This window comes from Rhodoferax ferrireducens, from assembly GCF_003347515.1.
Lineage (GTDB): Bacteria > Pseudomonadota > Gammaproteobacteria > Burkholderiales > Burkholderiaceae_C > Rhodoferax.
The window spans coordinates 1-44624 of the sequence record NZ_QEII01000241.1 but is presented as its reverse complement, the minus strand read 5'-3'; the positions used below and the strand labels follow the sequence as shown (position 1 = coordinate 44624).

Sequence of the window (44624 nt, the reverse complement as noted above, 5' to 3'; positions counted from 1 at the left end):
GCCGGTGCGGGTGCAGGCCCCGTTCGAGGTGGCGCCACCGGGCTCGCACCCGATGCAGTTCGAGATTGAGGCGCTGGATTCGTCGGGTCGGCTGGTTGAAAAGTCGGTTTTTTTAGTTCCACGATAAATATGGGAATAACAACATGACACATACCGTTACTGAAGTTTGCATTAAATGCAAATACACCGATTGCGCCGACGTTTGCCCCGTGGACGGCTTCCGCGAAGGCCCGAACTTCCTGACCATCGACCCCGACGAGTGCATTGACTGCGGCGTGTGTATTCCCGAATGCCCGGTCAACGCCATCTACGCCGAAGAAGATGTGCCCAAGGACCAGCAGCACATGACTGCACTCAACGCCGAACTGGCCAAGCTGCCCAGCTTCACCAGCATCACCAAACGCAAAGCCCCGCTGCCAGACGCGGAGGAATGGAAGGACAAGACCGGCAAGCTCCCTTATCTGATCAAATGATTGGTAACCTTTTTTTAACTTTAATAAACCGACATGAGTACTTTTGACCATATCAGCCTGATTCAGGACATCAATGAAAATCTGGCGCCACTGCGCAAATCACAAGCCGAGGCCATGCAGGGCTTTGGCCAGCTGGCGCGGGCCGCCATGGCGGAAGGCGCCATCAGTGCGAAAAACAAGGAACTGATTGCACTGGCGATTGGCGTCACGCAAGGATGCTCTGGCTGCATTGGCTTTCACGTCAAGGCCTTGCACAAGCTGGCCTGCACCAAGGCTGAGCTGGAAGAGATGCTCAGCGTCGCCGTATACATGGGCGGTGGCCCGGCGTTGATGTACGCGGCTGAGGTGCTCCAAGCTTGGGAAAGCATGGCGCCGCAATAACGATGAAAGATAGAAAAGGAACACTTATGAAAACCGCACACGATCTCGTTGCCGCCGCCAAGGCCCGCATTCAGGAAGTCACTGTGGCGGATGCCGAGCAAGCCATCCGCGAGGCCGATGTTTTGCTCGATGTCCGCGAGGCGGATGAATACGCGGCGGGCCACCTGCCCGGTGCCATTCATGCCTCACGCGGCATGCTGGAGTTCAAGCTCAGCAACAGCCCGGAACTCAGTTCGCGCGACCTCAAAATCGTGCTGTACTGCAAGACCAGCGGACGCGCTGCACTGGCGGCCTGTGCGCTGCGTGACATGGGTTATCTGCAAGTCCAATCGATTAGCGGCGGGTTCGATGCCTGGGCCAACGCTGGCAAACCGGTGGTGAAGCCAACGTTGCCAACCTTCGAATAAATGACCTGGGCTGATGATCTTCTGAAATCCCAAGCGGCCAAATGCCAGACTGTGTTTTCAAACCCGAAAGAAACCATGAAAGCTTTTCAAGACCATTACCCGGAAAACCTGGCGCATTGTTACGGCTGCGGCCGGCTGAACACACACGGCCACCAGATCAAGACGCATTGGGATGGCGAGGAGACCGTCACGCATTTCACGCCGGAGTCCTATCACACGGCAGTGCCCGGTTTTACCTACGGCGGTTTGATCGCCTCGCTGATCGATTGCCACAGCACGGGCACGGCCGCAGCGGCGATGTACCGCGCGCAAGGGCGGGAGATGGACACGCTGCCGCCATTTCGCTTCGTCACCGGCTCGCTGAAAGTGGACTTCCTCAAGCCCACGCCCCTGGCAGCCACGCTTGAAATTCGCGGCCGAGTGAAAGAGATCAAGGGCCGCAAGGTGATTGTTGAAACCACGGTGCTGGCTGGCGGTGTCGCCACCGTGCGCGGCGAGGTGGTGGCGGTGCAGATGCCGGAGAACTTCGGCGCGTAAGACGCTTAAGGCGCGTCTTTCCCAACCTGCACCAGACAGTCGTAAAACGTGGGACCGTGGCCCAGGTCGGTCAGGTTTTGACTGGTGACCTGGTTCACATTGGTGCCATCCAGACCGAGCTTGCGCCACCACACGCCCAGCCCATTGACCACGCCGGGGCGGGCGCGTTGGGAGATGGCGACCTTGCAGCGGTAGACGCCGCGCTGGTTGAAGACGCGCACCACTTCGCCGCTGTGCAGGCCGCGCGCGGCGGCGTCCGTCGCGTGCATTTCCAGCAGCGGCTCGCCTTCGATGTCGCGCAGGCTCTTCACGTTGACGAAGCTCGAATTCAGGAAATTGCGCGCCGGCGGCGAGATCATGGCCAGCGGGTAGGTGGCAGATGAGTTGAACGCCTCATGATTGGCCACATGGTCGGGCAGACCATCCAGCCCCTGCGCCGCCAGCCGGTCGCTGAAGAACTCGCATTGGCCGGAGGGCGTGGGGAAGTTGCCTTGGGCAAACGGCGCCTGCGCCAGCTTCAGCGTGGCAAAGCCTTTGTCCAGCAGTTCGTCAAAATCCACCGCGTCGCCATAAGCCATGCGGCACAGCGCCGGGTCGTCGTCGGCAAAGCAGGGCTCGGTGTAGCCCATGTGCTGGGCCAGTTCGCGAAAAATCTGTGTGTTGGGTTTGGCCTCACCCAGCGGCGTTATCGCCGGGCGGTTCAGCAACGCGTCAGTGTGGCCATAGCTGGAATGCACATCCCAGTGCTCCAACTGCGTGGTGGCCGGCAGCAGGTAGTCGGCGTAATCGGCGGTGTCGGTCTGGAAATGCTCCAGCACCACGGTGAACAGATCGTCCCGCGCGAAGCCTTGCACCACCTTGGCCGACTCGGGCGCCACCGCCACCGGGTTGCTGTTGTAGACGATCAGCGCCTCAATCGCCGGCCCGAATTCAGCGCTGGCCGGACGCAAGAGGTCGTCACCAATGGTGCTCATGTTGATGGTGCGCGGCGTTTTGCCGGCCAACAGGTCGGGCCGTTGCAGCGCCGCCTTGTTCACCGGAAACATGCCGGAACTGGACAGCAGCACACCGCCGGCGCGATGGCGCCAGGCGCCGATCAGCGCCGGCAGGCTGGCAATCAGGCGCACGGCATTGCCGCCGCCATGCACGCGTTGCAAACCGTAGTTCATGCGGATGGCGGCCGGCTCACGGCTGGCGACACAGGCGCCGTAGTCGCGGGCCAGGCTGCGGATCTGTTCGACTGAGATGCCGCACACCAAGGCGGCGCGCTCCGGCGACCATTGCAGCGCCCTGCTGCGCAGCAAGTCCCAGCCCAGCGTGTGCTGCGCCAGGTAGTCGTGGTCCAGCCAGTCGTTTGTGATGAGCTCGTGCATCAGCGCCAGCGCCAGTGCGCCGTCGGTTCCGGGCAGCAGCGCGATGTGTTCGTGGCATTTGTCCGCCGTTTCACTGCGTCGCGGGTCAATGCAGACCAGTTTGGCGCCGTTGCGCTTGGCCACCTGGGCGTAGCGCCAGAAATGCAGGTTGCTGGCGATGGAGTTGCTGCCCCAGATCAGGATCAGTTTGGCTTCGGCAAAAAATTCGACTCGCATGCCGACCTTGCCGCCCAGCGTCTGGGTCAGCCCCTCGCCACCGGCGGCGGCGCAGATGGTGCGCTCCAGCAGGGAGGCGCCCAACTTGTGGAAGAAACGGGCCGACATGCCGTCGCCCTGGATCAGCCCCATGGTGCCGGCGTAGCTGTAGGGCAGGATGGCTTGCGCCGCGTCCGGCCCGCGGCTGGCGATGGCGCCCAATTTCGCGGCAATGTCCTGCAGCGCATCGTCCCAGCTCACACGTTCGAACTGGCCGGCGCCCTTGGGGCCGACGCGTTTGAGGGGGTGCAGCAGGCGCTCCGGGTGGTAAGTGCGCTCGGTGTAGCGCGAGACCTTGGTGCACAGGGCGCCGTCGGTGTGCGGATGGGCCGGGTTGCCCTGCACCTTGATGGCGATGCCGCCGGCGACCGTGGTCAGCATGGAGCAGGTATCGGGGCAATCGTGCGGGCAGGCGCCCAGCACTTGGGAAGGAGTAGCGTCGGAGAGGGGTGAAGAGGTTGGATTCATGGGCGTGGGGTAGCTGCGTGCCCATATGCTACGTCGCCTTGCGACGGTGTGCCGGCGCCGCTTTTTTGACCCTGGTTTCCGCCACCAGGTAGAGCGCGACGGCCAGTGCCAGCGGGGCCAGGTAATAAATGCCGCGGTAAGCCAGCAAGGCCGCGAGCAATTCGTGTTTGGGCAACTGGTGCGACAGCAGCACGACAAAAACCGCCTCCAGCACACCGAGTCCGGCCGGCACATGGGTGATGACGCCAGCCACGGCGGCCACCAGCAGCACGCCGGTCACGGTCGGAAAAGCAATTTTTTGCTGCAGCAGCATAAAGACGACGCCGCCCATGAGCAGCCAGTTGCTCGCCCCCATGGCCAGTTGCAGCAGCGCCAGCCGCAGCGAAGGCAGGCTCAGTTCGTGGCCCCTGATCGTGAAGCTGCGCTGGCGCGACACGGCGCACAACAGCAGGTAAAGCAGTGAGCTCGCCAGCAGCACAAAACCCAAAATCTGCAGGCCGGCGCTGCCGATTTTCCATCCGGGCGGCAAGGCCGGGGTGTAAAAGCCAAAAACGACACCGGCCAGCAGCAGGTAGCCCGCCCAGTTGGTCAGCATGCTCAAGGACATGACCCGGGTGATCGTGCCGTTGTCGAGCCCCAGTCGTGAGTACAGCCGAAAGCGCAGCGCGACACCGCCCACCAGCGCGCCCATGTTGAGGCTGAACAGGTAGCTGATGAAGGTGATCCGCATCACGGCCGGCGCACGCAGCGTGTGGCCGGTGTAGTGGCGCCCGAGCAGGTCGAAGGTGCTGTACAGCGTGAGGCTGGCCCAGGCCAGCGCCACGGCGCCCAGCAGCGCGGGCAGCGGGTAGCCGACGAGGGTGGCCAACACCGCGCCCCACTCGACCGCGCGCGCCTCGGTGACCAGCAGCCAGGCCAGCAGCATGAAAAAAACCGCCGTGGCCGCGCGCTTGAACCAGGGCCACCAGACCCGGGCGGTGATGCCGGGCTTGCGCCGCTTCGGCCCCTGCGTCATGACACCTGGCCTTCGTTGACGCGGTCGCTGCCCGGCAGGTTCAGCAGTTTTTCGGCCGGCGTCAGCTGCGGCGTATGGGCCGGCAGCCAGCCAAACCAGGCCGGGTAGCGCCGCAGCAAATGGAACACGAAGAAGCTGCGCAAACTCACCCACAGGCCGGCCTCAGCCACGTCGCTGATCAGAATCTGCTTGCAGCTGGTTTGCATCAGCTGCGCCAGGTGCTCGCCCAGGTGCTGGTTAAAGGCACGGTCCTTGATGATGACGTTGGCTTCCAAGTTGAGCGACAGGCTCAGCGGGTCCAGGTTGCTGGAGCCGACGGTCGACCATTCGTCGTCGGTCAGCGCGACCTTGCCGTGCAGCGGGCGCTCGTGATATTCATAAATTTTCACGCCAGCGACCAGCAGGTGGTGGTACAGCAGGCGGGCCGCGATTTTGACAATCGGCATGTCGGGCTCGCCCTGCAGGATCAGGCGCACATCGACGCCACGCCGCGCCGCCCGGCGCAACTGCCGGAGCAGGCGGTAGCCGGGAAAAAAGTAGGCATTGGCAATGATGATGCGCTGTCGCGCGCCGCGGATGGCGATGCGGTAATGGCGCTCGATATCGCTGGTGTGCTCGCGGTTGTCGCGCGTCACAAAGAGCGTCTCGACCTGACCCGCCGCTGGCAATGTGGTGTTCACCGGCGCTTGCGGCTCGCGCCGAAACAGGCGATCACGCAGGCGGGGCGGCGCTTGCCGGCCGACCAGCAGCTGGCTGCGGGCGTAGTGCTGGATCTGGGGCACCAGCAGGCCCTCAATTTCCACCGCGTAGTCCTGCTTGGCGGTCGGACCGAAGTCCGCCAGGTGATCGGCCGCGAAGTTGATGCCGCCCACAAACGCGCGGGTACCGTCGATCACGACGATCTTGCGGTGCATGCGCCGGAACACATTGGTGCGGTAGCCCCACAGCCGGGGGCTGGGGTCAAAGACATGAACCCGCACACCGGCCTGGGTCAGCGCCGAGATGAAGGCCGGCGACAGGTCGGGTGAGCCGTAGCCGTCCACCGTAACGTCGATCTGCACGCCGCGCCGCGCCGCCGTCAGCAGCGCCGCCTGCAAGGCCAGGCCGACCTTGTCTTCAAACAGGATGAAGGTTTCCAGCAGGATCTCGCGCTCCGCCGCGGCAATACATTCAAACACCCGCGGGAAGAAGCTCTCGCCGTTGATCAGCAGCGTGACGCGGTTGCCGCCAACCCAGCGTGTCTTCACAATTCGATCTCCGCCGCCAGCGGTGCGTGGTCCGACAGGTGCGACCAGGGTTTGGCCGGCAGCACCACCGGTGCGTGGATGATGGCGTTGCGCACATAAATGCGGTCCAGCGCCAGCAGCGGGAAACGCGCCGGGAAGGTGCGGGCGGCCTGGCCATGAGCCTGCACAAACACCTCGTGCAGGCCGGCGCCCTGCGCCAGCACGGCGTGCGCGCGGCCGCGCCAGTCATTGAAGTCGCCGGCCACGATCACCGGGGCGCCGGCCGCGATGTCTTGGTTCACCAACTCGCACAACATGTGCAACTGCTTGACACGGTGCGACTCGGTCAGGCCGAGATGCACGCAGATGGCGTGAACAGGCGTGTCGCGGCCGGGCACCTGCAGCACACAGTGCAGCAGGCCGCGCCGCTCGGTGCCGCTGATGGACACGTCGCGGTTGTCGAAACTGGTGATGGGAAACTTCGACAGCACGGCGTTGCCATGGTGGCCGTTGGGGTAGACGGCGTTGCGGCCGTAGGCAAACTGCGGCCAGATGCTGTCGGCCAGGAACTCATAGTGAGGGGTGGCCGGGTAGTCGTCCACCCGGCTTTCGTGCCAGGCGTGGGTCCCGGTGACCTCCTGCAGGAACACGAGATCGGCACCCACAAAACGGACCGCTTCGCGCAGCTCGTGCAGCATGAATTTGCGGTTGAAAAAGGTGAAGCCCTTGTGGATGTTGACCGTGAGTACCTTGACCGACAGGCCCAGCGAGGCCGTTGCCATGGCCTCCTGCGTGGCGGCGACACTGACTTGGGCAAGGGATTCGGGTGAAAGCATGGGCGGCAGAAAAGGGAAACACACATTGTTGCGCCGCCGGGCACAAACTGCCTGTAGGACAGCAGGCTGATTCTGCTATTTCTCAACAAGTTGAGAAACCAGGGCCATGGGCAAGGCCTTCCAACGCCATGAACGGCTTGGCTTTAGCGCTTGGTTATAGACTCTGGCGACAGGAGATGCCATGAAACTGATTGATTCCATCGTGAGCCAGGCGGCGGCGATAACCACCCTTCGCCGCGACATCCACGCCCACCCCGAGTTGTGTTTTGCGGAGGTCCGCACCGCCGAGGTGGTGGCGCAGAAGCTGACCGAGTGGTGCATCCCGATTCACCGCGGCCTGGGCACCACCGGCGTGGTCGGGATTGTCAAAAGCGGCACATCGGGTCGGGCTATCGGCCTGCGCGCCGACATGGACGCGCTGCCGATGCAGGAGTCCAACAGCTTCAGCCACGCCAGCCAGCACCCCGGCAAGATGCACGCCTGCGGCCACGACGGCCACACCGCCATGCTGCTGGGGGCGGCCCAGCATCTGGCGAAGAATCGGGATTTTGACGGCACGGTGTACCTGATTTTTCAGCCGGCCGAGGAGGGCGGCGGCGGCGCCCGCGAGATGATCCGGGACGGCCTGTTTGAGAAATTCCCGATGGAGGCGGTGTTTGGCATGCACAACTGGCCGGGTTCGGCCGTAGGCAAATTTGCCGCCAGTGGGGGGCCGGTGATGGCGTCGAGCAACGAATTCAAGATCACTATCCACGGCAAGGGCGGCCATGCCGCCCTGCCGCACAACGGGCTGGACCCGGTGCCGGTGGCCTGCCAGCTGGTGCAGGCCTTCCAGACCATCATCAGCCGCAACAAAAAGCCGATTGACGCCGGTGTCATCTCCGTCACCATGATCCACGCCGGCGAGGCCACCAACGTCATTCCCGACCGCTGCGAGCTGCAGGGCACGGTGCGCACCTTCAGCCTCGAGGTGCTGGACCTGATCGAGCAGCGCATGCGCCAGATCGCCGAGCACACCTGCGCCGCGTTCGAGATGCGCTGCGAGTTTGAGTTTGTGCGCAACTACCCGCCCACCATCAACAGCGCGCGGGAGGCCGAATTTGCACGCCAGGTCATGGCCAGCATCGTCGGCGAAGCCAATGTGCTGGTGCAGGAACCGACCATGGGGGCGGAGGATTTCTCCTACATGTTGCAGGCCAAACCCGGTTGTTACAGTTTCATCATGAATGGCGACGGCGCCCATCGCGCCATCGGCCACGGCGGCGGTCCCTGTACGCTGCACAACGCGAGTTATGACTTCAACGATGACTTGATTCCGCTGGGAGCCACTTATTGGGTGCGGCTGGCTGAAACATGGCTGGCTGCCAAATAAGTCGCGGTCTGCCCGTGGGTCAATGCATGCCGGATATCTTCCTGTTCAATCGTCTTGCCAGGCTTGCACTGGTCTGGGCCGTCGGCGCCTGCGCTGCCGGCTTCACACCCGATACGCGCGCCGCGGGGAATGCCGCGCCGTCCGCGTCGGCACGGCAGCGTAGTTCACCCGCCAAAGTGCAGCCTGACCTGTCGGGCGACACACGCGTCGGCAAGGCATCGATTTTTGCCAGAAGGTTCGCCGGCAGAAAGATGGCGGACGGCAGCAAAATGGACCCGCACGGCGACAACGCTGCGAGCAAGACGCTTCCGCTGGGCACCACGGCGAAGGTGACCCACCTGGAGACCGGCCAGAGCGCAATCGTCACCATCCAAGACCGCGGGCCGTATGTGAAGGGCCGGATCGTGGATCTCTCGCCTTCCACGGCGCACAAAATCGGGATAACGCAGGCCAATGGTGTGGCCAGGGTCCAGGTTGATCCCATCACGGTCCCGCTGCCTGACGGCAGCGTGAAAGCCGGCGTCGCGGCGGAGGAGGCCAGAGCGGAGGTGCCCACGTCTGGCGATCACGGTGGCTAACACGCCTTGTTCGGGCCGTATGATTTGCTATTAAATAAGTAGCTTATTGCGCTTATTACACGAGGGCTACAGCGTGTTTAGTCATCAAAACGCCGGGCTTCCATCTCCAGCAGGCCGTCGAAGATCAGGTTGTCCACCAGTTCGAACTGCACGGACATATTGGGCGCCATCTTCCAGCCGGCGCCGCCGGTCATGATGCATTTGGGCTCGGCGCCGCAGTGGTTGCGCACGTGCTGCACCATGCGTTCCACCGCGCCGGCAATGGCGTAGGTGCCACCGCTGGTGAGGGCGTCGCTGGTGTTGGTGGGGAATTCGCGCACGTCGCCGGTCGGCACATGCAGGCCGGCGGTGCCGGACTCCAGCGCGCGCAGCATGATGCCGTGGCCGGGCAGGATCAGGCCGCCGAGGAATTTGCCGCTGGCATCAATCGCCTCCACGGTGACGGCCGTACCGACCATGACGACGACCATGGGCCGCGCCGGGCCTTGCGCCAGCGAGCGGTGCCAGGCGCCGATCATCGCCACCCAGCGGTCAGCGCCCAGGCGCGTGGGGTGGTCGTAGCCATTGGTCAGGCCGGCTTCGGCCGCCCGGGCCACGACCCAGCGCGGTTCCACGTCCCAGATTTCCATTTGTTCCTGGACCCGGCGTTTGAGCGCGTCGCCCGCCACGTTGCAGCCCAGCATGCGTTCGGGCGGGGCCAGCGTGGCCCAGGCGCCATCGGCCAGCTTGTCGATGTTTTCAAGAAACTCGGCGCCCTGCGCCAGCAAGGGCGCATGGGGATGGGGGGCCTGGTAAAGCGCCCATTTCAGGCGGGTGTTGCCAACGTCGATTGCCAGAAATGTCATGGCGTCATTATCATCAAACCGGCTGAGACGCTTCAGCCCTGGCGCCAGGGCAGGCCGTGAAAGCGCCAACCGCCCTTGCGTCCGCGTTGCGCGTGTTGGTCCGGGTCGCCCTCAAAACCTTCCAGGATGTTGTAGGCCTCCAGCCCCAGTTCGGTGGCACGCTTGGCGGCGGCGATGGAGCGCACGCCGCTGCGACACATGAAAACCACCTTTTTGTCCGCCGGCACCGCCGCCTGCAGCCCCACATCGAACGAGCTGTTCATGGCCATGCCCGGCCACTGCTTCCAGGCCAGCGGCACGGCGCCCGGCACAAAACCGACCCATTCACGCTCGGCGTCGGTGCGCACATCGACCAGCACGGCATCGCCCGCCTGCCACCATTGGCAGGCCAATTGGGGCGAGACATCGCCGGCATAACCCGGCGCCGGCCGCGCCGTGAGCAGGGCCTCGCCACCGGCGTCATGGCGCAGGCCGGAGCTGAGATTGGCCGGCACGGCTTCGTCAATGCGCTTGGGTTTGGGTAAATGCAGCGCGGCCATGATGGCCGTGAACTCGTCCAGCGTCTTGCCGGCCACGCGTGCATTGCCGGACTTCTCGGCGCCGATGGTCGAGTGGGTGCGGCCGTTGTAGTCGTGCCCCGGCCAGACGGTGGTGGCGTCGGGCAGGGCAAACAGCACATGGGTCAGGCTGTGGTACATCGCCTCGGCACTGCCGGACTGGAAATCGGTGCGGCCACAGCCGTTGATCAGCAAGGTGTCGCCGGTGAAGACATGGTCGCGCCACAGATAGCTCATGCTGCCGGCGGTGTGACCGGGGGTCAGCAGTGCCCGCAGTTGCTCGGTGCCAAAACTCAGGGTGTCGCCGTCCTTGAGCTGCACCGCCGCGGTGTTGATGCCGCAGCCCTCGGGCGCGGCGGTTTTTGCGCCGGCCAGCTCGGCCAGCTGGCCGGCACTGGTGATGTGGTCGGCATGGGCGTGGGTTTCCACACTCCACAGCAGCTTGAGGCCGTATTGGCGCAAGGTCGCCAGATCGCGCTCCAGCTGCACATCGACCGGGTCAATGATGACGGCCTCGCGCGTGGTCTCGTCAAACAGGATGTAGGTGTAGGTGCTGGAGGCCGGGTCAAAAAGCTGTATGGGGTTCATGGTGCGTACCAAAGAGAGGGAATAAGTCAGCCTGAAACAGGAATAGCACTCTAAATGATTTTTGTAAATGGGGCATCGGCAGGGACCGGCCGGCGATGCGCATTTCGACGACATCGCCGGGGAACGGCCCGCCCGCAAGGTGGCATCGAGTTAATCGCATCATTGCGCACATTCAGGCTTGAGAAGGATGAAAAGTAAAAAGTCTTTTACTTTAGATAGCGATTTACTGGGTGGAAACCCTAGCCTGAACAGGGTCGGAATGTGCGCAAAATCAGTCAGAACTTATTTTTACAACAGGAGACTCACTTGACTGATAGAACCCCTCCCCGTCGTCGCAGCCTGCTCAAGGGCGTTGCCTTGGCCGCAGGTGCCATATCCGCCCCCATGATCGCCAAGGCGCAAACAGGGCCAATTTCAATGCGCTGGCAGAGCACATGGCCATCGAAAGACATCTTTCACGAGTACGCCCTCGACTACGCCAAGAAAGTGAACGACATGACCGGCGGCGATCTCAAGATCGAAGTTCTACCCGCGGGCGCCGTGGTGCCGGCATTCGGACTATTGGAAGCGGTGTCCAAGGGCACGCTGGATGGCGGACATGGTGTCTTGGGCTACCACTACGGCAAGCAGAATGCGCTGGCGCTGTGGAACTCCGGTCCGGCCTTCGGCATGGACGCCAACATGATATTGGCCTGGCACAAGTATGGTGGCGGGGCCGAATTGTTGGCCAAACTCTACGCCTCCATCGGCGGCAATGTGCAGTCCTTCCTGTACGGCCCCATGGCGACCCAACCACTGGGCTGGTTCAAGAAGCCCATCACAAAACCGGAGGATTTCAAGGGCCTCAAGTTCCGCACCAACGGCCTGGCGATCGATTTGTTCACGGCGATGGGCGCCGCAGTGAATGCACTTCCCGGCGGTGAGATCGTGCCGGCGATGGACCGCGGTCTGCTCGATGGGGCCGAGTTCAACAATGCCTCATCGGACCGACTGCTCGGCTTTCCTGACGTGTCCAAGGTCTGCATGCTGCAGAGCTACCACCAGAGCGCCGAAACCTTCGAGATCATGTTCAACAAGACCAAATACGATGCTTTGCCACCGAAAATGAAGGCAATCATCGCAGGCGCAACCGAGGCCGCGTCGGCCGAGATGTCCTGGAAGGCGATTGACCGTTATTCCAAGGACTACATCGAGTTGCAGACCAAGGACAAGGTCAAGTTTTACAAGACCCCGGATTCAATTCTGCAGGCTCAACTCAAACTGTGGGATGTCATTATTGAAAAGAAGTCGGCGGAAAACCCCTTATTCAAGGAAGTTGTCGCATCGCAGAAGGCGTTTGCCGAGCGCGCCGTGAAGTGGGACCAGGACACCTACGTCAGCCGGCGCATGGCCGTGAACCATTTCTTCTCAGCCAAGAAGGCTTGAGCGTTTTCTTGCCGCATCCGTCAGCCATTCGGGCCCAGTCCGGATGGCTGATTTTTTAAGCAGACCAGAATATGCAGAAATTGCTTCTAGCGACCGACCGGATCAGTACCTTTGTAGGCCAGGCGTTTTCATGGCTCATCGTCGCCCTCACGTTCATGATTTCCTGGGAGGTGTTCTCGCGCTATGCACTCGACAATCCGCACCCGTGGGCCTTCGATGTCATGAGCATGATGTACGGCAGCCTGTTCATGATGGCGGGCGCCTACACCTTGTCCAAGAATGGCCATGTGCGCGGTGATGTGCTCTATGGGTTTTTCCCGCCGCGCTTGCAGGCTGGTCTGGATCTGGCTTTGTATATCTTGTTTTTCATGCCGGGGGTATTTGCGCTGGCTTGGGCCGGCTACAACTATGCCGCCGATTCCTGGGCCATCAACGAGCATTCGAACATCACCGCCAACGGCCCGCCGGTTTACCCGTTCAAGACCATCATCCCGATCGCCGGAGCCTTCCTGCTGGCACAGGGTCTGGTTGAAATCGTGCGCTGTATCGTCTGCCTGCGCCAAGGCGAATGGCCCTCGCGCGGAGAAGACGTCGAGGAAGTGGACGTCGAAAAACTGAAGGAAATGGTGCACGTCAAGGACGAGGATATCGCCAAACTCGATGCCTTCGTCGTCAATCCGAAGGGGAGCCAGAAATGAGAAAAGAAGTCTGGTTCGGGCTCTCGATCATGGTCATGGTCGTGCTGGCCGCCTTCGTCCTGTTGCCATCGCCCTCCATGATGACCAACGGCCATCTGGGTCTATTGATGCTGGCGCTGGTCGTTGTCGCCATCATGCTCGGCTTTCCCACCGCGTTCACCCTGATGGGCATGGGCATGGTGTTTGCCTGGATCGCTTACCGAAGTCAGAATCCCGGGTTGGCGGTGCAGCAGACGCTGGACCTGATGGTGCAGCGCACCTATTCGGTGATGTCGAATGACGTGCTGATTTCCATTCCCCTGTTCGTGTTCATGGGCTACCTGATCGAGCGCGCCAACCTGATCGAGAAGCTGTTCAAGAGCATGCACCTCGCCACCGCGCGCATTCCGGGTTCGCTGGCGGTGGCGACCATCATCACCTGCGCGATCTTCGCCACCGCGACCGGCATTGTGGGCGCCGTGGTCACCCTGATGGGTCTGCTGGCCTTGCCCGCCATGCTGCGCGCCGGCTACAGCGTGCAGCTCTCGGCCGGTGCCATCACGGCGGGCGGGTGTCTGGGTATTCTGATCCCGCCGTCGGTCATGCTGATTGTGTACGGGGCCACCGCGGGTGTGTCGGTGGTCAAGCTCTATGCGGGCGCCTTCTTTCCCGGCCTCATGCTGGCAGGTTTGTACGTCCTCTACGTGATTGTGCTGGCCAAGCTCAAACCCCATCTCGCGCCGCCCATGTCGGCCGAAGAGCGGCGCGTGCCGCTGCCCGTGTTCGCGGAAATCGTCTCGACCAGCATCAGTAACAGAGTCCTGCCCGGGCTGATCGGTGCGATCAAGGGCAAGCGCAATGCCGCGGTACCGATGCATGAGCTCCTCAGCCACCTGCTGATCGCCTTTTTGCCAGCGCTGGCAGTCGTGCTGATCATGGGAACTGTTTTCCTGAAGGTGACGGCCCCGATCCCGACTGAGGCGATGGAGGGGGTGGTTGCGATGGGCAGTGCAGCCATGGGCACGGCCGGGGACGATCAGGCCGAAGCCGGGGGCCTGCAGGAGCCTGAAGCAGAGAGCGGCTTGCAGGAGCCCCCCAGTGAAGAGGCGACGCAAGCACCCGCGGCCAGCGTCCCCGCAGAGACCGCGAAGCCGAGCGCGCCAATAGCGGCCGAGCCAGCGGTCTCGTCTGAGCGCGTGCCGGCACCAGCGAGTTTCTGGGTCGCGCTGGCCAGCTGTGCCGTTGCCCTGGCACTCTTCTATGCATTTTTCAGCTTCGCCCGGCTGGAGATCTTCAAGATGCTGCTGGGGTCGTTCTTCCCACTGGCGATCATGATTTTGGCGGTGCTGGGCAGTATCGTGTTCGGGCTGGCAACGCCGACCGAGGCCGCGGCCATGGGTTCGCTGGGCGGTCTGGTGCTGGCAGCGGCCTATCGGCGACTCAACTTCGGGGTATTGAAGGAGTCGGTCTTCCTGACGGCGAAGACCAGCGCCATGGTCTGCTGGCTGTTCGTTGGCTCGAGCATTTTCTCGGCCGCGTTCGCCCTGCTTGGCGGGCAGGAGATCATCAACCAGTGGGTGTTGTCGCTCGACATGACGCCGGTGCAGTTCATGATCATGGCGCAGGTCGTGATCTTTCTGCTGGGCTGGCCGCTGGAGTGGACCGAGATCATCGTCATTTTCATGCCGATTTTCATCCCGCTGCTGCCGCACTTCGGCGTTGATCCGCTGTTCTTCGGCTTGCTGGTGGCACTGAATCTGCAAACTGCATTCCTGAGTCCACCGGTGGCGATGGCCGCGTTTTACCTGAAGGGCGTGAGCCCGCCGCATGTGACGCTGAACCAGATCTTCTCTGGCATGCTGCCTTTCATGGCGATCCAGGTGCTGGCCATTATTCTCTTGTACCAGTTCCCGGCGATCGGTCTGTGGCTACCTCAGCTGCTTTACAAATAGCGCGTCCGCGACAGGTGTTGACATTGAACAAGGGGCGCGCAAGCGCCCCTTGTTTTTTAGAAAGACGGTAAGATTGACGTTTACGTAAACGTCAAGTCAGCGAATGCATGTTTGATGCTGGCTCTGATACCCCCATAAAACGGAGACACCCCCATGACCGATCTGTCCGCTGAGTTCAAAGCGCTCGCCAACTACCGCCCTGCGAACAAAGTGCGCTTTGTCACGGCCGCCAGCCTGTTCGACGGACACGATGCCGCCATCAACATCATGCGCCGCATCCTGCAGGGCATGGGGACCGAGGTGATTCACCTGGGACACAACCGCAGCGTGGAAGAGGTCGTGACCGCCGCCCTGCAGGAAGACGCGCAAGGCATCGCCATCAGCTCCTACCAGGGCGGGCATGTGGAGTACTTCAAGTACATGGTGGACCTGCTGAAGGAACGCGGCGGCGCGCACATCCAGGTGTTTGGCGGCGGCGGCGGTGTCATCGTGCCGCCGGAAATCCGCGAGCTGCAGGCCTACGGCGTGGCGCGCATCTTCAGCCCGGAAGACGGCCAAAGAATGGGGCTGGCCGGCATGATCGGCGAGATGGTGATGCGCTGCGACAAGGATCTCAGCAGCTACGCCCCGACCGACATCAAAGCCATCCAGGGCCACAGCGAGATGAGCTGGCGCGCGCTGGCGCAGCTGATCACGGCGCTGGAGAACGAAAAAGCCTCGGGTGAGGCCAAAGGCGTTCTTTCGGAGTCATTAACGGCGCTGACCCAGGAAATCCGTGCGCAGGCCGCTACCAAAAAGATACCCGTGCTGGGCATCACCGGCACCGGCGGCGCTGGCAAGTCGTCCCTGACCGACGAGCTGATCCGCCGACTGCGCCTGGACCAGGACGACAGCCTGCGCGTGGCCGTGATCTCCATCGATCCCTCAAGACGCAAGAGCGGCGGCGCGCTCTTGGGCGACCGCATCCGCATGAACGCCATCAGCCCCTGGAGCCAGGGTCCCCGCGTCTTTATGCGCAGCTTGGCCACACGCGATTTCGGCAGCGAGATCAGCGCCGCCCTGCCGGACGTGATTGCCGCCTGCAAGGTCGCCGGTTTTGATTTGATCGTGGTGGAAACCTCGGGCATTGGCCAGGGCGACGCGGCTATCGTGCCGCATGTGGACGTACCGCTGTACGTGATGACGCCCGAGTTTGGCGCCGCCAGCCAGCTGGAAAAAATCGACATGCTGGACTTCGCCGAGTTCGTCGCCATCAACAAGTTCGACCGCAAGGGCGCGCTCGACGCCTTGCGCGACGTGGCCAAGCAGGTGCAGCGCAACAAGGAGGCCTGGACCACGCCGGCCGACCAGATGCCGGTGTTTGGCACCATGGCCGCGCGTTTCAACGACGACGGCGTCACCGCCCTGTACCAGGCTTTGAAAGTCCGGCTCGCGGCGCTGGGACTGAAGGTGACTGAAGCGGGTCAGTTGCCGAGTGTGGCGGTGCGCCACAGCACGAATCAGACCCCGGTGGTGCCGGCGGGACGCACCCGCTACCTGGCGGAAATCAGCGACACCGTGCGGGCCTACAAAAAACGCGCCCGCAGTCAGGCCCTACTGGCGCGTGAAATCCAGCAGCTGCGCGCATCCGGCCGCATGCTGCAGGAGGACGACGCCAGCAAGGTCAACGCCTGCCAGGCGGTGCTGGACCTGGCCGAACAGCGCGAAGCGCATCTGGGCGCGGCCGAACGCAAGCTGCTGGCGCAATGGCCGCTCATGCAGGCCGCCTACGCCGGTGACGAATACGTGGTCAAGATGCGCGACAAGGAAATCCGCACGGCGCTGACCAGCAAGTCACTCAGCGGCACCACCATCCGCAAGGTGGCGCTCCCCACTTTTGAAGACCACGGCGAGATCCTGAAATGGCTGACGCTGGACAACGTGCCCGGCAGCTACCCTTACACAGCTGGCACCTTCGCCTTCAAGCGCGAGGGCGAGGACCCGACCCGCATGTTCGCCGGCGAGGGCGACGCCTTTCGCACCAACACCCGCTTCAAGCTGCTCAGTTCCGGCATGGCGGCGAAGCGCCTGTCGACCGCCTTTGACAGCGTGACGCTGTACGGCAACGACCCCGATCCGCGGCCTGACATCTACGGCAAGGTCGGCAACAGCGGTGTCTCGATTGCCACGCTGGACGACATGAAAGTGCTGTATGGCGGCTTCGATTTGTGCAGCCCGAGCACCTCCGTGTCCATGACCATCAACGGCCCGGCGCCCAGCATCCTGGCCATGTTCATGAACACGGCGATCGACCAGAACATCGACAAATTCAAACTGGAGAACGGGCGCGAGCCGACCGACACCGAGCTGGAAAAGCTCCGCGAGTGGGTGCAGGAAAACGTGCGCGGCACGGTGCAGGCCGACATCCTGAAGGAAGACCAGGGCCAGAACACCTGCATTTTCTCCACCGAATTCAGTCTGAAGGTGATGGGCGACATCGCCGAGTACTTCGTGCACAACCGGGTGCGCAACTTCTACAGTGTGAGCATCAGCGGCTACCACATCGCCGAGGCCGGCGCCAATCCGATCAGCCAGTTGGCGTTCACGCTCAGCAACGGCTTCACCTTTGTGGAAGCCTATCTGGCGCGCGGCATGCACATCGACGACTTCGCGCCGAACCTGAGCTTCTTCTTCTCCAACGGCATGGACCCCGAATACACCGTGATGGGCCGGGTGGCGCGCCGCATCTGGGCCGTGGCGATGAAAGAGAAGTACGGCGCTAACGAACGCAGCCAGAAGCTCAAATACCACATCCAGACCAGTGGCCGCAGCCTGCACGCGCAGGAAATCCAGTTCAACGACATCCGCACCACGTTGCAGGCGCTGATTGCGATTTACGACAACTGCAACAGCCTGCACACCAATGCCTTCGACGAAGCCATCACCACGCCGACCGAAGACTCGGTGCGCCGCGCGATGGCGATCCAGCTCATCATCAACCGGGAATGGGGCCTGGCCAAGAACGAGAACCCATCGCAAGGCGCCTTCATCATCGAGGAGCTGACCGAGCTGCTGGAAGAAGCGGTGCTGCTGGAGTTCGAGCGCATCGCGGAACGCGGCGGCGTGCTAGGCGCCATGGAAACCGGCTACCAGCGCGGCAAGATCCAGGACGAGAGCATGCACTACGAGATGCTGAAACACACCGGCGAGCTGCCCATCATCGGCGTCAACACCTTCCGCAACCCGCATGGCGACGCGGTGCATGACACGCTGGAGCTGGCGCGCTCCACCGACGAGGAAAAACAGAACCAGCTCAAACGCCTGGCTGACTTCCATGCGCTGCACGCGAACGAGTCGCCGGCCATGCTGAAACGTCTGCAGCAGGCGGTGATCGAGAACAAGAACGTGTTCGAGGTACTGATGGACGCCGTGCGCGTGTGCTCGCTGGGCCAGATCACCAACGCCTTGTTTGAAGTGGGCGGGCAGTACCGGCGCAATATGTGAGGCCGGGCAAGAATCGCTATATTTTAAGTAGCTAACTGCGCAGTATCCACGGGGGCTGTAGGCCAAAAATGGGCTATGTATGAATTAGCTGTTGAAACACTTCGCTTCCCTGTAGAACCGATTTGCTCCTTCCCTCTGGCGAATTGAATTTCAACAGTTAATGCAGACATAGCCCAAAAATGCCTAAAAACTCCGGGCAAAAAAACAGGGCGGTAAAACCGCCCTTGTTTTGGTACCACCGGCTTGATCAACCGCCTTTTTTGCAGCGCTTGCCGGGGTTTTTCTTGTTGTTGGTGGCGGCGCCACGCTCCAGGCTGCGCAGTTGACCGTGAGGGGCCGTGTAGCACACGCCTTTGGGTGCCGCAGGGCGGGGGGTGGCGAGGCGGTCGGCTTCGGTGCGGATGATCTTTGCCATGAGAAATAACTCCAGTTAATTGTCTAAACCCGCGATTATCTCAGCACTTGGCCGGTGCCGTACCTGGCCTACCACGATCTGGTCATTTGGGCGTGACAACCAAGAGTGCTCGCTTTCCCCTAGGAAACTCTGACGGATGCACTATGTTGCACTGGTACGATCGATAAGTTGAATTTCAAATTATTTTTTTAGGAAAAATCATGCAAGTATTTCGCTCCCTGACGACGCTTCTTTTCGCGGCTGTCGTGTCCGTATCGGCCCTGGCACAAGACCACGGCACCAAGGACGAAGCCAAGGCCCTGGCCAATGCCGCACTGTCGCACATCAAAAAAGCAGGCAATGAGCAGGCGTTCAAGGACTTCACGGCCGACAAGGCCAACTGGACCAAGAAGGACCTTTACGTCTTTGTCATTGACACCAAAGGCGCCATGTTGGCGCATGGCGCCAACGACAAGCTGGTGGGCAAGAACCTGCTGGAACTCAAGGATCAGAACGGCAAGCCCTTCATGCGCGAACTCACCGCGCTGGCCGCCAGCAAGGGCGATGGCTGGGTCGAATACGACTGGGCGCACCCGGTGACGAAGAAGGTGGAAGGCAAGGCCAGCTACGTCAAGGCGATCCCCGGATTTGACGGCGGCGTCGGCGTCGGCATTTATCGCTAGTCGCGCAAGCGACTGAGCGGCGGGCCTTGCGCCTTACGAAAACGCGCAAGGCGCCGATATCCATTCCTGGACTGTATTTTTCTTAAAGAGCACCTCATGAAACTGTTTCGCACCCTGACAACCCTGCTTTTCGCGGCTGTTGTGTCTGTATCGGCCCTGGCACAAGACCACGGCACCAAGGATGAAGCCAAGGCCCTGGCCAACGCCGCGCTGGCGCACATCAAAAAAACGGGCCATGAGCAGGCTTTCAAGGACTTCACGACCGACAAGGCCAACTGGACCAAGAAAGATCTGTACGTTTTTGCCATGGACAGCAAGGGTGTCACGCTGGCTCACGGCGCCAATGACAAGCTGGTCGGCAAAAACATGATGGAACTCAAGGACCAGAACGGCAAGCCCTTCATGCGCGAACTCACAGATACGGCCGCGACCAAAGGCGAGGGCTGGGTCGACTATGACTGGACCCACCCGGTCAGCAAAAAAGTGGAAGGCAAATCCACGTTCGTCAAGCGTATTCCCGGTTTTGACGGCAGCGTGTCGGTCGGCACTTACCGCTAATCGTTCGACTTCAGGAAGGAATATGCTTTGAAACCAATCTTCGACCGTCTGCCCTTGATGGCCAAAGTGGCACTGGCGCCCGCGCTGGTGCTGTTGTGCATGCTGACCGTCGCTTTGTACGGCCTGTGGACCTCCCAGGCGACGTCGCGCACGCTGGACTTTCTGACGCAGCAGAGTCTGGTGCGCGTGACCCTGGTCGCGCAAGCGCAGGAGCGGGCCGTGGCGACCAACGGCATGGTGATGCAAAGCGTGGCCTACGCCGGCGCGGGTCTGAAGCCTGAAGTCATCAAGGCGCTGGACCAGAAGATTGGCACGGAACTCAAGACAACCCAGCAACGCTTTGACCAGCTGCGCGACGTGTTTGCAGACGACAAGGACGCGCTGGCCCGCCTGACGCGGCTTGACGCGGCCTACAAAAATTACACCAAAGGCGCGCTCGATACGATCGACATGAAAGACGCCGATCTGAGCACGGCCGCCGTCATGATGAGCACGGCCGAGACGGCTTATACCGAAACCCGTGCCGTGCTGGGCGAAATGTTCAGCCACGAGGTCAAAGCGGCGACGCTCAGCGGTGAGCTCGCCACGGCCAGCCTGGCCACCGGCAACACCGCGACGATGACACTGGCCGCCATCGCACTGGTGCTGGGCACGCTGGTCACTTGGTTGATAGCGAGCCAGATTGTCCAGCCGCTCCAGGCCGCTGTGGGCATCGCACGCGATGTGGCGGACGGCAATTTGAGTCTGCGCGAGGTGCAGGCCGGTCGCGACGAGACCGGGCAGGTGCTGCGCGCGCTGGGCGAGGTGGCACAACGCCTGAACGCCATGATTGCCAACATCCGCAGCGGGGCCGATCAGATCGACACCGCCGCCAGCGAGATTTCGATTGGCAACAACGACCTGGCCACCCGCACGGAACAAACCGCATCCGCCTTGCAGGCAACCTCATCGTCCGTGGCCGATCTGGCCAACACCATCCAGCTGAACGCGGAAACCGCCACCCGGGCCAACCAGCTTGCCTTGGACGCCTCGCGCGTGGCGCAGCAAGGCGGCAGCGACGTGGCCGAAGTGGTGAAAACCATGGATGCCATCAGCGTGCAGGCCAAGCGCATCAGTGAAATCATTGGCACGATCGATGGCATCGCCTTTCAAACCAATATTCTGGCGCTCAATGCCGCGGTGGAAGCGGCCCGGGCCGGTGAGCAGGGCCGGGGCTTTGCCGTGGTGGCCAGCGAGGTGCGGAGTCTGGCACAGCGCAGTAGCGAGGCGGCCAAGGAGATTCGGGGTCTGATCGGCGCCTCGGTGGATCAAGTCGCCTCCGGCACCAGCAAGGTTCACGCGGCCGGCGAAACCATGCGCCGCATCGTGGCCTCGATCGAGCAGGTCAGCACCATGGTGGCCGAGATTTCCCGTGCCACGGCCGAGCAGGCCGAGGCCATCCACGGTGTCAACGATGCCGTGTCCGACATGGACCGCAACACCCAGCAAAACGCGGCGCTGGTGGAGCAGAGTGCCGCCGCAGCCGAGTCACTGCGGATGCAGGCGGCCGGCCTGGTGCAGACTATTTCCGTTTTTCACGTCACCGACCAGCTGCGACTGGCGTGATGAGCTTGATCCGTGCGCTGCCGGCGGCAGCAACGGCTTATTGCGGGTCCTGATCGGCCTCGTTGGCGCCCGCAGGCTTGGCAGTCCGCAGGCCGTCTTTCACCAGTAATTCCAGATAAAACGCATCGCCGCCTTCCTTGGCGACGGCGTCAATCAAGCTGGTGATGGTGGCGAAATGCACCACCGTGGCGTTGGCTTCGCTGGTGCCGAACTTGCAGTCAAAATCCCAGAAGTCCACACCCTCGGGCAGCGGCACGCGGCGCTGGCGTTTGACGTATTTGCGGATTTCATGCTTGGTGGCTTCCAGCACGCGGTCACGGTTTTTGCCTTCGATGTTGAGTTTGAATGTTTTTTTCACGGTAGCCTTTAGAGAATTTGAGACTGTGCGGGACAGACCTGCAGCGCTGTCTCCGGTAGATGAGGGGCGTCCGATACCCGCCCGGACGGGCGTGAATCGCAAGGGCTCGATTATGCGACGTCCCCCTCTTGCATGGCCCCCGCTGTCTCGGTGTGGCGCGCATAAGGCTTAAACTGTGCGCCCGGCCCGATCCCCCTGACTTCACTCCACAAAGCGCCCCCTTATGCCATTTTCCTCTCTGGGCCTGTCCCCGTCCCTGCAACGCGCCGTCAGCGCCAAAGCGTATGTTGCGCCCACGCCGGTCCAGCTGGAAGCCATTCCGGCCATTCTGCAGGGCCGCGATGTGCTGGGCTCGGCGCAAACCGGCTCGGGCAAGACGGCGGCCTTTGCCCTGCCGCTGCTGCAGCAGCTGGAACAGGCCCCGCCGGAGAGCCTGCGGCGGGTGCGCGCGCTCATTCTGGTGCCCACGCGCGAACTCTGCACCCAGGTCGGTGAGGAGTTCCGCAACCTGGCGGCCCACCTGCCGCGCGCGCTGAAAGTCTCCATCGTGTTTGGCGGCGTCTCCATCAACCCGCAAATGATGCGGCTGCGCGGCGGCAGCGACATCGTCGTCGCCACCCCCGGCCGGCTGCTGGACCTGGTCCAGCACAACGCCCTGTCTTTGGCCGACGTCAAGGCGCTGGTGCTGGACGAAGCCGACCGCCTGCTGGACCTGGGTTTTTCCGAGGAACTCAAGCGCATCCTCACGCTGCTGCCGGTTCAGCGGCAAAACCTGTTTTTCTCGGCCACCTTTCCCCCTGCCGTGCAGGCACTGGCCCAGACGCTGCTGCGCGATCCGGTGCGGGTCGAGGTGGTACCGGCGCCGCAGAGCGCGCCGGACATTCTGCAGCGCGCCATTGCGGTGGACACGGGTCGGCGCACCCAGCTCTTGCGCCACCTGATGGCGCAAAACCACTGGAGCCGGGTGCTGGTGTTCGTCGCGACAAAGCATGCCGCCGAGATGGTAGCCGACAAGCTGCGCAAGGCGCGCATCAATGCCGAGCCCTTCCATGGCGAGTTGAGCCAGGGCAAGCGCACGCAGGTGCTGGCGGATTTCAAAGCCTCGCGCCTCAAGGTCGTGATTGCCACCGATGTGGCAGCCCGCGGGCTGGACATTGCGCAGTTGCCGGTGGTGGTGAATTTCGATCTGCCGCGCTCGGCGGTGGACTACACGCACCGCATCGGGCGCACCGGGCGGGCGGGTGAAAGAGGTGTCGCGGTGAGCTTTGTCAGCGCCGACACCGAGGGGCATTTCCGCTTGATTGTGAAGCGCCAGGGTCTGAGTCTGGTACTGGAACAGATTGAGGGCTTCGAGCCGCTGCAAACTGCGCCGGTGGCCACCCTCGCCACGGATGGCAGCCTGATCGACCCATCAAATGGTGGCGTCAAAGGCAAACGTCCGAGCAAGAAAGACAAGCTACGGGCGGCTGCTGACCGCAGCCAATAAAGCGCGAGTGGCCGCGCTGAATACTCAGTTCAGCAGAAAGGCGCGCGCCTCGTCCTGGCGATCCTGCTCATCGATGGCTTCGTCAAAGGCCGCGCGGCTGGCCAGTGCTTCCTGGGTGTAGGGAATCAGCGGCTTGTCCAGCGGGCGCAGCTTGTGGCGGCGCAGGCCGCGCAGCTGCTGCGAGCGTTCCATGGTCTGCAACACCCGTTCGGGCTCCATCATCAGGCTGAACGGATTGAGGGCAAAAGCAGTATGGGTCATCAGGATTCTCCGGTGGGTTCACCGCGTCATCAGTAAGCTTTGGCGCGTAAGACAACTGTAGTCGCCACCCCCGGGAACTGAAGTCAGCATTCGGCTGCACAGCCTGTAGGTGTTTACCTGACAGAGCTGAACCCTATAAAAGCCGCACGCGCACGCTTTTGCCCTTGACCTTGCCCTCATTGAGCTTACGCATGGCCTCGTGCGCAATCTCGCGTTTCACCGCGACAAAGGTGGTGAATTCGGTCACATTGATCTTGCCGATTTGCTCGCGGCTGTAGCCGGCATCGGCGGTCAAGGCGCCCAGCACATCACCGGGGCGAATCTTCTCTTTGCGGCCACCCAGAATCTGCAAGGTCACCATTGGCGGCTTCAGCGGCCCCTCGCCCGTGGGCGTGAGTTCTTCCACCTTGTGCCACACCGATTCGCGCTTTTGGTACTGCTCGATCTTGCCGACAAAACCCATCTCATTCATGCTGGCCAGGCTCAGCGCCAGGCCGGTTTCGCCGGCGCGCCCAGTGCGGCCGATGCGGTGAATGTGGATCTCGGCATCCGGCGTGATGTCGACGTTGATCACCGCTTCCAGCTGCGTGATGTCCAGGCCGCGCGAAGCCACGTCGGTGGCCACCAGCACCGAGCAACTGCGGTTGGCAAACTGCGCCAGCACCTGGTCGCGCTCGCGCTGCTCCAGCTCGCCGTACAGCGCCAGCGCGCTAAAGCCCTGCTCCTGCAGGTAGGTCACCAGGTCTTTGCACTGCTGCTTGGTGTTGCAAAAGGCCAGCGTACTGATGGGGCGGAAGTGGTTCAGCATCTGCGCCACGGTCGCCAGCCGGGTGTGGCGGGTGACCTCGTAAAAACGCTGCTCGATCAGGCTCTCGGTATGCTGCGACTCGACCTTGATCTGCACCGGATCGCGCATGAATTGCTTGGCCAGTTTCTCGATACCTTCCGGGTAGGTGGCGGAAAACAACAGGGTTTGGCGCTCTTTCGGGCATTGCTTGGTGACGGTGGCAATGTCGTCAAAGAAGCCCATGTCCAGCATGCGATCGGCTTCGTCCAGCACCAGGGTGTTGAGGGCTTCGAGGTTCAAATACTCGCGCTCCAGATGGTCCATGATGCGCCCCGGCGTGCCGACCACGATGTGCGCGCCCTGCTCGAGCGAGGCGCGCTGACCGCGCAAGGCCACGCCGCCACACAGGGTGACGACCTTGATGTTGTCCGTCGCGCGTGCGAGCCGGCGAATCTCGATCGTCACTTGGTCCGCAAGCTCGCGCGTCGGGCACAGCACCAGGGCTTGCACGGCAAAGCGGCGCGGGTTGAGATTCGTCAGCAAGGCCAGGGCGAAGGCGGCGGTCTTGCCGCTGCCGGTCTTGGCCTGCGCAATCAGGTCCTTGCCTGCCAGTGCGGTCGGCAGGCTGGCGGCCTGGATCGGCGTCATCTCCAGGTAGCCCAGTTGTTCCAGGTTGGCCAGGGTGGCCGGGTTCAGGGGCAGGGTCGCGAAGCTGGTGCTGGCAGACGCTTTGGCGGCGGCAGGGGCCGCCTTTGATTCAGTAGTACTCATGGGGTGATTATCCGTACAAGCTCTACTTGTGCGAAAAGCCGCATGGTGTACGCTCGCGCACAGAACATTTGGTCATAAAAGTTACATATTGAATCATCCAATACCCTACGCGTATTGGCCACTTGAAACGTGATATCAGGGAGATGGCAGATGAGCAAGCTACGCAAAAACGTCATGATGTTGGCCATGCTGTGTGCTGGCGGGGCAGCAGGCTCAGCCGGTGCGGAGCAGAAATCAGTCGAAGTGGTCCACTGGTGGACCTCCGGCGGTGAGGCTGCCGCGCTGAAAGTGCTGAAAGACGATATCGCCCGGCGCGGCTATGCCTGGAAAGACAGCCCGATCGTTGGCGGCGGTGGCGATCAGGAACGCATCGTTCTGCGTGCCCGTGTCGCCTCCGGCAATCCGCCCGACGCGGTGCAATTGCTCGGCATGACCATTACCGACTATGCGAAAGAAGGCTTGCTCGGCAATATTGATGCAGTGGCCCAAAAGGAAGGGTGGGCGCAAGTGGTGCCGCCGCCGTTGCAAAAATTCGCCAGATTCAAAGGGCATTGGGTGGCGGCGCCGGTCAACGTGCATCGCACCAACTGGATTTGGGCCAACAAGGCAATTTTCGACGAGCTGAAGCTCACGCCGCCGACCAGCTTCGATGAACTGGTAGGGCTGGCCGACACGATTCGCAAGGCCGGCTATATTCCGCTGGCCCATGGCGGGCAACCGTGGCAGGAAGCGACTCTTTTTGACAATGCGGTGATGTCGGCGGGTGGCCCGAAATTTTATAAACAGGCCCTGATTGACCTCGATCCCAAGGCCTTGGGCAGCAAGACCATGGAAAAAGCATTTGAGCAGATGCAAAAACTGCGCACCCTGGTCGACCCGCATTTCTCCGGGCGCGACTGGAACCTCGCGACCGCCATGGTGATCCACAAAAAAGCGGCCATGCAAATCATGGGCGATTGGGCCAAGGGTGAATTTGTCAAGGCAGGCAAAAAGCCCAATGTTGATTACCTGTGTTTTCAGTATCCGGGCACGGCGGGCACGTTCATCTTCCTGAGCGACCAGTTCGCCAGCTTCAAAGTCAAGGAACAACAACGCCCCAGCCAGATGGTGCTTGTCAGCACCGTGATGGACAGGGAGGTCCAGGAAAAATTCAGTCTTCTGAAGGGCTCGATTCCGGCACGGACCGATGTGCAGATGGACAAATTCGATGACTGCGGCAAACAGTCGATGGTCGATCTCAAGCAGGCCTCGCGCAGCGGCGCGCTGCTGGGCAGTTTTGCGCACGGCTATGCGATGCCTGAAGCCACGCAAGTAGTGGTCAAGAATGTGGTGAGTCAATTCTTCAACTCGGACCAGTCACCCGCGCAGGCGACCCGGCAGCTGGCAAGCGCTGTCGCGCACGGCATGTAAGCAAGCCAGTTCGGCGCGCGCCGGCCTGTGACAGCATGAGACTGAAAAACATCAAAATTGCGTACCGTCTGGCACTGGGCTTCGGCCTGATGCTGGTGCTGATGGCCGGCATAACCACCATTGCCGAACGCGCCTCCAAACAAGCACGTAACAGCTTGAGCGAAACGGTTAACCGCAGCAACAGCAAGTCCGCGCTGGCCGCCCTCATGCGCCAGACATTGATTCGACAGGGCTTGATTGCGCGCCATATCGGCATGTCGAATGACATTGAAGAAATGCAAAAGGAGATGGCGAGGGTTGCCGTTGAGCAAAAAACTTACCGCGACAACGAAATCATGCTGATCGCCATGGGCCTGAACCGTGACGAACTGGCCATTGTTGCGGAAATGCAGCAGCACAGCACAGCCATTGAGCCGTTCATGCGGCAAGCCGAGGAACTGGTGGCTGCCTTCAACGCCGGGCAGGCCGTGAAAATACTCACCACCCAGGCGGCGCCGATCCAGGAAGAATGGCTGAATGCGATTGACCGGCTGCTGGACCAGCAGAACGCGCAGATTGGGCACAATCTGGCGCAGTTTGAAGCGGCCAGTGATCAGGCCACGCTGTTGATGCTGACTATTTTTGGCGTCTCGATGGTCTTGGCGATTGCGATTGGCGCCCTGGTCACGCGCAGCATCACGGGGTCGGTGACGCAATTGATGGGTTTCTCGAAGCGCGTTGGCGACGGGGATTTCAGCGCCCGAACCAGTCAGGGCGGGGAGCATGAATTCGCACTGCTGGGGCGCGCCATGAACCAGATGGCGGAGTCGATCGAAAAATCGCATGTTTTGCTGGCCAGCAGCGCCGTCGCGCTCAAACACCAGGCGACCCACGATGCGTTAACCGGGCTGCCCAACCGCGCCTTGCTGGAAGACCGTCTGCAACAGGCCATGTTGTACGCCCAGCGCTACGACCGCCTGGTGACGGTGGCCTTCATTGATCTGGACAACTTCAAATTCATCAACGACAGCCTGGGTCACAACGCCGGGGACGAACTGCTCAAAACCGTGGCCGAGCGCATGCTGCAGTGCGTCCGCAGTACCGATACGGTGGTGCGGCTGGGCGGCGACGAATTCGTGGTCATCCTGTTCGATCAACCGAAACGATCGGAAACCATCACTGCGTTGCTTCAGAAAATACGCGAATCCGTGGCCCAGACGGTCCATCTGGGCGGCCACGATTTCCAGATCACGTGCAGCATGGGGCTGGTAACCTACCCCGGCGATGGACAGGATGCGCAAACCCTGCTGAAGAACGCGGACACCGCGATGTACCGCGCCAAGGAATTGGGGCGCAATAATTTCCAGTTCTATGCAAGCGAAATGAATGCCCGGATTCAGGAAAAAAACTGGCTGCAGGAGGGTTTGCTCAATGCCATCGCCCGCCAGCAGTTCCAGCTGCTGTATCAGCCCCAGGTCGATCTGCGCTCCGGCTGCATCATCGGGGTCGAGGCTTTGATCCGCTGGCAGCACCCCGAGCTGGGCATGATTTCCCCGGCACGCTTCATTCCGCAGGCGGAAGAAAGTGGCCTGATTGTGACCATCGGCGATTGGGTGCTGCACACGGCCTGTCAACAAAGCAAGGCCTGGCAGCAGGCGGGCCTACCGCCCATCAGCATGTCGGTCAACGTGTCGGCGCGCCAGTTCATGGAAAAGGACCTGATCAGCCGCGTCGCAACGGCCTTGCAGGACAGCGGCCTGGACGCCCGCTACCTGGAGCTGGAGCTGACCGAAAGCGTGATCATGCGCGATACCGAGCAAGCCATTGCGATCATGCACACATTGCAGCTGATGGGGGTGCATCTGTCGATTGACGATTTTGGTACCGGTTATTCCAGCCTGAGCGCGCTGAAGCACTTTCCGGTCGGGCGCTTGAAGATCGACCAGTCTTTCATGCGCGACATTCCGGCAGACGAGGACGACCAGGCCATTGCCATGGCCATCATCGCGCTGGGGCACCAGCTCAAACTCAAGGTGATTGCCGAGGGGGTGGAAACTGAAGAACAGCTAGCGTTTCTGCGTGACAACCATTGCGATGAAATGCAGGGCTACTATTTCAGCCGGCCGGTCACCGCCGGGGAAATCGAGAATCTGTTTCAGACACCGGAGCAGCTCCGGCATCAACTCAAGCGCCCGCTGCCCGGGCCGCTTCGCCTGCCGGCATCCAGGCGCCAGGTCGCGCGGACCTGAAGGTAGGAGTCCGCCTACAGGCAGGCGCGTTACAGTCTGACTGCGGCGGCGCACGCATCGGCGCACCATGGCAGAACCATGGCTGGCGCACCTCGCCTGGCCATCACCCCTCCTCTTGAGCGCGCCACCCCGGCGCGCTCGCACTACCCGGAAAAACCCCATGCAAGTTATTTTGAATACCGATCCCCACGTCGACGGACGCCACCAGATGGCCGACCACCTGGAGACCGTGGTGAAGGAAGCGCTTCGCCGTTTTGACCCCCAAATCACCCGGGTCGAGGCCCACCTGACCGATGCCAACAGCCAGGTCAAGACCGGCCCCGACGAGATTCATTGCACGTTGGAAGCCCGACTGGTCGGGCTGGCGCCGGTCGTCGTGAAAGACCATGCCGACACCGCCCACCAAGCCATCCACGGTGCGGTCGTCAAGCTGCAGCGCGCCATCGACACCGTCCTGGGAAAACATGAACCACGCCGCAGCGCTTCGAACGCAAGCGCTCTTGAAACCAGCGACGCGGCGATCTATCAACAAGAGCCGTAAGGAGCGGCATGATCCCATTGCATATCTCCAGCGCCTTCGACTCCGGCGCCATTGAGGTCCTGAGCATGACCGACCCCAGCGACATCCAGCTCAACATCCGCCGCGACAACGCCAGTGAATTTGCGCAGTGGTTTCACTTCTCGCTGCAGGGCGCGGCCGGGCTGGCGGTGAGCTTGCGCTTTCTCAACGCCGGCCAGTGCGCTTACCCCAAGGGCTGGCAGGACTACCGCGTGGTCGCCAGTTACGACCGCCACAGCTGGTTTCGCATTGACACCCGCTTTGACGGGCAGGTCATGGCGGCCGACATCACGCCGCAAACCCAGTGCGTTTACTTCGCCTACTTCGAGCCCTATTCGCATGAACGCCATTTGGACCTGATCGGTCGGGCCGCCGCGTCTGAGCATGTGGAAGTCCAGCATCTGGGCCAGACCCTGGACGGCCGCGACATGACGCTGTTACGCCTGACCGACCGCCACAGTGCCACGCCGATAGCGCAGAAAAAGAAAATCTGGCTGATTGCCCGCCAGCATCCGGGCGAAGCCATGGCCGAGTGGTTTGTAGACGGGTTTCTGGCGCGCCTGCTCGATGGCGCCGACCCGGTGGCGCGCGTGCTGCTGGCGAAATGCGTGTTTTACGTGGTGCCCCATATGAACCCGGACGGCGCGGTACGCGGCAACCTGCGCACCAATGCGGCCGGCGCCAACCTGAACCGCGAATGGCAAGCACCGAGCCTGGAGAAATCGCCGGAAGTTTTCCTGGTGCGCCAGAAGATGCTGGCGACCGGCGTGGACCTGAACCTGGACGCCCATGGCGACGAAGGCCTGGCCTACAACTTCTGCGTCGGCACCGAGGGCACGCCGGGCTACACGCCGCGCCTGGAAGCCTTGGAAAACGCCTTTAAAGCGGCCTGGGTCGCCACCTGTCCCGATTTCCAGACCACGCAGGGCTATGGCCGCACCAAGCCGGGCGAGGCCAACCTGACACTTGCCACCAACTGGGTGGGGCAGAATTTTGGCTGCCTGGCCTTCACCATCGAGATGCCATTCAAGGACAACGCCGATCTGCCAGATCAGCGGGTCGGCTGGAATGGCGAGCGCTCGAAAAAGCTGGGCGCCGGCGTGTTGCTGCCGATTCTGGCGGTGGTAGACCAGCTGCGCTGAACCGGCTTTAACTTAACCCTGGGGGTGCGCCCCAGGTGCCGGTGGCCTGCAGCGTCGGCGACAACTGTGCGGCACCCCAGCGCAGGGGCAAAGAGGCCGGCACGCGCAGCATATCGCGCACCTGCAGGCGCAGCAGGCGTTGGGCGCCGGCAAAAGCGGCCAGCGCCGGGCCGTCCCAAATGATCTCGGCGCTCACCGCCAGGTACAGCAGATCACCCGTGTCAAAGTCAATGAACAACAGGCCAGCACGCGGGTTGACCGCCAGATTGCCCAGCGTATTGAAGAAGAAATTGCCCGTGAAGTCAGGCACCGTGAGCGTGCCCTCATCGTCCACCTGCACAAAACCGGTTTTGCCGCCACGATGCGACACGTCCACGCCCGTGGATGAGCCTTGGTGCTCGCCAGCGTAGGCCGTGGCGATGTAGAAGGTGTCGGCACGCGTCAGCAACTGCCGCGCGCTGGCGTCCAGCCACTGGGCACGATGGACCTGTTTGGGCGTCGAGGCGGCGTCCGTCGCATACACCGCTTCCCGCGCCTGAATGTATTTCGGGCAATTGCCAAAACTCTGCTGCACCTGCACGGAGAACCCGTCCGGGGTGACGGCCTTCACCACGCCATTCACGCGGTTGCGCCGCCGGGTGGCGGGTTCAATGCCCAGCAGGCCGATGGCGGCGTCGACCCGCAGCGTGGCGTGCAAGGGGTCGGCCGTCAGCGCCTGGGCCTGCACGGTCAGCGTTTGCGCATCGGGAGAAGTGATGAATCCTGGCGGGCCTGCCAGCACCGAGGCCCAGGGCTGACCCTGCGCATCGACCGTGCCCAACAGCAAAAACGGCAGCTGCGTGAAGAAGGCGCGATGCTGCTCGGGCATGAGGCTGCGAATCACACGCGGACCGAGCTCGGCCAGCTTGTCGCGCACCCCCACGCGGGCCTGCACTACTTGCTCGCCTTCATGAAACACCGGGTCTGGCGCCGACGCGGCCATGTCAGGCTACCAGCCCGACGGGCGTTTTGACCATGGGCACGAAACCCGGCAGGGCTTCGATGCGTTCCAGCCAGCGGCGCAGGTGGGGATAAGGCGCCAGGCTGACACCGCCCTCGGGTGCCCGCGCGGTGTAGCTGTAGTTGGCAATGTCGGCGAGGGTGGGTGCCGGGCCAGTCAGGAAAGCGGAGGCCTGCAGCGTGGCCTCCATCACCGTGAACAGCTGTGTGGCGCGCTGGACCACTTCATCCGGGGGCGTTGTCTGCCTGAACAACACAGTCGCGCGCGCTGCGGCCGGCCCGAACGCGAGCGGACCGGCGGCCACCGACAACCAGCGTTGCACTGCGGCGGCGTGGACCGGATCACGGGGCAGCCAGGCGGAAGCATCCGGTGCGTAGCGGCTGACCAGGTAAACCAGAATGGCGTTGGCGTCGGCCAGGGTGACATCGCCGTCCTGCAGGACCGGCACCTGACCAAAGGCGTTCATCTGCAGAAAGGCGGGGGTCTTGTGCGCCCCGGCGCGCAAGTCGACCTCGATCAGCTCGACCGGCAAGCCCAGCAAGGACAGGAAAAGCTCGACGCGGTGGCAGTGGCCGGACGGCGCGAAACGGTACAGCTTGAGGGCTTGCGCCGGCTGGGGAGATGAAACTGGATGGGTAGAAGTATTCATGAGGTTCTTTCAGAGTGGGACAAGCAAGTTTTCAGGAGATTCATGTGCGCATGATGAACCCCGGAACGCATTGTGTTTAATTCATGATTCATGAGTAAATGGCTTGAAACGGTTTTAACTACTCCACTTTTCGACTTAATATGCCGCATGGACAAACTCAAAGCCATGCAGACTTTTGTGCACATCGCCGACGAAGGCAGTCTGACCGCGGCCGCGCGCTCACGCGACTCGTCCCTGCCAGCGGTGGTGCGCACACTGGCTGCGCTGGAGGCACACCTGGGGGTGCGCCTGTTCCACCGCACCACTCGGCGCATCTCGCTCACCGAAGAGGGCAAACATTATCTGGAAAACTGCCGCCAGGTGCTGGCCGCGGTGGACGATGCCGAGGCGGCGCTGAGCGCAGATGCCGCCGAGCCCACCGGCCAGCTCACCCTCACCGCGCCAGTGCTGTTTGGCCAGATGTATGTGGCCCCGGCGGTCATGCGCTTCGTGCAGCGGTTCGAGCGGATGCGCTGCAGCCTGGTGTTGCTGGACCGCGTGGTGAATTTGCTGGAGGAGGGCATGGACGCGGGCATTCGCATCGGCCCCCTGGAAGACTCGTCCCTGGTGGCCCAGCCGCTGGGCAGTCTGCGGCGCGTGGTGGTCGCCAGCCCGACCTATCTGCGTCGCCACGGCGTGCCGCAGCACCCCAAGGACCTGCTCAAGGCCAACTGCGTGCGCTTTCTGGGCAGCAGCGGGCCGTGGTGGACCTTTCACGAGAACGGCCGGGCCTTCACCGTGCCGGTGACTGGCAACCTGGATTTCAACCACAACGCGCCGGTGCTGGACGCCTGTCTGGCCGGCATGGGCTTTGGCATGTTCATCTCGTACCAGGTCGCACCCTACCTGGCGCAAGAAAAGCTGCAACTGGTACTGGAGACCTTCGAGCCGCCACCCCGCCCCGTCAGCGTGGTCTACCCCCATGCCCGGATGCTGCCGGCGCGCACCCGCGCGTTCATCGACTTCATCAAGCTGGAGCTGAATGGTTTGAAAAGCCTTTAGCTACTAATTAAGTAGCTGCTTACGCATATTGCACGCGGGCTAGAGGCCAAAAACCTATAAATTTCAGGCCCAGGCCTGGTGACGCGTCAAGCCAGGAGGCAGGCGACTTGGGTGTCGGCGCTCACGGAGCGCAGTTCGGGCGTCTGCGCGGCGCACTGCGCCTGCGCGCGCGGGCAGCGCGTGCGAAAGACACAGCCTGTGGGCGGGTTCATGGGCGAAGGCAAATCGCCCTGCAGCAGTTGCACCACCTTGTTGCGTTCCAGTTCCGGGTCCGGGATCGGGATGGCCGACAGCAGCGCCTGCGTGTAGGGGTGGCGCGGGTCCTGGTACAGCGCGCTCCCCTGCGCCAGTTCCATGGCCCGGCCCAGGTACATCACCATGATGCGGTGGCTGATGTGGCGCACCACCGCCAGGTCGTGCGCGATGAAGATCAGCGCCAGCCCCAGTTCCTGCTGCAGCTGCTTGAGCAGGTTGATGATCTGGGCCTGGATGGACACGTCCAACGCCGACACCGGCTCGTCGCAGACGATCAGCCGGGGCTCCAGAATCAGCGCGCGGGCAATGCCGATGCGCTGGCACTGACCACCCGAGAATTCGTGCGGGTAGCGGTTGATCTGCTGCGCGGTCAGGCCGACACGGACCATGATGCTGCGAACCTTGTGCATCACCGCAGCCGGCGTCATGTCCGGGTGGTGGGTGCGCAGCGGCTCGCCGATGATCTGGGCCACGGTCATGCGCGGATTCAGGCTGGCCAGCGGGTCCTGGAAAATCATCTGGACATCCTTGCGCACGCCCAGCCAGGCACTGTCGGACGCGCCTGACATCTCCTGACCCATCCAGACGATGCTGCCGGAGCTGGCCGGATTGAGGTTCAGCAGGGCGCGTGCCAGCGTGGACTTGCCGCAGCCGGACTCGCCCACGATGCCCAAGGTTTCGCCGGCATGGAGGTCGAAGGAAACGCCATCCACGGCTTTCAGCGCCCGCCTGCCCGACCAGGGCCAGGCTTGTTCATCCTTGACCTGAAAGTACACATTGAGATCGCGCACCGACAGAATCGGGGTTCGGGCTTCAGCCATGCGACAGCTCCCGGCGCGCCTGTTGCTGCACCGTGGCCGCATCGCGGTGGCAGGCGCGCAGGGCATGCGCCGTGCCCGCCACGGGCTGCAAGGCGGGTAGGGTGTCATGGCAATGTGCCTCGGCCAGGGCGCAGCGTTCGCTGAACGGGCAGCCCTTGGGCAGGTGGGCCATGTTGGGCGGCGCCCCCGGGATGGCCCGCAGGTCGACGTCGTCGCGATCCATTCGCGGCACCGCCTGCAGCAGGCCCAGGGTGTAGGGATGCGAGGCACCATGAAAAACGTGCTGCGCGCTGCCCTGTTCCATGACGCGTCCGCCATACAAAACCATGACCTGGTCGCACAGACCGGCCACCACCCCAAGGTCATGCGTGATCAGGACAATGGCGGTGCCGAAATCGCGCTGCAAGTCGCGCAGCAGCGCCAGGATCTGGGCCTGTACCGTCACGTCCAGCGCGGTCGTCGGCTCATCGGCAATCAGCAATTCGGGCTCGCACAGCAGCGCCATGGCGATCATGACCCGCTGGCGCATGCCACCGGAGAATTCGTGCGGGTACATGCCCATGCGCCGGGCCGCCTCCGGGATCTTGACGGCATCGAGCATGCGCACCGAGCCGGCGCGCGCGCTTTTGCGGTCCAGTCCCTTGTGAAACTCCAGCACTTCCGTCATCTGGCGCTCCACCGTCAGGTAGGGGTTGAGCGAGGTCATGGGGTCCTGAAAAATCATGGCCATGCGGTTGCCGCGGATCTTGTTGAGCGCAGGCGCCGGCAAAGTCAGCAGGTTGCGGCCGTTGTAGAGCGCCTCGCCGCTGGCGCGTCCGTTGCGCGCCAGCAAGCCCATGATGGCCAGCACGCTCTGGCTCTTGCCGGAACCACTCTCGCCGACAATGCCCAGCGTTTCTCCTTTGTCCAGCGAGAAACTCAAGCCGTTGACGGCATAGACCGCGCCGTCCTGCGTGTCGAACTGCACGCCCAGGTTCTTGACTTCCAGGACGCTCATGCTGTGCGCCGCCTCATCGGTCTTTGGGGTCGAGCGCATCGCGCAGTCCGTCCCCGATGTAGTTGAAACAGTAGAGCGTGGCCGACAGCAGCACCGAGGGGAACAGCAGAATCCAGGGCGAGATTTCCATCACGCTGGTGCCGTCATGGATGAGCACGCCCCAGCTGGTCATCGGCTCCTGAATGCCCAGGCCCAGAAACGACAGCACCGACTCGGTGAGGATCACGCCCGGCACGGTGACAGTGGTGTAGATGACCACAATGCCCATCAGATTGGGGACGATGTGCTGGAAGATGATGCGCCGCGTTGGCACCCCGATGGCGCGCGCCGCTTCGACAAACTCGCGCGAGCGCAGCGACAGCGTTTGGCCGCGCACCACGCGGGCCATGTCCATCCACGAAAACACGGTGATGGTGATGACCACCAGGTAGAACGCCCGCCCCAGCAAGGTCACCATCAGGATGGCGATCAGCAGGTAGGGCACAGCGTACATCACGTCCACGATGCGCATCATCACGGCGTCCACGCGTCCGCCCATGAAGCCGGCGGTGGCACCCCAGGCAATGCCCAGACTCACGGACGCGAGCGTGGCCAGAAAGCCCACCATCAGCGAGATGCGCCCGCCAATCAGGCTGCGCACCAGCAAATCGCGCCCCGATTCGTCGGTGCCGAACCAGTGCATGTTCTTCAAAGTGGGGGACTGGCTCATCGCATCCCAGTCGGCCGAATCGAACGCGTGCGGCAGCAGGAAGGGGCCGATCAGGCAGGCCAGGGTGATCAGGCCCAGCAGCACCAGGCTCACCACGGCCGCCTTGTTGCGCCGAAAGCGCAGACGTGCCGCGGCCCAGGGGCTGCGCCCCTGCAGCGCCGGTTCGAGCGCCTGGCCCAGGGTCGCGACGAGCGCATCGTCTTTGTTCTTGAACACCATGGTGCCGCCGTTCAGTATCGAATTTTGGGATCCAGCAGCGCGTAGGCCAGATCCACCAACAGGTTGAAAGTCACGGCGATCACGGTCACCAGCACCACCAGGCCCAGCACCAGCGTGTAGTCGCGGTTGCTGGCACCGTTGACGATGAGCTTGCCCAGGCCCGGCAGGGAAAAGACCGACTCGGTCACCACCGCCGCCGTGATGGACGAGATGGCCATCGGGCCGATCAGCGACACCACGGGCAGCAGCGCCGGTTTCATGGCGTGGCGCAGAATAACGGTGCGCATGGGCAGACCCTTGGCGCGGGCGGTGCGGATGTAGTTGCTGTGCAGCACCTCGATCATGCTGCCGCGCATCACGCGGCCAATGGTGGCAACGTGGATGAACACCAGCAGGGCCATGGGCAACACCATGTAGCGCGGGGCAAAATCATCCCAACCACCCGCCGGGGCGACCTTGAGCCAGATGGCGAACACCAGGATCAACACCGGCCCGATGACAAACGAAGGAAAGGCGCTGCCGGTATTGCCCAGCAGCATCACCAGGTAGTCCACCGCGCTGTTTTGCCGCAAGGCCGCCACCGTGCCCATGGCGATGCCGATGATCAGGGCCACCAGCAGGGAGCCGCCGCCAATGGCTGCCGAGATCGGCAGGGCTTTGGCCACCAGTTCGTTGACGCTCCAGTCTTCGTAGCGGAATGAGGCCCCCAGATCGCCGTGCAGCAAGCTCCAGAGGTAGAGCAGGTATTGCTTCCACAAGGGCTCGTTCAAGTGGTACTTGGCCTGCAGGTTGGCCAGCACGGCGGCGGACACCTTGTGCTCGGCATCAAACGGTCCGCCCGGCGTGAGGTGCAGCAGCAAATAACAGACGGTGATGACCGCCAGCAGGGTCGGAATCGTTGCCAGCACCCGACGCAAGGCGTAAGACCACATGCGACGCTTAGTGCTTGATGATGTAGAGCTCTTTGCCGCGGTAGCGGTCCATGCTGTTTTGCGTCGAATAACCGCCCACATAGGGCTTGACCAGCCGCGGCACGGTGTACTGCAACAAGGGCAGCATCGGGTAGTCGTCCATGATCAACTTGGCCGCCTGGGTGAACAGGGTCTTGCGTTTGGCCGGGTCCAGACTCTGGTTGCCCTCGGTGATCAGCGCTTCCGCCTTGCGGTTGCAGTTTTTGTGGCTGTTCTGGTCGGAATCGCATTGCACCAGCGTCAGGAAAGTGGTGGCGTCGTTGTAGTCGGCAATCCAGCCGTTGCGGGCCATCTGGTAGTCGCCGTCATTGCGCTTCTTGATCAGCACCTTGAACTCCATGGCTTCCAGTTCCAGTTCGACGCCGAGCTTGGTTTTCCACTCGGAGGCGGCAAAGATGGCCATCTTCTTGTGATAAACATCGGTGTTGTAGGCAAACTTGATCTTGGTACCCGGCTGCACGCCGGCCGCTGCCAGCAGTTTCTTGGCCTCGGCCACACGTTGGGCCATGGGCCAGGTGGCCCAGTCGTAGGTGGTGATCTCGGCACCGTTGGTGCCCTTGACGATGACGCCATAGGCCGGAACCTGGCCGTCCGCTGTCACCTTTTTCGCCAGGATGTCGCGGTCAATCACCATGGACAGCGCCTTGCGCACGCGAACGTCCTTGAGCACCGGGTCGGCGTTGTTGTAGGAGTAGTAGCGCAGGCCCAGCATCGGTACGTTGCGAATGTCCTTCGGGTACTGCGCCTTGTATTTTTCGTAAGTGCCAGGGGGCAGCTGATACACCCAATCGTTCTCGCCGGATTCGTAGAGTTTCACATCGGCATTGCCGTCCTCCACGGGCAAATAGGTGAACTTGGTCAGCTGCACATTTTTGGCATCCCAGTACTGCTTGCTTTTGGTCAGCACGATTTTGCTGTTGACCTGCCAGTCGGCCAGGCTGAAGGCGCCATTGCTCACCAGATTGGCGGGTTTGGTCCAATCCTTGCCACTTTTTTCGAGCGAGGCCTTGTGCACCGGTCCGAGTTGCAGGTTGGAGACCAGCTCCGGCATGAAGCCCACCGGGTAGGGCGTCTTGATCTCCAGGGTGTACTTGTCAATGGCCTTGACGCCCAGCTCGGCGGGGGGCTTCTTGCCGTCTACGATGTCCCGGCCGTTGAGAATGAAGATGCCGTAGGTGGCGGCGTACTTGGAGGCGGTGGCCGGGTCCACAAAGCGGCGCATGCCGTAGACGAAATCCTCGGTACTGACCGGATCGCCGTTGGACCACTTCGCATTCTGGCGCAGCTTGAACACCCAGGTCTGGGGATCAGTCTGCTTCCAGCTCTCGGCCACGCCGGGCACCGTCTTGCCTGTGCCATCGACGGCAGTCAGGCCTTCAAACAGGTCACGGATGATGTTGTTGGCCGGCACACCCGAGGCCGTGGCGGGGTCCAGCGTTTCAGGCTCGGACGCATTGTTGCGCACCATTTCCTGCTTGGCATCAAGCTGCACGCCAGCCGGGATGGTGGCGGCCATGGTCAGCCCGGTAAGACTCAGCAGGGTTACTACGGCCAAAGCTTTCATTCTGAAATTGTGTTTCATCTGCTGTCAGCTCGCGATCTAGAAGTGGATCAATTCATTCTAGGCTGCGGTTTTTTCCAACAGCGTGCGGCGCCACACGCAGCCGAGGTTTATTGCGTTACCAAACGTGTGCTTGATCCGGTCTATTCAATCGTTCGCAGTGAAAGCCTCGCAGCCCAACCGCTCCTCAGGCGTAATAACGGGCCACAAAGTCATCAAAGCTGCCCTGCTCTGCGCCGTCCAGCCGCTGTTGTTCCAGCAAGGACGCTTCCACGCTGGCGACAAACCGGGCGCTTGTCGCGGCATCCAGCGGCTGGCGCAACAGGCTTTGCGTGTGCTGCTGCGCCAAGGCCAGGGCGAAGTTGTTAAACCCGCCGTGTTCCCGCGTCGCCGCCAGCACCTGGGCCGAGGGCGTCGTATCCGGCTGGTCGATGCGGCCGCGCAAGCCCTGCATCGTCGTGCTGTAGCGCTTGCCCCCATAGGCGGCGTCCAGCATCGCGGCAAAGGGCTGCATGTCGTCAAACAGCTCGTGCGCCAGCGGGCGAAACGGCTGCTCGCGGTTGTGCGCCAGCAGGTGCAGATCGGGCTGGCGGCCATGGTTGACAACCCGGCGTTTGTTTTCGTCGTTTTCGCTTTGCTCGCGGCTGGTGATGGGCGGGCTGTCGCGGAACAAACACATCAGCAGCAGCACGTCGGCAAACGTGCTCTGCTCGGGCGCGATGCCGATGTCGATGAACGGGTTCAGGTCAAACAGCCGCATTTCGATGTATTCGACGCCGTAGGTTAGCAGCGCCTTGGCCGGGCGCTCGCCGTTCTTGCCAATGCGTTTGGGGCGAATGCCGGCGTAAAACTCGTTTTCAATCTGCAGCAGGTTGGCGTTGAGCTGCTTCCAGTGCGGGCCGTCGCGCACGCCGAGTTCGGCGTAGTAGGGATCGGGCGTGCGGATGGCGGTTTCCAGCCCTTGCGTGTACTCGCTCAGTGAGTTGAAACTCACGCGCAGGTTCGCCTGTGCCCGGTTCTGGTAACCCAGGTCGCTCATGCGCAAGCTGGTGGCGTACGGGCCGTACAGGGTGCCAGGCGTCAGTTCCAGCAAATCCGACTTACGGCCCTGCAGGAACGACGAACAGATGGCGGGCGAGGCGCCAAACAGGTAGTGAATCAGCCAGCCGTAACGCAGAAAATTACGGATCAGGCCGAAATAGCGCTCGCTGACAAAGTCTTCGGGCTTGCCGGTGGCCGCGCAACAGTCTTGCAGCGCCCGCCAGAACTCATCGGGCAAGGACCAGTTGTAGTGCGCGCCGGCAATGGTCTGCATGCGCCGGCCGTAGCGCAGGCTCAGACCCTCGCGGTAGACGGTCTTGAAGCGGGCGGCGTTGGAACGGCCGTAGTCGGCGATCGGGATGTCCTTGTCCTCGCCCAGCACGCAGGGCATGGAGCCGGCCCACAGGCTTTCGCCGTTCAGGTGCTGCGCGCTGTAGCGGTGAATATCGCGCAGGAACTGCAAGGGAAAATCCGGGTCCTGCGAGGGTGGCGTGATGAATTCCAGCAGCGCCTCGGCGTAGTCGGTGGTGATCCACGGGTGCGTCAGCTTGGAGCCGAGTTCGCGCGGGTGCGGCGTGGCGGCCAGCTGGCCGCTGGCGTCGACACGCAGGCATTCGCGCTCGTAACCACGGGTAATGCCCTGCAACACTTGGGCTTGACCGCTCCGGAAAAATTGCTGGACCGCATTACAGCAGGTGAACTTCAACATGGACGCTTGCTTCCTCAAGAAAATGGCTGGCAGTATGGCAGTTTTTGGGGTCGGTCGTCCGGGGCGGGGCAGAGAACCGGGTTCTTGGTTAACCTCAACGGGTCCGATGCACAACCCTGATGAGACTCCATGACTTCTTTTGATTTTGATCTGTTTGTAATTGGCGGCGGCAGTGGCGGCGTGCGCGCGGCGCGCATGGCTGCGCAGCGCGGCGCCCGCGTCGCCCTGGCCGAAGCCGGGGGGCTTGAGGGCCTGGGCGGCACCTGCGTGAACGTCGGCTGCATTCCCAAAAAGCTGTACAGCTACGCCGCCCACTACGGCGAAAGCTTTGAAGAGTCGCATGGTTTTGGCTGGGAGGGCGAGGCGCCGCGCCTGAACTGGGCCACGCTCAAGGCCAACCGCCGGCGCGAAATTGCCCGGCTCAACGGCGTTTACCTGCAGCTATTGCGCGGCGCCGGTGTGACGGTGCTCAACGGATTTGCGCGGCTGCTGGATGCCAACACGGTGGAAGTCGATGTGGTGTCTGAGGACGGTCTCATCACCCCGCAGCGCCGGACGGCTAAACACATCCTGATCGCCACCGGTGGCACACCCCATGTCCCGCATATGAAAGGAAGAGAGCACGTACTCACTTCCAACGATATGTTTGACCTGGAACCGTTCCCGGCGCGCCTGCTGGTGGTGGGCGGCGGCTACATCGCGTGCGAGTTCGCCTCCATCTTCAACGGCCTGGGGAGCAGCGTGACACAGCTGTACCGCGGCGAGCAGGTGCTGCGCGGCTTTGATGACGAGGTGCGCCATTTCGTGGCCGCCGAAATGCGCAAGGCCGGCGTGGCGCTGCATCTGAACGCCGGGGTGCTGGCCATTCACGACACGCCGCAGGGTCTGGAGGCGATGCTCGAAGGGGGCGGCAGCGTCGTGGTGGATGCGGTGTTGTACGCCACCGGCCGGGTCCCCAATGTGCGGGGTCTGGGGCTGGAGACCGTGGGCGTTGGCCAGGGCGCGGACGGCGCGGTGCTGGTGAACGACGTTTACCGGACCAACGTGCCCTCGATTTACGCGCTGGGCGACGTGACCGCGCGCGTGCAACTGACCCCGGTAGCGCTGGGCGAGGCGATGGTGCTGGTGGATCACCTGCTGGGCCCGGCTCAAGGCAAGGCCGCGCGCAGCATGAGTTACGACTTCATTCCCACCGCCGTGTTCACCCACCCGACCATCGGCACGGTGGGTTATTCGGAGGCGGCGGCGCGCCAGCACTTTGGCCCGGTCACGGTTTACCGCAGTGAATTCAAGGCGCTCAAGCACACGCTCAGCGGCAGCACCGAACGCACCCTGATGAAGCTGGTGGTGGAAGACGCGACCGACCGCGTGGTTGGCCTGCACATGGTCGGCCCGGACGCCGGCGAGGTGGTGCAGGGTTTTGCCGTGGCCATGAAGGCTGGCGCCACCAAAGCCATGTTTGACAGCACCATCGGCATCCACCCGACCGTGGCGGAAGAATTTGTGACCATGCGCGAACCGGTTGCCGCTGCGCCCAAACCCTGAGCCAGACCAAGCACAATAGCGTCATGCCCTATTTACCCGCCTTTATTGCACCCTCCCGTTTCACCGACCCGGCCGCGGCGCTGGCCAAGGCGCGTGAAATTTATGACACCAGCATCGCCCACCTGCGCGAGGCCATGCAGCGCTTTGTCGCCGGCGACAGCCTGCCCGGCCATGTGCGCGCCTGCTACCCGTTTGTGCGGGTGCAGACCGACACCGTGGCGCGCCAGAGCTCGGTCGAAAGCGCGCGCCTGAGTTTCGGCTTTGTGGCTGGGCCGGGCCGCTTCGAGACCACCCTGAGCCGGCCGGACCTGTACGCCGATTACTACCTGGAACAATTCACCCTGCTGCTGCAAAACCACCAGGTGGAGCTGGAGGTGGGCACCAGTTCGCAGCCGATTCCGGTGCACTTTTCGTTTGCCGAGCACGACCATATCGAAGGCAGCCTGAGCGCCGAGCGCCGCCTGCTGATGCGCGATGTGTTTGATTTGCCCGATCTGGCCGCCATGGACGACGGCATCGCCAACGGCACCTACCAGCCGCGCCCGGGCGAGCCGCAGCCGCTCTCCCTGTTCACCGCGCCGCGGGTGGATTATTCGCTGCAGCGCCTGCGCCACTACACCGGCACGGGGCCCGAGCATTTTCAGAACTTTGTGCTGTTCACCAATTACCAGTTTTACATTGATGAATTTGTGCGCCTCGGCCACGAGGCCATGGCCAACCCCGACAGCGCCTACATCGCGTTTGTCGAGCCCGGCAACGTGGTGACCCGACGCGTGGGCCTGCCGGCGGTGGCCGGCGACGAGCTCGGCAAAGTGCCGCCACGGCTGCCGCAAATGCCGGGCTACCACCTGGTGCGCGCCGACCGCAGCGGCATCAGCATGGTCAACATCGGCGTCGGCCCGGCGAATGCCAAGACCATCACCGACCACATCGCCGTGCTGCGCCCGCACGCCTGGATCATGCTCGGCCACTGCGCCGGCCTGCGCAACACCCAGCAACTGGGCGACTACGTGCTGGCCCACGGCTATGTGCGCGAAGACCATGTGCTGGACGAAGAACTGCCGCTGTGGGTGCCGATACCGGCGCTGGCCGAAATTCAGCTGGCGCTGGAAGCCGCCGTGTCGCAGATCACCCAGCTCAAGGGACCGGAGCTCAAACGCATCATGCGCACCGGCACTGTCGCTTCTACAGACAACCGCAACTGGGAGCTGCTGCCCGACAACGGCCCTCAGCGCCGCTTCAGCCAGAGCCGTGCCGTGGCGCTGGACATGGAAAGCGCCACCATCGCTGCCAACGGTTTTCGCTTTCGCGTGCCCTACGGCACGCTGTTATGTGTGAGCGACAAGCCCCTGCATGGCGAGATCAAGCTGCCGGGCATGGCGAATCACTTTTACCGCGAGCGGGTCGACCAGCATTTGCGCATCGGCATTCGGGCGATTGAGTTGCTGCGCGAACAGGGGGTGGATCAGTTGCACAGCCGGAAGTTAAGGAGCTTTGCAGAGGTGGCGTTTCAGTAGGAAAGTTCAGCCTGGCTGACGGATCAAGCTTTCAGCCGGAATGCCCAGCCCAGTATGCAACTGAAGTTGAACGTTTGACATGAGAGGCGCTGACCGGCTTGCCGGGCAGCGTCCTCTCGATGGAAGGGTTAGCCGCTACTGGTGCCCCAACCCTCGAAGCGGGTCCGTGGTCACTCGACAGAATGCATTGGTGTTTGAGACTCACATTCAGCTGTCGGCAAATAAACATTTGCTCATCGAGATTCTGTGTATTCGTGTCGCTGCCGTAGAGGTGCAGGCTCTTTGAGTGATCTGGATAGTAAGCGGAATACGCGAGCAGTTGGCCGAGGGCTTGCTTCCACTTGGAGATGCTTTTGACCTCGACGATAGATGCTGGACAAAGGAGATCGATAAAGCCGACAGGAGTGTGGACTTCAACTCGGCTGTCGGGCTCTTCTAGCGCTAGCATGTCGCGAACTGCGCATTCCAACGTTCTTCCTTTGGGCACGTACTTGAAGTAGCGATCAGCCACGGCTGGAGTTGCGAGATAGTGTCCATGTCTTTGCCTGAACTTGCTGTCCAGCCGCATACCAGCGAGTTGCTTGAAATGCTCGGCTCGTTCATTTCCTACCTGCACCGCTTGGTGATCGTCAGACAGGATCTCAAAAACACCTCCGAGATTTCGACCGGCATACAACCACCGTGACGGATGGATCGTCAGAAGGCCCGCGTGAGCCTTCTTCTCATGGACGGCGTACAAGTCGATTGATGGCATCGGTGATGGGAGGAGCGTCTCTTAAGAAACTTCCCCAGCAGCCTTGAGAAATCGGATATTTGAAATCATGCTGAGGAGGTTTGCTGTGGTGTAAGTTGAAAGCCCAATTGGTGAGCCCGACGAGTGAGATTTTGCACCACTCTTT

General features: G+C 62.4%; 40 protein-coding genes and 1 pseudogene. 21 read left to right on the top strand and 20 right to left on the bottom strand.

Annotated elements, in window-relative coordinates:
* Positions 1-143 precede the first annotated feature (143 nt).
* The 4 genes from fdxA (at position 144) to C5P05_RS07630 (ending at position 1798) form a co-directional block, all read left to right on the top strand.
* The gene (fdxA, locus tag C5P05_RS07645) at positions 144-473 is read left to right on the top strand and encodes a ferredoxin FdxA (protein ID WP_114969260.1); all 330 of its coding nucleotides are present in this window, start codon (positions 144-146) and stop codon (positions 471-473) included.
* A gap of 33 nt (positions 474-506) precedes the next feature.
* Positions 507-854 carry a carboxymuconolactone decarboxylase family protein gene (locus C5P05_RS07640; protein ID WP_114969259.1) on the top strand — a complete coding sequence of 116 codons (348 nt, stop codon included), beginning with the start codon at positions 507-509 and terminating at the stop codon, positions 852-854.
* A gap of 26 nt (positions 855-880) precedes the next feature.
* Positions 881-1261, top strand: a complete 381-nt coding sequence (locus C5P05_RS07635) for a rhodanese-like domain-containing protein (protein ID WP_114969258.1) — start codon at positions 881-883, stop codon at positions 1259-1261.
* A 75-nt stretch (positions 1262-1336) separates the two neighbouring features.
* On the top strand, positions 1337-1798 hold the full coding sequence (locus tag C5P05_RS07630; RefSeq protein WP_114969265.1) for a PaaI family thioesterase: 462 nt from the start codon (positions 1337-1339) through the stop codon (positions 1796-1798).
* A 5-nt stretch (positions 1799-1803) separates the two neighbouring features.
* On the opposite strand, the gene C5P05_RS07625 is transcribed toward C5P05_RS07630, so the two are convergent.
* Genes C5P05_RS07625 through C5P05_RS07610 form a run of 4 tightly spaced genes read right to left on the bottom strand, consistent with a single transcriptional unit; the run spans position 1804 to position 6971 of the window.
* Entirely contained in the window at positions 1804-3894 is a 2091-nt protein-coding gene (locus tag C5P05_RS07625; protein ID WP_114969257.1) for a molybdopterin-containing oxidoreductase family protein, read from the bottom strand.
* A 28-nt stretch (positions 3895-3922) separates the two neighbouring features.
* Positions 3923-4909, bottom strand: a complete 987-nt coding sequence (locus C5P05_RS07620; RefSeq protein WP_114969256.1) for a lysylphosphatidylglycerol synthase domain-containing protein — start codon at positions 4907-4909, stop codon at positions 3923-3925.
* Positions 4906-6156 (bottom strand): cardiolipin synthase ClsB, encoded by a 1251-nt coding sequence (gene clsB / locus C5P05_RS07615; protein ID WP_114969255.1) that lies wholly within the window; start codon positions 6154-6156, stop codon positions 4906-4908. The genes C5P05_RS07620 and clsB overlap by 4 nt, the downstream gene beginning before the upstream one ends.
* Positions 6153-6971 carry an endonuclease/exonuclease/phosphatase family protein gene (locus C5P05_RS07610; RefSeq protein WP_198674658.1) on the bottom strand — a complete coding sequence of 273 codons (819 nt, stop codon included), beginning with the start codon at positions 6969-6971 and terminating at the stop codon, positions 6153-6155. Before C5P05_RS07610 ends, clsB begins: the two co-directional genes overlap by 4 nt.
* Before the next feature lie 181 nt (positions 6972-7152).
* Here C5P05_RS07610 and C5P05_RS07605 point away from each other — a divergent pair, with 181 nt between their 5' ends.
* Together C5P05_RS07605 and C5P05_RS07600 are read left to right on the top strand one after the other, a co-directional pair.
* Positions 7153-8343 carry a M20 aminoacylase family protein gene (locus tag C5P05_RS07605; RefSeq protein ID WP_114969254.1) on the top strand — a complete coding sequence of 397 codons (1191 nt, stop codon included), beginning with the start codon at positions 7153-7155 and terminating at the stop codon, positions 8341-8343.
* 26 nt (positions 8344-8369) lie between these two features.
* A complete protein-coding gene (locus tag C5P05_RS07600) occupies positions 8370-8921 on the top strand; it encodes a septal ring lytic transglycosylase RlpA family protein (RefSeq protein ID WP_114969253.1) in 552 nt (183 codons plus the stop codon).
* A gap of 77 nt (positions 8922-8998) precedes the next feature.
* Here the strand turns inward: C5P05_RS07600 and C5P05_RS07595 are convergent, their stop codons facing one another.
* The 3 genes and pseudogenes from C5P05_RS07595 to C5P05_RS35105 form a co-directional block, all read right to left on the bottom strand.
* The gene (locus tag C5P05_RS07595; RefSeq protein ID WP_114969263.1) at positions 8999-9766 is read right to left on the bottom strand and encodes a type III pantothenate kinase; all 768 of its coding nucleotides are present in this window, start codon (positions 9764-9766) and stop codon (positions 8999-9001) included.
* Between the two features lie 32 nt (positions 9767-9798).
* Positions 9799-10236, bottom strand: a complete 438-nt coding sequence (locus C5P05_RS34010) for a rhodanese-like domain-containing protein (RefSeq protein WP_420130728.1) — start codon at positions 10234-10236, stop codon at positions 9799-9801.
* Positions 10231-10911 (bottom strand): annotated as a pseudogene (locus tag C5P05_RS35105) (MBL fold metallo-hydrolase); the annotation flags it as partial. The gene C5P05_RS34010 and the pseudogene C5P05_RS35105, both read right to left, overlap by 6 nt.
* A 306-nt stretch (positions 10912-11217) precedes the next feature.
* On the opposite strand from C5P05_RS35105, the gene C5P05_RS07585 reads away from it, so the two are divergent.
* The 4 genes from C5P05_RS07585 (at position 11218) to icmF (ending at position 18448) form a co-directional block, all read left to right on the top strand.
* Positions 11218-12336 carry a TRAP transporter substrate-binding protein gene (locus C5P05_RS07585; protein WP_232834388.1) on the top strand — a complete coding sequence of 373 codons (1119 nt, stop codon included), beginning with the start codon at positions 11218-11220 and terminating at the stop codon, positions 12334-12336.
* Between the two features lie 71 nt (positions 12337-12407).
* Positions 12408-13034 (top strand): TRAP transporter small permease subunit, encoded by a 627-nt coding sequence (locus C5P05_RS07580; protein ID WP_114969251.1) that lies wholly within the window; start codon positions 12408-12410, stop codon positions 13032-13034.
* Complete coding sequence (locus C5P05_RS07575; protein ID WP_114969250.1) at positions 13031-14965, top strand: TRAP transporter large permease; 1935 nt, start codon at positions 13031-13033, stop codon at positions 14963-14965. The genes C5P05_RS07580 and C5P05_RS07575 overlap by 4 nt, the downstream gene beginning before the upstream one ends.
* 153 nt (positions 14966-15118) lie before the next feature.
* A complete protein-coding gene (gene icmF / locus C5P05_RS07570) occupies positions 15119-18448 on the top strand; it encodes a fused isobutyryl-CoA mutase/GTPase IcmF (protein ID WP_114969249.1) in 3330 nt (1109 codons plus the stop codon).
* A gap of 247 nt (positions 18449-18695) precedes the next feature.
* Here the strand turns inward: icmF and C5P05_RS34005 are convergent, their stop codons facing one another.
* Complete coding sequence (locus C5P05_RS34005; protein ID WP_198674657.1) at positions 18696-18863, bottom strand: hypothetical protein; 168 nt, start codon at positions 18861-18863, stop codon at positions 18696-18698.
* Between the two features lie 200 nt (positions 18864-19063).
* On the opposite strand from C5P05_RS34005, the gene C5P05_RS07565 reads away from it, so the two are divergent.
* From C5P05_RS07565 to C5P05_RS07555, 3 genes are all read left to right on the top strand, one after another.
* Complete coding sequence (locus C5P05_RS07565; protein WP_114969248.1) at positions 19064-19525, top strand: cache domain-containing protein; 462 nt, start codon at positions 19064-19066, stop codon at positions 19523-19525.
* A 96-nt stretch (positions 19526-19621) separates the two neighbouring features.
* Complete coding sequence (locus C5P05_RS07560) at positions 19622-20083, top strand: cache domain-containing protein (RefSeq protein ID WP_114969247.1); 462 nt, start codon at positions 19622-19624, stop codon at positions 20081-20083.
* Positions 20084-20110: 27 nt separating this feature from the next.
* Entirely contained in the window at positions 20111-21688 is a 1578-nt protein-coding gene (locus C5P05_RS07555) for a methyl-accepting chemotaxis protein (protein ID WP_114969246.1), read from the top strand.
* Positions 21689-21725: 37 nt separating this feature from the next.
* Here the strand turns inward: C5P05_RS07555 and C5P05_RS07550 are convergent, their stop codons facing one another.
* Complete coding sequence (locus C5P05_RS07550; protein WP_114969245.1) at positions 21726-22046, bottom strand: DUF6172 family protein; 321 nt, start codon at positions 22044-22046, stop codon at positions 21726-21728.
* A gap of 223 nt (positions 22047-22269) precedes the next feature.
* Here C5P05_RS07550 and C5P05_RS07545 point away from each other — a divergent pair, with 223 nt between their 5' ends.
* On the top strand, positions 22270-23532 hold the full coding sequence (locus C5P05_RS07545) for a DEAD/DEAH box helicase (RefSeq protein WP_114969244.1): 1263 nt from the start codon (positions 22270-22272) through the stop codon (positions 23530-23532).
* Positions 23533-23556: 24 nt separating this feature from the next.
* On the opposite strand, the gene C5P05_RS07540 is transcribed toward C5P05_RS07545, so the two are convergent.
* Complete coding sequence (locus C5P05_RS07540; RefSeq protein WP_114969243.1) at positions 23557-23793, bottom strand: hypothetical protein; 237 nt, start codon at positions 23791-23793, stop codon at positions 23557-23559.
* 133 nt (positions 23794-23926) lie between these two features.
* Entirely contained in the window at positions 23927-25351 is a 1425-nt protein-coding gene (gene dbpA, locus C5P05_RS07535; protein ID WP_114969242.1) for an ATP-dependent RNA helicase DbpA, read from the bottom strand.
* 150 nt (positions 25352-25501) lie between these two features.
* On the opposite strand from dbpA, the gene C5P05_RS07530 reads away from it, so the two are divergent.
* The 4 genes from C5P05_RS07530 (at position 25502) to C5P05_RS07515 (ending at position 30690) form a co-directional block, all read left to right on the top strand.
* Positions 25502-26761 carry an ABC transporter substrate-binding protein gene (locus C5P05_RS07530; RefSeq protein WP_232834387.1) on the top strand — a complete coding sequence of 420 codons (1260 nt, stop codon included), beginning with the start codon at positions 25502-25504 and terminating at the stop codon, positions 26759-26761.
* A 35-nt stretch (positions 26762-26796) separates the two neighbouring features.
* Positions 26797-28989, top strand: coding sequence for a putative bifunctional diguanylate cyclase/phosphodiesterase (locus C5P05_RS07525; protein ID WP_114969241.1), 2193 nt, complete (start codon positions 26797-26799; stop codon positions 28987-28989).
* A gap of 160 nt (positions 28990-29149) precedes the next feature.
* Positions 29150-29530: an HPF/RaiA family ribosome-associated protein gene (locus tag C5P05_RS07520; protein WP_157979241.1), complete on the top strand. Its 381-nt coding sequence runs from the start codon at positions 29150-29152 to the stop codon at positions 29528-29530.
* 8 nt (positions 29531-29538) lie between these two features.
* Complete coding sequence (locus tag C5P05_RS07515; RefSeq protein WP_114969239.1) at positions 29539-30690, top strand: M14 family metallopeptidase; 1152 nt, start codon at positions 29539-29541, stop codon at positions 30688-30690.
* 7 nt (positions 30691-30697) lie between these two features.
* Here C5P05_RS07515 and C5P05_RS07510 read toward each other — a convergent pair whose 3' ends face one another.
* Positions 30698-31672, bottom strand: a complete 975-nt coding sequence (locus C5P05_RS07510; RefSeq protein WP_114969238.1) for a pyridoxamine 5'-phosphate oxidase family protein — start codon at positions 31670-31672, stop codon at positions 30698-30700.
* A 1-nt stretch (position 31673) separates the two neighbouring features.
* Entirely contained in the window at positions 31674-32339 is a 666-nt protein-coding gene (locus C5P05_RS07505) for a glutathione S-transferase family protein (RefSeq protein ID WP_114969237.1), read from the bottom strand.
* A gap of 147 nt (positions 32340-32486) precedes the next feature.
* On the opposite strand from C5P05_RS07505, the gene C5P05_RS07500 reads away from it, so the two are divergent.
* A complete protein-coding gene (locus C5P05_RS07500) occupies positions 32487-33380 on the top strand; it encodes a LysR family transcriptional regulator (RefSeq protein WP_114969236.1) in 894 nt (297 codons plus the stop codon).
* Between the two features lie 86 nt (positions 33381-33466).
* Here C5P05_RS07500 and oppF read toward each other — a convergent pair whose 3' ends face one another.
* The 6 genes from oppF to gshA all read right to left on the bottom strand — a co-directional run bounded on the left by oppF (position 33467) and on the right by gshA (position 40663).
* Positions 33467-34456 carry a murein tripeptide/oligopeptide ABC transporter ATP binding protein OppF gene (oppF, locus tag C5P05_RS07495; protein WP_114969235.1) on the bottom strand — a complete coding sequence of 330 codons (990 nt, stop codon included), beginning with the start codon at positions 34454-34456 and terminating at the stop codon, positions 33467-33469.
* The gene (locus C5P05_RS07490) at positions 34449-35453 is read right to left on the bottom strand and encodes an oligopeptide/dipeptide ABC transporter ATP-binding protein (RefSeq protein ID WP_114969261.1); all 1005 of its coding nucleotides are present in this window, start codon (positions 35451-35453) and stop codon (positions 34449-34451) included. The genes oppF and C5P05_RS07490 overlap by 8 nt, the downstream gene beginning before the upstream one ends.
* A gap of 13 nt (positions 35454-35466) precedes the next feature.
* Positions 35467-36381: an ABC transporter permease gene (locus C5P05_RS07485; protein WP_114969234.1), complete on the bottom strand. Its 915-nt coding sequence runs from the start codon at positions 36379-36381 to the stop codon at positions 35467-35469.
* Positions 36382-36392: 11 nt separating this feature from the next.
* Entirely contained in the window at positions 36393-37313 is a 921-nt protein-coding gene (oppB, locus tag C5P05_RS07480) for an oligopeptide ABC transporter permease OppB (RefSeq protein ID WP_114969233.1), read from the bottom strand.
* Between the two features lie 7 nt (positions 37314-37320).
* Positions 37321-38916: a peptide ABC transporter substrate-binding protein gene (locus C5P05_RS07475; protein ID WP_114969232.1), complete on the bottom strand. Its 1596-nt coding sequence runs from the start codon at positions 38914-38916 to the stop codon at positions 37321-37323.
* Positions 38917-39100: 184 nt separating this feature from the next.
* Positions 39101-40663, bottom strand: a complete 1563-nt coding sequence (gene gshA / locus C5P05_RS07470; RefSeq protein WP_114969231.1) for a glutamate--cysteine ligase — start codon at positions 40661-40663, stop codon at positions 39101-39103.
* A 129-nt stretch (positions 40664-40792) separates the two neighbouring features.
* Between gshA and gorA the strand changes: the two genes are divergently transcribed.
* Complete coding sequence (gene gorA, locus C5P05_RS07465) at positions 40793-42208, top strand: glutathione-disulfide reductase (protein ID WP_114969230.1); 1416 nt, start codon at positions 40793-40795, stop codon at positions 42206-42208.
* Positions 42209-42231: 23 nt separating this feature from the next.
* A complete protein-coding gene (locus C5P05_RS07460) occupies positions 42232-43725 on the top strand; it encodes an AMP nucleosidase (RefSeq protein ID WP_114969229.1) in 1494 nt (497 codons plus the stop codon).
* A gap of 31 nt (positions 43726-43756) precedes the next feature.
* On the opposite strand, the gene C5P05_RS07455 is transcribed toward C5P05_RS07460, so the two are convergent.
* Positions 43757-44464 carry a hypothetical protein gene (locus tag C5P05_RS07455; protein WP_157979240.1) on the bottom strand — a complete coding sequence of 236 codons (708 nt, stop codon included), beginning with the start codon at positions 44462-44464 and terminating at the stop codon, positions 43757-43759.
* Between the last annotated feature and the right edge of the window lie 160 nt (positions 44465-44624).

Excerpts from the sequence above, each read along its gene's own strand:
- fdxA (WP_114969260.1), top strand. The coding sequence starts at position 144 with ATGACACATACCGTTACTGAAGTTTGCATTAAATGCAAATACACCGAT.
- C5P05_RS07640 (WP_114969259.1), top strand. The coding sequence starts at position 507 with ATGAGTACTTTTGACCATATCAGCCTGATTCAGGACATCAATGAAAAT.
- C5P05_RS07635 (WP_114969258.1), top strand. The coding sequence starts at position 881 with ATGAAAACCGCACACGATCTCGTTGCCGCCGCCAAGGCCCGCATTCAG.
- C5P05_RS07630 (WP_114969265.1), top strand. The coding sequence starts at position 1,337 with ATGAAAGCTTTTCAAGACCATTACCCGGAAAACCTGGCGCATTGTTAC.
- C5P05_RS07625 (WP_114969257.1), bottom strand. The coding sequence starts at position 3,894 with ATGAATCCAACCTCTTCACCCCTCTCCGACGCTACTCCTTCCCAAGTG.
- C5P05_RS07620 (WP_114969256.1), bottom strand. The coding sequence starts at position 4,909 with ATGACGCAGGGGCCGAAGCGGCGCAAGCCCGGCATCACCGCCCGGGTC.
- C5P05_RS07610 (WP_198674658.1), bottom strand. The coding sequence starts at position 6,971 with ATGCTTTCACCCGAATCCCTTGCCCAAGTCAGTGTCGCCGCCACGCAG.
- C5P05_RS07605 (WP_114969254.1), top strand. The coding sequence starts at position 7,153 with ATGAAACTGATTGATTCCATCGTGAGCCAGGCGGCGGCGATAACCACC.
- C5P05_RS07600 (WP_114969253.1), top strand. The coding sequence starts at position 8,370 with ATGCCGGATATCTTCCTGTTCAATCGTCTTGCCAGGCTTGCACTGGTC.
- C5P05_RS07595 (WP_114969263.1), bottom strand. The coding sequence starts at position 9,766 with ATGACATTTCTGGCAATCGACGTTGGCAACACCCGCCTGAAATGGGCG.
- C5P05_RS07580 (WP_114969251.1), top strand. The coding sequence starts at position 12,408 with ATGCAGAAATTGCTTCTAGCGACCGACCGGATCAGTACCTTTGTAGGC.
- C5P05_RS07575 (WP_114969250.1), top strand. The coding sequence starts at position 13,031 with ATGAGAAAAGAAGTCTGGTTCGGGCTCTCGATCATGGTCATGGTCGTG.
- icmF (WP_114969249.1), top strand. The coding sequence starts at position 15,119 with ATGACCGATCTGTCCGCTGAGTTCAAAGCGCTCGCCAACTACCGCCCT.
- C5P05_RS34005 (WP_198674657.1), bottom strand. The coding sequence starts at position 18,863 with ATGGCAAAGATCATCCGCACCGAAGCCGACCGCCTCGCCACCCCCCGC.
- C5P05_RS07565 (WP_114969248.1), top strand. The coding sequence starts at position 19,064 with ATGCAAGTATTTCGCTCCCTGACGACGCTTCTTTTCGCGGCTGTCGTG.
- C5P05_RS07560 (WP_114969247.1), top strand. The coding sequence starts at position 19,622 with ATGAAACTGTTTCGCACCCTGACAACCCTGCTTTTCGCGGCTGTTGTG.
- C5P05_RS07545 (WP_114969244.1), top strand. The coding sequence starts at position 22,270 with ATGCCATTTTCCTCTCTGGGCCTGTCCCCGTCCCTGCAACGCGCCGTC.
- C5P05_RS07540 (WP_114969243.1), bottom strand. The coding sequence starts at position 23,793 with ATGACCCATACTGCTTTTGCCCTCAATCCGTTCAGCCTGATGATGGAG.
- dbpA (WP_114969242.1), bottom strand. The coding sequence starts at position 25,351 with ATGAGTACTACTGAATCAAAGGCGGCCCCTGCCGCCGCCAAAGCGTCT.
- C5P05_RS07530 (WP_232834387.1), top strand. The coding sequence starts at position 25,502 with ATGAGCAAGCTACGCAAAAACGTCATGATGTTGGCCATGCTGTGTGCT.
- C5P05_RS07525 (WP_114969241.1), top strand. The coding sequence starts at position 26,797 with ATGAGACTGAAAAACATCAAAATTGCGTACCGTCTGGCACTGGGCTTC.
- C5P05_RS07520 (WP_157979241.1), top strand. The coding sequence starts at position 29,150 with ATGCAAGTTATTTTGAATACCGATCCCCACGTCGACGGACGCCACCAG.
- C5P05_RS07515 (WP_114969239.1), top strand. The coding sequence starts at position 29,539 with ATGATCCCATTGCATATCTCCAGCGCCTTCGACTCCGGCGCCATTGAG.
- C5P05_RS07510 (WP_114969238.1), bottom strand. The coding sequence starts at position 31,672 with ATGGCCGCGTCGGCGCCAGACCCGGTGTTTCATGAAGGCGAGCAAGTA.
- C5P05_RS07505 (WP_114969237.1), bottom strand. The coding sequence starts at position 32,339 with ATGAATACTTCTACCCATCCAGTTTCATCTCCCCAGCCGGCGCAAGCC.
- C5P05_RS07500 (WP_114969236.1), top strand. The coding sequence starts at position 32,487 with ATGGACAAACTCAAAGCCATGCAGACTTTTGTGCACATCGCCGACGAA.
- oppF (WP_114969235.1), bottom strand. The coding sequence starts at position 34,456 with ATGGCTGAAGCCCGAACCCCGATTCTGTCGGTGCGCGATCTCAATGTG.
- C5P05_RS07490 (WP_114969261.1), bottom strand. The coding sequence starts at position 35,453 with ATGAGCGTCCTGGAAGTCAAGAACCTGGGCGTGCAGTTCGACACGCAG.
- C5P05_RS07485 (WP_114969234.1), bottom strand. The coding sequence starts at position 36,381 with ATGGTGTTCAAGAACAAAGACGATGCGCTCGTCGCGACCCTGGGCCAG.
- oppB (WP_114969233.1), bottom strand. The coding sequence starts at position 37,313 with ATGTGGTCTTACGCCTTGCGTCGGGTGCTGGCAACGATTCCGACCCTG.
- C5P05_RS07475 (WP_114969232.1), bottom strand. The coding sequence starts at position 38,916 with ATGAAAGCTTTGGCCGTAGTAACCCTGCTGAGTCTTACCGGGCTGACC.
- gshA (WP_114969231.1), bottom strand. The coding sequence starts at position 40,663 with ATGTTGAAGTTCACCTGCTGTAATGCGGTCCAGCAATTTTTCCGGAGC.
- gorA (WP_114969230.1), top strand. The coding sequence starts at position 40,793 with ATGACTTCTTTTGATTTTGATCTGTTTGTAATTGGCGGCGGCAGTGGC.
- C5P05_RS07460 (WP_114969229.1), top strand. The coding sequence starts at position 42,232 with ATGCCCTATTTACCCGCCTTTATTGCACCCTCCCGTTTCACCGACCCG.